43 protein-coding genes and 1 riboswitch (1 of these 44 running past the window's edge) are annotated in these 57,671 nt (G+C 68.1%); of the genes, 30 read left to right on the top strand and 13 right to left on the bottom strand.

Features of this window, described 5'->3' with window-relative positions; translation table 11 throughout:
- Both pcaD and WAL33_RS00455 read left to right on the top strand, forming a co-directional pair.
- Nucleotides 1-787 carry the 3' portion of a 3-oxoadipate enol-lactonase gene (gene pcaD, locus WAL33_RS00460; RefSeq protein ID WP_422177422.1) on the top strand. Its footprint begins 404 nt before the window's first position, so only the last 787 of its 1,191 coding nucleotides appear in the window; its start codon lies beyond the left edge, outside the window; its stop codon occupies nt 785-787.
- Nucleotides 788-1,027: 240 nt separating this feature from the next.
- Complete coding sequence (locus WAL33_RS00455; RefSeq protein ID WP_422177420.1) at nt 1,028-1,528, top strand: MarR family winged helix-turn-helix transcriptional regulator; 501 nt, start codon at nt 1,028-1,030, stop codon at nt 1,526-1,528.
- A gap of 143 nt (nt 1,529-1,671) precedes the next feature.
- Here the strand turns inward: WAL33_RS00455 and WAL33_RS00450 are convergent, their stop codons facing one another.
- Genes WAL33_RS00450 through WAL33_RS00435 form a run of 4 tightly spaced genes read right to left on the bottom strand, consistent with a single transcriptional unit; the run spans nt 1,672 to nt 6,015 of the window.
- On the bottom strand, nt 1,672-3,162 hold the full coding sequence (locus tag WAL33_RS00450) for an AMP-binding protein (protein WP_422177418.1): 1,491 nt from the start codon (nt 3,160-3,162) through the stop codon (nt 1,672-1,674).
- Between the two features lie 38 nt (nt 3,163-3,200).
- Nucleotides 3,201-4,028: a p-hydroxycinnamoyl CoA hydratase/lyase gene (locus WAL33_RS00445; protein ID WP_422177416.1), complete on the bottom strand. Its 828-nt coding sequence runs from the start codon at nt 4,026-4,028 to the stop codon at nt 3,201-3,203.
- A gap of 44 nt (nt 4,029-4,072) precedes the next feature.
- On the bottom strand, nt 4,073-5,500 hold the full coding sequence (locus WAL33_RS00440) for an aldehyde dehydrogenase (RefSeq protein ID WP_422177414.1): 1,428 nt from the start codon (nt 5,498-5,500) through the stop codon (nt 4,073-4,075).
- A 2-nt stretch (nt 5,501-5,502) separates the two neighbouring features.
- On the bottom strand, nt 5,503-6,015 hold the full coding sequence (locus WAL33_RS00435) for a MarR family winged helix-turn-helix transcriptional regulator (protein ID WP_422177412.1): 513 nt from the start codon (nt 6,013-6,015) through the stop codon (nt 5,503-5,505).
- A 518-nt stretch (nt 6,016-6,533) separates the two neighbouring features.
- Here WAL33_RS00435 and WAL33_RS00430 point away from each other — a divergent pair.
- On the top strand, nt 6,534-7,529 hold the full coding sequence (locus WAL33_RS00430; RefSeq protein WP_422177428.1) for a LacI family DNA-binding transcriptional regulator: 996 nt from the start codon (nt 6,534-6,536) through the stop codon (nt 7,527-7,529).
- Between the two features lie 291 nt (nt 7,530-7,820).
- A complete protein-coding gene (locus tag WAL33_RS00425) occupies nt 7,821-10,847 on the top strand; it encodes a TonB-dependent receptor plug domain-containing protein (RefSeq protein WP_422177410.1) in 3,027 nt (1,008 codons plus the stop codon).
- 90 nt (nt 10,848-10,937) lie between these two features.
- Here WAL33_RS00425 and WAL33_RS00420 read toward each other — a convergent pair whose 3' ends face one another.
- Complete coding sequence (locus WAL33_RS00420) at nt 10,938-13,313, bottom strand: glycoside hydrolase family 95 protein (protein WP_422177408.1); 2,376 nt, start codon at nt 13,311-13,313, stop codon at nt 10,938-10,940.
- A 288-nt stretch (nt 13,314-13,601) separates the two neighbouring features.
- Between WAL33_RS00420 and WAL33_RS00415 the strand changes: the two genes are divergently transcribed.
- Nucleotides 13,602-15,332, top strand: coding sequence for a glycoside hydrolase family 43 protein (locus WAL33_RS00415; protein WP_422177406.1), 1,731 nt, complete (start codon nt 13,602-13,604; stop codon nt 15,330-15,332).
- Between the two features lie 107 nt (nt 15,333-15,439).
- Nucleotides 15,440-16,201, top strand: coding sequence for a FadR/GntR family transcriptional regulator (locus WAL33_RS00410; RefSeq protein WP_422177404.1), 762 nt, complete (start codon nt 15,440-15,442; stop codon nt 16,199-16,201).
- A 10-nt stretch (nt 16,202-16,211) separates the two neighbouring features.
- On the opposite strand, the gene WAL33_RS00405 is transcribed toward WAL33_RS00410, so the two are convergent.
- The 3 genes from WAL33_RS00405 to WAL33_RS00395 all read right to left on the bottom strand — a co-directional run bounded on the left by WAL33_RS00405 (nt 16,212) and on the right by WAL33_RS00395 (nt 20,907).
- Nucleotides 16,212-17,774 carry a glycoside hydrolase 43 family protein gene (locus tag WAL33_RS00405; RefSeq protein ID WP_422177402.1) on the bottom strand — a complete coding sequence of 521 codons (1,563 nt, stop codon included), beginning with the start codon at nt 17,772-17,774 and terminating at the stop codon, nt 16,212-16,214.
- Between the two features lie 95 nt (nt 17,775-17,869).
- Nucleotides 17,870-19,768: an NPCBM/NEW2 domain-containing protein gene (locus WAL33_RS00400; RefSeq protein WP_422177400.1), complete on the bottom strand. Its 1,899-nt coding sequence runs from the start codon at nt 19,766-19,768 to the stop codon at nt 17,870-17,872.
- A 32-nt stretch (nt 19,769-19,800) separates the two neighbouring features.
- Nucleotides 19,801-20,907, bottom strand: coding sequence for an alpha/beta hydrolase (locus WAL33_RS00395; RefSeq protein ID WP_422177398.1), 1,107 nt, complete (start codon nt 20,905-20,907; stop codon nt 19,801-19,803).
- Between the two features lie 264 nt (nt 20,908-21,171).
- On the opposite strand from WAL33_RS00395, the gene WAL33_RS00390 reads away from it, so the two are divergent.
- The 9 genes from WAL33_RS00390 to WAL33_RS00350 all read left to right on the top strand — a co-directional run bounded on the left by WAL33_RS00390 (nt 21,172) and on the right by WAL33_RS00350 (nt 33,704).
- Complete coding sequence (locus WAL33_RS00390; protein ID WP_422177396.1) at nt 21,172-23,247, top strand: alpha-L-arabinofuranosidase C-terminal domain-containing protein; 2,076 nt, start codon at nt 21,172-21,174, stop codon at nt 23,245-23,247.
- Between the two features lie 151 nt (nt 23,248-23,398).
- Nucleotides 23,399-25,459, top strand: a complete 2,061-nt coding sequence (locus WAL33_RS00385) for a right-handed parallel beta-helix repeat-containing protein (protein ID WP_422177394.1) — start codon at nt 23,399-23,401, stop codon at nt 25,457-25,459.
- 45 nt (nt 25,460-25,504) lie between these two features.
- Nucleotides 25,505-28,210: a glycoside hydrolase family 3 C-terminal domain-containing protein gene (locus WAL33_RS00380; RefSeq protein ID WP_422177392.1), complete on the top strand. Its 2,706-nt coding sequence runs from the start codon at nt 25,505-25,507 to the stop codon at nt 28,208-28,210.
- Nucleotides 28,211-28,229: 19 nt separating this feature from the next.
- The gene (locus WAL33_RS00375) at nt 28,230-30,164 is read left to right on the top strand and encodes a sialate O-acetylesterase (protein WP_422177390.1); all 1,935 of its coding nucleotides are present in this window, start codon (nt 28,230-28,232) and stop codon (nt 30,162-30,164) included.
- 146 nt (nt 30,165-30,310) lie between these two features.
- The gene (locus WAL33_RS00370; RefSeq protein WP_422177426.1) at nt 30,311-31,204 is read left to right on the top strand and encodes an alpha/beta hydrolase; all 894 of its coding nucleotides are present in this window, start codon (nt 30,311-30,313) and stop codon (nt 31,202-31,204) included.
- Nucleotides 31,205-31,279: 75 nt separating this feature from the next.
- Complete coding sequence (locus WAL33_RS00365) at nt 31,280-31,582, top strand: carboxylesterase family protein (protein WP_422177388.1); 303 nt, start codon at nt 31,280-31,282, stop codon at nt 31,580-31,582.
- Between the two features lie 78 nt (nt 31,583-31,660).
- Nucleotides 31,661-31,948, top strand: coding sequence for a MoaD/ThiS family protein (locus WAL33_RS00360; protein WP_422177386.1), 288 nt, complete (start codon nt 31,661-31,663; stop codon nt 31,946-31,948).
- Nucleotides 31,949-31,950: 2 nt separating this feature from the next.
- Entirely contained in the window at nt 31,951-32,520 is a 570-nt protein-coding gene (gene moaB / locus WAL33_RS00355) for a molybdenum cofactor biosynthesis protein B (RefSeq protein WP_422177384.1), read from the top strand.
- Nucleotides 32,517-33,704 (top strand): molybdopterin molybdotransferase MoeA, encoded by a 1,188-nt coding sequence (locus WAL33_RS00350; protein ID WP_422177382.1) that lies wholly within the window; start codon nt 32,517-32,519, stop codon nt 33,702-33,704. Before moaB ends, WAL33_RS00350 begins: the two co-directional genes overlap by 4 nt.
- A gap of 18 nt (nt 33,705-33,722) precedes the next feature.
- On the opposite strand, the gene WAL33_RS00345 is transcribed toward WAL33_RS00350, so the two are convergent.
- Nucleotides 33,723-34,265, bottom strand: coding sequence for a hemerythrin domain-containing protein (locus WAL33_RS00345; protein ID WP_422177380.1), 543 nt, complete (start codon nt 34,263-34,265; stop codon nt 33,723-33,725).
- 186 nt (nt 34,266-34,451) lie between these two features.
- Between WAL33_RS00345 and WAL33_RS00340 the strand changes: the two genes are divergently transcribed.
- The 3 genes from WAL33_RS00340 (at nt 34,452) to moaA (ending at nt 39,097) form a co-directional block, all read left to right on the top strand.
- Nucleotides 34,452-36,707, top strand: a complete 2,256-nt coding sequence (locus WAL33_RS00340) for an adenosylcobalamin-dependent ribonucleoside-diphosphate reductase (RefSeq protein WP_422177378.1) — start codon at nt 34,452-34,454, stop codon at nt 36,705-36,707.
- 52 nt (nt 36,708-36,759) lie between these two features.
- Entirely contained in the window at nt 36,760-37,935 is a 1,176-nt protein-coding gene (locus tag WAL33_RS00335) for an NnrS family protein (protein WP_422177376.1), read from the top strand.
- A gap of 57 nt (nt 37,936-37,992) precedes the next feature.
- A riboswitch (molybdenum cofactor riboswitch) is annotated at nt 37,993-38,130 on the top strand.
- Nucleotides 38,120-39,097, top strand: a complete 978-nt coding sequence (gene moaA, locus WAL33_RS00330) for a GTP 3',8-cyclase MoaA (RefSeq protein ID WP_422177374.1) — start codon at nt 38,120-38,122, stop codon at nt 39,095-39,097. Its footprint overlaps the riboswitch before it by 11 nt.
- 9 nt (nt 39,098-39,106) lie before the next feature.
- On the opposite strand, the gene WAL33_RS00325 is transcribed toward moaA, so the two are convergent.
- Nucleotides 39,107-39,877, bottom strand: a complete 771-nt coding sequence (locus WAL33_RS00325) for a cyclic nucleotide-binding domain-containing protein (RefSeq protein WP_422177424.1) — start codon at nt 39,875-39,877, stop codon at nt 39,107-39,109.
- 319 nt (nt 39,878-40,196) lie between these two features.
- On the opposite strand from WAL33_RS00325, the gene WAL33_RS00320 reads away from it, so the two are divergent.
- The 12 genes from WAL33_RS00320 to hemN are packed head-to-tail and all read left to right on the top strand — an operon-like array spanning nt 40,197 to nt 54,627.
- Nucleotides 40,197-41,510 carry an MFS transporter gene (locus tag WAL33_RS00320; RefSeq protein WP_422177372.1) on the top strand — a complete coding sequence of 438 codons (1,314 nt, stop codon included), beginning with the start codon at nt 40,197-40,199 and terminating at the stop codon, nt 41,508-41,510.
- Between the two features lie 10 nt (nt 41,511-41,520).
- Nucleotides 41,521-42,936, top strand: coding sequence for an MFS transporter (locus WAL33_RS00315; protein ID WP_422177370.1), 1,416 nt, complete (start codon nt 41,521-41,523; stop codon nt 42,934-42,936).
- Nucleotides 42,933-46,664, top strand: coding sequence for a nitrate reductase subunit alpha (locus tag WAL33_RS00310; RefSeq protein WP_422177368.1), 3,732 nt, complete (start codon nt 42,933-42,935; stop codon nt 46,662-46,664). The genes WAL33_RS00315 and WAL33_RS00310 overlap by 4 nt, the downstream gene beginning before the upstream one ends.
- Complete coding sequence (narH, locus tag WAL33_RS00305; RefSeq protein WP_422177366.1) at nt 46,661-48,184, top strand: nitrate reductase subunit beta; 1,524 nt, start codon at nt 46,661-46,663, stop codon at nt 48,182-48,184. The genes WAL33_RS00310 and narH overlap by 4 nt, the downstream gene beginning before the upstream one ends.
- Nucleotides 48,185-48,188: 4 nt before the next feature.
- Complete coding sequence (gene narJ / locus WAL33_RS00300) at nt 48,189-48,908, top strand: nitrate reductase molybdenum cofactor assembly chaperone (protein ID WP_422177364.1); 720 nt, start codon at nt 48,189-48,191, stop codon at nt 48,906-48,908.
- 2 nt (nt 48,909-48,910) lie between these two features.
- Nucleotides 48,911-49,690, top strand: coding sequence for a respiratory nitrate reductase subunit gamma (narI, locus tag WAL33_RS00295; protein ID WP_422177362.1), 780 nt, complete (start codon nt 48,911-48,913; stop codon nt 49,688-49,690).
- A 3-nt stretch (nt 49,691-49,693) separates the two neighbouring features.
- Nucleotides 49,694-50,800: a peptidylprolyl isomerase gene (locus tag WAL33_RS00290; protein WP_422177360.1), complete on the top strand. Its 1,107-nt coding sequence runs from the start codon at nt 49,694-49,696 to the stop codon at nt 50,798-50,800.
- 8 nt (nt 50,801-50,808) lie between these two features.
- Nucleotides 50,809-51,366 carry a hemerythrin domain-containing protein gene (locus tag WAL33_RS00285; RefSeq protein WP_422177358.1) on the top strand — a complete coding sequence of 186 codons (558 nt, stop codon included), beginning with the start codon at nt 50,809-50,811 and terminating at the stop codon, nt 51,364-51,366.
- Complete coding sequence (locus tag WAL33_RS00280; protein WP_422177356.1) at nt 51,363-52,025, top strand: carbonic anhydrase; 663 nt, start codon at nt 51,363-51,365, stop codon at nt 52,023-52,025. The genes WAL33_RS00285 and WAL33_RS00280 overlap by 4 nt, the downstream gene beginning before the upstream one ends.
- A gap of 2 nt (nt 52,026-52,027) precedes the next feature.
- Nucleotides 52,028-52,624: a molybdenum cofactor guanylyltransferase gene (locus WAL33_RS00275; protein WP_422177354.1), complete on the top strand. Its 597-nt coding sequence runs from the start codon at nt 52,028-52,030 to the stop codon at nt 52,622-52,624.
- Nucleotides 52,625-52,681: 57 nt separating this feature from the next.
- The gene (locus WAL33_RS00270; RefSeq protein ID WP_422177352.1) at nt 52,682-53,230 is read left to right on the top strand and encodes an SRPBCC domain-containing protein; all 549 of its coding nucleotides are present in this window, start codon (nt 52,682-52,684) and stop codon (nt 53,228-53,230) included.
- A gap of 11 nt (nt 53,231-53,241) precedes the next feature.
- The gene (hemN, locus tag WAL33_RS00265; RefSeq protein WP_422177350.1) at nt 53,242-54,627 is read left to right on the top strand and encodes an oxygen-independent coproporphyrinogen III oxidase; all 1,386 of its coding nucleotides are present in this window, start codon (nt 53,242-53,244) and stop codon (nt 54,625-54,627) included.
- Nucleotides 54,628-54,631: 4 nt separating this feature from the next.
- Here hemN and WAL33_RS00260 read toward each other — a convergent pair whose 3' ends face one another.
- The 3 genes from WAL33_RS00260 to ubiU form a co-directional block, all read right to left on the bottom strand.
- Complete coding sequence (locus tag WAL33_RS00260) at nt 54,632-55,765, bottom strand: NAD(P)/FAD-dependent oxidoreductase (protein ID WP_422177348.1); 1,134 nt, start codon at nt 55,763-55,765, stop codon at nt 54,632-54,634.
- Complete coding sequence (ubiV, locus tag WAL33_RS00255) at nt 55,762-56,670, bottom strand: ubiquinone anaerobic biosynthesis protein UbiV (protein ID WP_422177346.1); 909 nt, start codon at nt 56,668-56,670, stop codon at nt 55,762-55,764. Before ubiV ends, WAL33_RS00260 begins: the two co-directional genes overlap by 4 nt.
- A partial coding sequence (gene ubiU / locus WAL33_RS00250) for a ubiquinone anaerobic biosynthesis protein UbiU (protein ID WP_422177344.1) occupies nt 56,667-57,671 on the bottom strand: 1,005 nt, incomplete at its 5' end. The genes ubiV and ubiU, both read right to left, overlap by 4 nt.

The raw sequence follows: 57,671 nt of genomic DNA, 5'->3' as shown, positions 1-57,671 counted from the left end.
GATCCGCGCCGAGGGGCTCGGCGCGATCGTCGAGATGGTGTTGGGTCGCTTCTTCTCCAACGCCTTCCGCGCCCAACACCCCGAGGCGGTCGAGACCGTGCGCGCCGGCATGGTCGCCCAGAATCCCGACGGCTATTGCGGCTGCGGGGCGGCGATCCGCGACATGGCCTTGCTGGAGCGCCTGCCGGCCATCACCGCGCCGACCCTGGTGATCACCGGCGCCAAGGATGTCGCCTCACCCTTCGAGGGTCACGCCGAGCGGATCGTCGCCGCCATTCCCGGCGCCCGGCATGTCGAGATCGACGGTGCGCATCTGCCCAGCCTGGAAGCTCCGACGGCCTTCGCCGGCGCGGTGCGGGGCTTCGTCCGCGAGGCGTTGGGCGGGACCGCGGCCCGCGACGCCGAGGACACCCTGTTCGAGGCCGGCCTGAAAACCCGGCGCAAGGTGCTGGGCGACGCCTGGGTCGACAAGTCCCTGGCCAAGCGCACCGACTTCACGGCCGACTACCAGGCGATGATCACCCGTTACGCCTGGAACGAGATCTGGGGCCGACCGGGCCTGGACCATCGCACCCGCCGCCTGCTGGTGCTGGCCATCTGCGCCAGCCTGGCGCGCTGGGAGGAGTTTCGCCTGCACGTCCGCGCCGGCCTGGAACAGGGCGGCTTCACGCGTGATGAGCTGAAGGAGGTGCTGATGCAGACGGCGATCTATGCCGGCGTCCCCGCCGCCAACACCGCCTTCACCGAAGCCTCGGAAATCCTGGCCGAACTGGGCGAGGCGGGCTGACGACCGACGCCGCGCCCGCATTCGCCCTAGTTCACGCCCTTGCGCTCGACGTGCCAGGCCGGCTTGCCGCAGAGCCCGCAGTCCGCGCCCACTCGGCCCGTAGCCGGGCCTGCAGGGTCCGATCACGCGTGAGGTGGACGGCGAGCGGGTGACCTTCGCCGCCGCCGACAACAGTCATTGACCCCGGCGGATCGAACGGACAAGGAAGTCTCGCGCAATGGGCGAGCCTCTCGTAAGATCATGACTTCGAACGTCAAAACCCCGCCTTCGGACATCCAGGACGAGCCTAAGGGCGAAATCAATCTCGGCATCTTGGACGAGATCATCGGGTTCCGTATCCGGCGCATCCAGAACCATCTGTCCCGATCCTTCACCGCCCTTCTCAATCAGGACGACTTGCGTCCGGGCGTGTTTTCGAGCCTGGCCCTGGTCGCCGCCAATCCAGGCCTGTCGCAAAAGACCCTGGCGCGCGAAGTCGGCTTCGACAAGGCCACCATCGTGGCCGTGCTCGACAACATGGAAGCCAAGGGCTGGACCCGCCGCCAGCGCTCGACGACGGACCGGCGTCGCCATCTGTTGTTCGTCACGCCCAAGGGCCAGGAAGCCCTCGATCAGATGGCGATCCTGGTTCGCCGAAATGAAGCCAAGGCTCACGCCAGCCTGTCGGCCGAGGAACAGGACGTTCTCCTGCGGCTGCTCGACAAGGTCTACAAGAGCTGCTTCGTGGACGTCTCGGAATAGGGTCGCCGGGAACCGCTGCCCGCCACCGTGTCGCTGATCCCACCGGCCAGCAGGGACCCGGTCATGCTGCCCACCACCGTCGCGCCGAAGCCGACATCGCCATGGCTCGGCCGGCGGCGACTTGGGTCGATCCGCCGGGAAGCCTAGACCGCCGTGTGCTCTAGCAGGAGGTCGCGGAGCACGCCCTTCTGGACCTTTCCCGAGCCGGTGCGCGGCAAGGCGTCCATCACCGTGGTGAGCTTGGGCAATTTGTAGCGCGCCAGGCGGGGCTCCAGGTGAGCCAGGACCTCGGCGTGGCTTAGGACGCGGCCGGCCCTCAGCACCACCACCAGGTGTCCGATCTCGCCCCAGCGGTTGTCGGGCAGGCCGACGACCGCGCACTCGGCGATGTCGGGATGACCGGCCAGGGCCGCCTCGATCTCGGCCGGATAGACGTTCTCGCCGCCCGAGATGAACATGTCCTTCTTGCGGTCGACCAGCCAATGGAACCCTTCGGCGTCGGCCAGGGCGATGTCGCCGGTGCGGAACCAGCCGTCGGCGGTGAACGCCTTGGCGGTCTCGTCCGGCCGCCGCCAATAGGCGCGAAACACGTTCTCGCCCTTCAGCAGAAGCTCGCCGGCCGCGCCGGGCGGGCAGTCCTGTCCCTCGGCGTCGACGATGCGGCTGGCGACGCCGGGCATGGCCACGCCCGCCGCCCCGGCCCGGGCGTCGATCTGGGCGATGTCGACCGGCATGCCGAACACCGTCCCGGCCTCGCTCATGCCGAAGCCGTCGACCACTGGGATCCCGTCGGCCAGCCAGGCGCGGATGTCGGCGGCCGGGTGCGGCGCGCCGCCGGTGAAGATCGCCGTCAGCCCGCGCAGGCGCTCGGGCTCATAGGTCGGATGGTTGCGCAGGGCCTGGGCCATCTGCGGCACGCCGAAATAGTGGGTCGCCTTCAGGTCCGGATCGCCCAGCCGGGCCAGCGTCCGCCCCGGCTCGAAGCCGTCGGAGACCAGAATGGTCCCACCATGCAGCAGCGGCGGCCGCACGCAGGTCACCAGGCCGATGACGTGGAACATCGGCGCGTCGTTGAGGAAGACGCTGTCGTGGGTCACCCGCCCCAATCGGCCGAAATTGATCGCGGTCTGGTCGAGATTGCGCTCGCTCAGCAAGACGCCCTTGGGCTTTCCCGAGGTGCCGGAGGTGTAGAGGATCAGCGAGGGCCGGTCGCGGTCGATCGGCCCCAGGTCCAGCGGGTCGGCCACCTCGATCTCGCCCGCCAGCAGGTCGATCGACAGGCCGTCCAGCCCGACGCGCCCCAGCTCCTGGTCGCCGACCACCAGCCTGGGCTTGGCGTCCTCGACCAGGGTCAGGATCTCGGCCGAGCTCAGGCGCCAGTTCAGCGGCACGTAGATCGCGCCGGTCCGGGCGCAGGCCAGATGCAGGATCGCCAGCTCGACGCGGTTATGGGCCAGGCTGACGACGCGCTCGCCAACGCCCACACCGCGCTCGACCAGCACCCGGACACAGCGCGCCACGGCCGCGTCCAGTTCGGCGTAGGTCCAGCGCCAACCGCTGGCCAGATCGACGGCGGCCAGGCGTTGGGGCTGGAGTCGCGCCTGCAGGCCGACGTGATCGATCGCACCGCTCATGGGCCCCTTCCCTTCGCTGTTTCCTCCCTCGCCTCGTCTCAGCTCTGTTTGGCCAGATCGTAGGCGCCCAGGCCGGGCTTGTAAGTCTTGTCGTCGATGAACTGTTTGATGCCTTCCTTGCGACCATGGTCGTCGTAGGAATTGGCCGCCTCCTGCAGGCGGACCAGATAGTCCTCCGCATTGTCGTAGGTCATGTCGCCCACCCGGCGGACGGCGTCCTTGGTGGCCTTGAGCGCCACCGGGTTCTTCTTGAGCAGGACGTTGGCCACCTCGGTCACCCGTTCCTTCAAGCGCTCCAGCGGCACGGCCTCGTTGACCAGCTTCCACTCGGCGGCCTTCTTGCCGTCGATGTTCTCGCCCATCATCGCGTGGTACATCGCGTCGCGCATCGACAGCAGCTCGACGACCACCTTGGTCGCTCCGCCGCCCGGCAGGATGCCCCAGTTGATCTCCGACAGGCCGAACTGCGCCTCCTCGGCCGCGAAGGCCAGATCGCAGCCGAACAGCGGGCCGTAGCCGCCGCCGAAGCACCAGCCGTTGACCATGGCGATGGTCGGCTTCTGGTACCAGCGCAGGCGCCGCCACCAACCGTAGGACTCACGTTGAGCCTGGCGCACCGCGCCCAGACCCTTGGCCTCGGTCTCGCGGAAGTACTCCTTCAGGTCCATGCCCGCCGACCAGGCCGTGCCCTCGCCGGTCAGCACCAGCACGCCGACGTCGTCGCGATATTCCAGCTCATCGAGAATCTCGCCCATGCGCTGATTGAGCTTGGGGCTCATGCAGTTGCGCTTTTCGGGACGGTTGAATTTCACCCAGGCGATGCGGTTCTCGACCGTGAAGGTGGCGGTGTCGTTGATCTCGGTCATGACCGGTCCTTGAACAAACAGGGGGAGGAAGACGCGGCGAAGCGTCAGATGGGGAAGTGGCCGGGCTGGGTCTCGATGGTGATCCAGCGCAGATCGGTGAAGGCCTCGATGCCCGCCTTGCCGCCGAAGCGGCCGTAGCCGGAGGCCTTGACCCCGCCGAACGGCATCTGGGCCTCGTCATGCACGGTGGGACCGTTGACGTGGCAGATGCCCGACTTGATCTGGCGCGCCACGCGCAGGCCGCGGGCGGTGTCACGGGTGAAGACCGCCGCCGACAGGCCGTATTCTGTGTCGTTGGCCAGTTCGATCGCGTGGGCTTCATCGCGGGCTCGGATCACGCCGACCACGGGACCAAAGCTCTCCTCGCGGAACAGCTTCATCTGGGGCGTGACCTTGTCGACAACGGTGGCCGGCATCAGCACGCCGTTGGCGGCGCCGCCGTTGACCGCCACGGCGCCGGCCGCGATCGCGTCCGCGATCAGGCTCTCCACGTGGGCGACGGTCTTCAGATCGACCACCGCGCCCAGCGGCGTCTTGCCCTCGCGCGGATCGCCGACGGCCAGGGTCCCGACCTTGGCCTTGAACTTCTCGACGAAGGCGTCGGCCACGGCGTCGACCACGATGATCCGCTCGGTCGACATGCAGATCTGGCCCTGGTTCATGAACGCGCCGAAGGCGGCGGCCTTGACGGCCTCATCCAGGTCGGCGTCGTCGAGCACGATCAGCGGCGCCTTGCCGCCTAACTCCAGCAGCACCGGCTTGAGGTGCTCGGCGCAGCGCTTGGCGATGATCTTGCCGACGGGGGTCGAGCCGGTGAAGTTCACGCGGCGCACGGCCGGGTGGTCGATCAAGGCGCCGACGATGGCCGGAGCGTCGGCGGGCGTGTTGGTCACCACATTGACCACGCCCGGCGGCAGACCCGCCTCGGCGAAGGCCTCGATGATCAGGCCGTGGGTGCGGGGGCAGGTCTCGGAGGCCTTCAGCACCACGGTGTTGCCGCAGGCCAGGGGCGTGGCGATGGCGCGGACCCCCAGGATGATCGGCGCGTTCCAGGGCGCGATGCCCAGCACCACCCCGGCCGGCTCGCGCACGGCCATGGCGATGCAGCCGGGTTTGTCGGAGGGGATCACCTCGCCGGAGATCTGGGTGGTCAGGGCGGCGGCCTCGCGGACGATGCCGACGGCCAGCATCAGGTTGAAGCGGGCCCAGCCCTCGGTGGCGCCGATTTCGCCCATCATCGCGTCGACGAAGACCGCGGCCTTGGACTCCAGGGCGTCGGCGGCCTTGGTCAGGAAGGCGCGGCGGGCGTTGGGGCCCAAGGCGCTCCAGCCGGCGAAGGCGGCCTGGGCGGCGTCGGCCGCGGCCTCAGCCTGGGCGACGGTCATGGCCGCCGAGGTGGTGGCGACGGCGCCGGTGACCGGGTTCAATCGCTCGAAGGTGGCGGGCTTGGTCAGGATGTCAGCAGTGCTCATGATCAGTCCTTTCGAGGCGCGGCGGGCACCTTGGGCCCGCTCGTCATGATGGGGGCGGCGGCGCCGGTCGGGGATCCGGTCACCGCCTTGTGTCGCAGCTTGGTCAGCAGGCGGCGCAGCTCGGCCCGTTCATCGGCCGAGAGCGGGGCGAAGGCGGCCTGATCATGTTCCAGGGTCACCTTCTCGATCGCGCCGCGCAGGTCGCGGCCGGCCGAGGTCAGGTGCAGGGCGTTCGTGCGGCGGTCACGGCCTGGACGGCGCTCGATGGCGCCCAGGGCCTCCAGCTCGTCGACCGCCTTCATCGTGCTGGCGCGATTGACGCCCAGGGCGCGGCCCAAGGTGATCTGGTCGCAGCCTTCGTTCAGACCGATATAGACGATGGCGGTGGCCCGGGCGGGGGTGACGCCCAACGGCGAGAGGCGCTCGGACAGACCCGCCATGGCCCGCACGTCGGCATGGTGCAGTTGCAGACCCAGCCGCTCGCCGAGCACGCCGAAGGCGGTGATCTCCTCCATGCCGGCCGCCGCCTCCCATCTTATTTGTTATGAAATTAGTATGCCTATGAAACAGTCTCGTCAATTACAATTTTCGGGCCAACAAAGCCGACGCGTCGATCGGAGCGACGTCGGAACGATCGTGAAGTCGACAGGGCGGAGAAGGAGGCGGGCCTCTTTGGATCTGACGTCCTCATGACCTTCGCTCCACGGCAAGAGCGTCCCCCTGGATCTCCGTCGCTTCGCGGCGGCCGGCGGCCACGGGTTCGCAATGGTTTGAATTCTAACTGTATGCTTGTCGGGCCATATCCTCCCCACAAGCCTTGAACGCCAACTCACAAGACCATTGGCTTAAAGGGAAACCTTGGCCGATTGACGGAAGGAACGCTGCGCTGGAGGCCAACCGTCGTATACCGCGATGCGGACGCGCATCGCGCGCGGTCGTCGATTGCGTCAGGTGCGCGATGGATTAGGTAGCTTCTAAAGCGGCTAGGACGGGGGACGTATTGGCAAGGAATGCTGGGGGCGGTCGCCCAACCATTCTCGACGTCGCGGCTGAGGCGGGCGTGTCGCCGATGACCGTTTCGCGCGTGATCAACGCACGTCCGGGTGTTGGACCCGAGGCTCGCGCGATGGTGGAAGCGGCCATTCAGGCTCTGGGGTATACGCCCAATGTCGCCGCGCGCAGCCTGGTGACCTCCGCCGAACTCAGGATCGGCGTGATTTACTCCAACCCCAGCGCCGCTTTCATGAGCGATTTCCTGACGGGCGTGTACGAGGAGGCCTCGACACGCGGAGCCCACCTGGTCCTGCTCAAAGGGGGGCAAGGCGGACGCCCTCCCGAGGCCGCGGCGCTGAAACGCCTGATCGCGTCCGGCGTTTCCGGCGTGATCCTGGCGCCGCCGCTGGGCGAGTCCCCCGCCGTGATCGAGGCGCTCGGCAAGGCGGGGCTGCCCATGGCGGCCGTCGGCGCCTACGCCGTCGAGGGCGCGATCTGCGTGCGTATCGACGACCGCCGGGCCGCCTACGAAATGACGCGCGAACTGATCGCCCTGGGCCATCGCCGCCTCGGATTCATCCTGGGCAATCCGGACCAGGCGGCGAGCGCCGAACGTCTGGCCGGCTTCTATTCGGCGGTGCGCGAAGCCGACGGCGTGATGACGGCGATCGCCCAGGGCGATTTCAGCTTCACCTCCGGGCTGGCCGCCGCCGAGCAGTTGCTCGATGCGGCGCCGCCGCCGACGGCGATCTTCGCCAGCAACGATGACATGGCCGCCGCCGCGGTGTCCGTCGCCCATCGCCGCCACCTCGACGTGCCGGGAGAACTGACCGTCGTCGGATTTGACGACACCCCGGCCGCGGTCACCCTCTGGCCGCCCCTGACCACGGTCCATCAGCCCGTCCGCAAGCTCGCGGCCGAGGCGCTTGGCCTGCTGGCCGCTCAGATCGCCGGTGGCGAACCCGTGAGCGCCGGACGCGACCGCGTCCTCGATCACGAGATCATCACCCGCCTGTCGACCTCCCAGCCTCGCTAGTCGGACAGACCGACGCCGCGTCGCCCACCTGACACGCCGATAACGTTACCACCCAAGCGTTACGCCATGGGCCGCCCATCACGGGTGGTTCGGGCTCGGTCCGAGCGGGAAAAGTGACGTTTTGACCGTTAGCCACCGAAGGCCGCGTCAGCCGCAACGTTATTATGTCGGAGTATTGACTTCCTGGAGCAGCAGACCTACCCAATTTTAGGATAACGCTACCATCGCAACGGGTGAACGCCCGCGGAAGCGTCAATCGCGCCGGCCAACGGCGCTTGGGAGGGAATGGACATGTTTTCACAGGTCATCGAGCCTTCGAGCCCGCACGCCGGGAACGTTGACGGTTCGCATCAGGAAAAGGCGGCGGCCTCGACCGTCAGGAGCCCTTTGCTCCGTCAAATAAGGCGCGACGCTTTCCGCTCGGCCGGCGCGGCCGCCCTGCTCGCCAGCTTTATCGCTGGGCCGGCGCTGGCCCAGGCCGTGGATCCCGCGGCCGCGGCCAAGCCTGAGACAGCCACAGTCAGCGAGATCATCGTCACGGGAACGCGCATCCAGAGCACCGGCTTCACCGCCCCGACGCCGACCTCGGTGATCGGCGAGGATGAGATCCAGAACAACGCCCAACCCAACATCTTCGCCACCATCGTTCAGTTGCCGTCGCTGCAGGGCTCGAGCGGTTCGGCGACGAACACCTTCAGCACCTCAAGCGGCCAACAGGGCCTCAGTTCGTTCTCGCTTCGCGGCCTGGGCACCATCCGCACCCTGACCCTGCTCGACGGACAGCGCGTGGTCGGGGCCTACTACACCGGCGTCACCGACGTCAGCCTGTTCCCGCAGCTTCTGGTCCAGCGCGTCGACGTCGTGAACGGCGGGGCCTCGGCCTCCTACGGGTCGGACGCCGTCGGCGGCGTCGTCAACTTCATCACCGACACCCGTTTCACCGGGTTGAAGGGCAACGTCCAGGCGGGCATCTCGACCTACGGCGACAATGAGCAGGGCCTGGTGCAGTTGGCCGGCGGCCGCAGCTTCGCCGGCGACCGCGTACACGTGGTCGGCAGCGTGGAGTGGGCCAAGGAGAACGGCGTCGGCGCCGGCAACTTTGGCCTGGACCTTGCCGGCGATCGCGACTGGTTCACCCAGACGACGATGATCAATCGCAACGTCACCAATGACGGCTCGCCGCAATATGTGATGCGCGACTACGCCCAGCCCTACGCCTACACCAAGTACGGCCTGATCACCGCCGGGCCGCTGCAGGGCATCGCCTTCGACCAGAGCGGCCAGCCGTTCCAGTTCCAGTACGGCTCCAACGGCGTGCCCTCCAAGACCGCCGGCGGCGCCGTCACCGGCTGCTTCCCCGGCTTCTGCATCGGCGGCGACCTGTCGGGCAACGTCGACAGCGGCCGCACGCTGCAGTCGGAGATCGAGCGCAAGGTGGGCTATGGCCGCCTCGGTTACGACTTCGCCGAGAACAACGAGGCCTACATCTCGTTCAACATCGGCCAGGTCGAGACCAGCAATCAGCCCGTCAACGGCATGAACAAGACGGGCCTGACGATGCAGTGCGCCAACCCGTACGTGCCGGCTTCGGTCCAGGCCGCTTGCGCGACCGCCGGCGTGACCAGCTTCCAGTACGGCGTCAGCAATGCGGTTCTGCCCAACACCAAGGTTCACACGGACCGTCGCCTGTACCGGGTGGTCGGCGGCCTGAAGGGCAAGTTCGGGATGTTCAGCAAGGACTGGAGCTACGACGCCTATTACGAGCACGGCGTGAACAAGACGGCCATCGACGTCGACCACATCCTGCTGACGCCGCGCTTCAACCAGGCGATCCAGGCCACCACGCTGAACGGCGCCATCGTCTGCGCCGATCCGGTGGCGCGGGCCAGCGGCTGTCAGCCGCTGAACATCTTCGGCGGCAAGCCGCCCTCGGCCTCGACCCTGGAATATGTCCAACCTGCCGCCGGCCCGTTCCAGCGCCTGCGCATGACCCAGGACGTCGTCAGCGCCAACTTCTCGGGCGCCCCGGTCGATCTCTGGGCCGGCCCGCTGTCGATCGCCTTCGGCGCTGAATATCGCCGCGAGTTCTACACCGTCAGCGCCGACCCCTACGGCGCCGGCGTCTCCGATCGCAGCCCCAACAGCAGCGAGTATCCGGCCGACCCGCTCCTGGCCGCCGTCGGCAACAACTGGCATGCCGGCAACTACAAGAACGGCAACGGCGCCTACCACGTCAAGGAAGCCTACCTCGAGACCGATGTGCCGCTGTTCGACAACGACAGCCTGGGACGCGCCAACTTCAACGCCGCGGCGCGGGTGACCGACTATAGCACGTCGGGCACCGTCTGGACTTGGAAGGCCGGCGGCACCTGGGACACGCCGCTCGAGGGCGTGCGCCTGCGGGGCGTGGTCTCGCGGGACGTCCGCGCGCCGAACCTGTCGGAACTGTTCGCCGCGCCCGTCACCACCACCCTGCCCAACTTCTTCGATCCCGCGAACAACAGGAACGTGGTGGCCATCCAGAACGCCGTCGGAAACCCCAACCTGACGCCCGAAATCGCGCGCAACAAGCAGATCGGCGTCGTCCTGGCCAACCCGCCCTGGCTGCCCGGCTTCAGCGCGTCCTTCGACTATTACACGATCAAGCTGGATGACGTCATTTCCAGCCTGGGCGCGGCTCAGATTGTCGACTACTGCTATCGCGGCGTCCTCCCGCAGACCTGCGGGACCTATAATCTCAACAACACCAGCGGCCCCAACTACATCAACGTCCAGTCCTTCAACCTGGCGTCGATCAAGACCAGCGGCTTCGACATCGAGGCCAGCTATCGTTGGCAGCAGCCCCTGGGTCTGTCGGGTAACTTCACCCTGCGCGCCCTGGCCACCCATATCCGCGAGTTCCTCACCGACACGGGCCTGCCCAACACGATCCCGGTCGACTCCGCCGGCGTGAACCAGGGCAACACCCCCGACTGGAAGTGGCTGGCGATCCAGACCTACGAAACCGACCGGTTCAGCCTGACCCTGCAGGAGCGTTGGTTCACCGACGGCACCTACGGGGAGCAGTACGTCGTCTGCGCCGCCGGCTCGTGCCCGATCTCCACGGCCAACGCCCCGACGATCGACGACAACTTCATGCCGGGCGCCTTCTACGTGGACGTCGGCGGAACCTATAACATCCGTGAGGACGTGACCGCCTACTTCAAGATCGACAACCTGTTCGACGAGGATCCGGCCAAGTCGCCGAACTACGCCAACCCGGCCCTCTATGACGTGGTCGGCCGCATGTATCGCGCGGGGGTGCGCTTCAAGTTCTAGGGAAGATCGAAGCCGACGGAGTCGCCATTGGGAAATGGCGACTCCGTCGACAGATCGCGCCATTCACTTTGAGATGGCCGTGGAGCGACCTTACGATGCGCGGCTGGACCCGCCCCGCGCATGTCCAGCCAGGGTCAGGACGCCGCCCCGGAGGATCAAGCGCGCCGTTTCCCCAGCCTTTAGAGTCACGTCGAGCGTCGAGCCGGCGTGGACCACGGTGTGGCGGCCGTCGGCCTTGGCCGTCAGCACCGCCTCCGACAGCCTGCCCCCCGCCCAGCGGATGTCGACGTCGACCGCGCCCCGCGCCCGCAGGCCCGTCATGCGCCCCGTGGGCCAGGCTGACGGCAGGGCCGGCAACAGATAGAGGCGATCGTTGCGGCTTTGCAGGACCATCTCGGTCATGCCCGAGGTCCCGCCGAAATTGCCGTCGATCTGGAACGGCGGGTGAGCGTCGAACATGTTCGGGTAGGTTCGCTCGGGTCCGAGCAGCAGTTTGAGGATCCCATGAGCATGGTCGCCGTCGCCGAGGCGCGACCACAGGTTCAGACGCCAAGCGATGGCCCACCCGGTGGACAGGTCGCCGCGCGTCACCAGCGTGGTCTTCGCGGCCGCCGCTAATTTCGGCGTCGTGTCGATCGAGATCTGGTCCGAGGGGAACAGGCCGTACAGGTGCGAGACGTGGCGGTGGTGGATATCCGTCGCCTTGCTGTCCCAGTCCTCCTGCCATTCCTGGAGCTGGCCGTCCTTGCCGATCTTGTAGGGCGCCAGCTTGTCGCGCGCCGTCTTCAGTTCGGCGACGAAGGCCGCGTCGGCCCCGAGGATCGCCTCGGCCTTCAAACAGTTGTCGAACAGGTCTCGGATGATCGCCTGGTCCATGGTAGGACCGGCCGCCAGGGACGAGCCGTGACCGTGATCGTTCTCTGGCGAAAGCGACGGACTGGTGACCAGCACGCCGAACTTCGGGTCGACCACCAGGGTGTCGAGGAAGAACCGGGCCGAGCCCTTCATCAGGGGATAGACTCGCGCCAGATAGGCCGCGTCGCGACTGTAGTCGTAGTGGTCGAAGACGTGCTTGCAGAGCCAGGCGCCGCCGGTCGGCCAGACGCCGTAGATCGCCCCATCGATGGGCGCGGTGGCGCGCCAGAGGTCGGTATTGTGGTGGGCGACCCAGCCGCGCGCGCCATACATGGTTCTGGCGGTCTTCGCCCCGGTCTGGGCGAGGTCCGCCACCAGCGCGATCAGCGGCTCGACCAGTTCCGGCAGATTGGTCGGCTCGGCCGGCCAGTAGTTCATCTCGGTGTTGATGTTGATCGTGTACTTGCTTTCCCAGGGGGCGGACGTCTTGTCGTTCCAGACGCCCTGCAGATTGGCCGGTTGTCCGCCCGGGCGCGAACAGGCGATCAGCAAGTACCGGCCGTACTGGAAATAGAGCGCCGCCAGGGACGGATCGTCGGTGGTCGCAGACGACTTGATCCGTTCATCGGTCGGTAGGAGATCGGCCCGCGTGCGGCCGAAGTCGATGTCCACGCGACGGAACAGGGACCGGTGATCGGCTTGGTGGTCGACCAGCAGCTCGGCCCAGGACTTGTCGGCCAGCCGAGCGAGGGCCGCCCTGTTGAGCGCCGTCGGATCACCGGACACGTCGTCGTAGCGGCGGTAACTGGTGGCGGCCGCGACGAGCAGCAGCACCTCGTCAGCGCCGGTCACCGAGAGCCTGCCGCCCTCCCCGCTGACCCGGCCGCCCTTGGCGCGGACTTCGACACGACACTCGAACTTCAGCCGGGCCGGGACCCTTTGCTGGCTGTCGTTGACGCCTGCCAGCACCAGGGCCTGACCTTCAACCGAAGCGACGGGATTGGACTTCAGCGGACTGGCGAAGCCGAGGTTCAAGGTGATCGCACCCTTGCGGCTGGCGGTCAGGCGCACCGCAATCACCCTGTCGGGGGCGCTGGCGATCACCTCGCGAACATGGCGGACGCCGCCGGCGCTGAAGGTCGTCGTGGCGATCGCCCCGTCGAGGTCCAGGTCCCGGACATAGTCGCTCGCTTCCGCCAGACCGGGGAAGTCGAGCTTGAGATCACCGATCGTCTGGTAGGACATTTGGCGCTTGGGCGTACCCATGAACTTGGCGTCAGCCAACTCGGTGGCCTTGGCGTATTCGCCAGCGTCAATCAGCCGGCGGATTTCCGGGAGCGCCGCCAGGGCCTCGGGATTGGCCGGATCATAGGGGCCGCCGGCCCACAGCGTGTTTTCGTTCAACTGCAGCCGTTCGGTGGCCACGCCGCCGAACACCATGGCGCCCAGCTTGCCTGAACCGAGCGGCAGCGCTTCGACCCATTCCTTTGCAGGTTGGCGGTACCAGAGGCGCAACGGCGAGGTCTTGGGAGTCTCGGCGCGGGCAACGGCGCCGCCCAAGGCTGTTGAGGCGCCAAGAGCGACAAGCGTGGACCGGCGTGTCAGGGTCATGTGGCTCTCGAAGCGTGATCAGAAACAGTCGGACGATCCAAGCGGATCTGAGCGGCTCACGCCGATCCACTTCATCACATTACTCTGACAAACTAAGGAAACACCGAGCCGGCGCAAGCCAATGCGGACTGCCAGAGTCAAAGGCGCCTTTTTCTTAGGTTAGCGCTACCATTTGCGATTTTTGCTGGCTAGGATGCCTCTATCTGGCTTGAGACGGGCCTCGGTCGCGCGATTTGCCAGACATAAAACAGCCGCGGCTCAAGCGCGCGTCGGAGGGGACTACGCTAGATGATCCGCCAAAGCCTCGTTGCCCTTTTCCTTCTGGCCGCCGGCGCGGCCCAAGCGCGCGCGCCGCTGCCCGAGGGCCGACCGGCCGGCCCGGAGGCGGCGTTCGAATGGTTTGAGTATACGGGCGCTGATCCTTCGGACGCCGCGTTCAAGCCGACCGCGACACAGTACGCCAACCCGATCCTCAAGGGGACCTATCCCGACCCGGCGGTCATGCGGGTCGGCAAGGATTTCTATTTCGTCAGCTCGACCTTCGCCTGGTTCCCGGGACTTCCGGTCTTCCACTCCACCGATCTGGTGCATTGGAACCAGATCGGCAACGCCATCGATCGCCCCGGCATGCTCGACTTCAAGCGCCTGGGCCTGTCGCGCGCGGTCTTCGCGCCGACGCTGAGTCATCATGACGGGGTCTTCTATATTCTGAACACCTGCGTCGATTGCGACGGCAACTTCCTGATCACCGCCAAGGATCCCAAGGGGCCCTGGTCGGATCCGGTGTGGCTGCCGGCCGTGGAGGGCATCGATCCGTATCTGTTCTTCGACGACGACGGCAGCGCCTTGATCGTCTTCAACGGCGAGCCTCCGGGACCACCGGAATACAGCGGCCACCGCGCCATCTGGGCGATCGGCTACGACGTCAAGACCCAGAAGACCGTCGGCGAGCGCAAGCTGCTGCTCGACAAGGGCGTCAACCCGGCGGCCAAGCCGATCTGGCCCGAGGGGCCCCACATCCTCAAGAAGGACGGCTGGTACTATCTGGTCGCCGCCGAGGGCGGCACAGCCGAGGGCCACAGCCAGGTGGTCCTGCGCTCGAAGAGCGCCTGGGGACCGTACGTTCCCTATGAGCACAATCCGATCCTGACCCAGCGGGGCCTTCCCAAGGACCGTCCGCTGCCGATCACCTCGGCCGGACACGCCACGCTGGTCGACACGCCGGACGGCAAGTGGTGGGCGACGTTCCTGGCGGTGCGGCCCTATGGCGACGATCTCTACAACACCGGCCGCGAGACCTTCCTGCTGCCGGTGGAGTGGAAGGACGGCTGGCCGGTCATCCTGGAGAACGGCGCCACCATCCCCTACGTCCACGCCAAGCCCGCCCTGCCCGCGACGACCCCCACGCCGCCGCCGACCGCCGGCGCCTTCACGGCTCGCGAGGAGTTCAACGGCCAGGCCTTGCCGCTCAGCTGGGTCACCATGCGGATTCCGCAGCAGCGCTGGTGGCGGCTCGACGGCGGAAAGCTGATCCTGACGGCGCGCCCCGAAACGATCGGGGGCATGACCCAGCCCTCGTTCTGGGGTCGCCGCCAGCAGCATATCAACGCCAGCGCCTCGACCCAGATGCGTTTTGCCCCGAGCCACATCGGAGACAAGGCCGGCATGGTCGCCGTCCAGAACGACAATTGCTACTTCTTCTTGGGCGTGACCCGAGACGCCGGCGGTCAGGACAAGATCGTGCTCGAGCGCCGCGCCGGTCCGAAGGATGCGGCCGGCGGCGTCGAGGTCGCCAGCGCGCCTGTCACGCTCAAGGCCGGCGCTCCGGTCGGGCTGAAGATCACCGCCCGCGGCGGCCTCTATGATTTTTCCTATGCGCTCGCGCCCGGCCAATGGAAGACCCTGAAGGCCGGGGAGGACGGAACGATCCTCTCGACAAAGACCGCGGGCGGCTTCGTCGGCGCGCTGCTGGGCGTCTACGCCCACGACGGCCGGCCGGACGCGGCGGCGGGGCGATGACGCCCCCCGGGTCGCCACCGAGGTCGGCGGCGCCTCCAGCGCGAAGACTGTAAACCGAAGGCGCCTCAAACTTGCCAAGACTGGTTCGGTTGCGCTTATTGCAACGCATGCAGCCCCGCAATCCAACGTCGCCGCCAACCGACTCGCCGGACGAAACGTTGATCCCACGATCGACGAAAGGGTCGGGTCGTCGCCTGCGCGGCGCGGTGGCGCACTATCTGGGCACAGCGATCGTCTCGGGACGGATCGCTCCAGGCGAAACCCTGACGGGCGAAATCGCCAACGCAGCGGCCTTGGACGTCTCGCGCAGCGCCTATCGCGAGGCTGTGCAGGTGCTGACGGCCAAGGGTCTGGTGGAAAGCCGCCCCAAGGCCGGCACGCGTGTTCTGCCGCGCAGCCGCTGGAACGTCCTGGATCCCACGGTCCTGGCCTGGGCGTTCTCGGCCGAGCCGGACCTGGCCTTCGTGCGCGACCTGTTCGAACTGCGCGCCGTGGTCGAACCGGCCGCCGCCCGCTTCGCCGCCGAACGGCGCGACAAGGACGACATCAAGGCGATGAAGGACGCCTTGGCCAAGATGCGGCGCCACACCTTGGCGACCGAGGCCGGCCGGGCGGCCGACCGGGCCTTCCACGATGCGCTGCTGAGCGCCACGCACAACAGCGCGATGATGGCGCTGAGCGCCAGTATCAGCGCCGCGGTCAGTTGGACGACCGAATTCAAGCAACGCTCGCGAGCCCTGCCCCGCGATCCCGTGCCCGACCACGCCAGGGTCTGCGACGCCATCGTCGCCGGCGATCCCGAGGCGGCGAGCGCGGCCATGCGCGCGCTCGTCGATCTGGCGCTGGAGGACACCCGCTCGTCCATGTGACGAGCCAGCCTCAGGGCTTGCTCAGCGTGAAGCTGTCGACATCGATCCGCCCTTCGCCGCCGGCGGGGTTGTGGCAGAACAGCCCGAACTGCTCGCCCTGGAATGTCCCGGTGCGCCAGTCGAAGGCCAGCGGAAAGTCGCCGGGCATCGCCGTCCAGGATCGTCCGTCGAGGCTGTAGGCCAGGGCGGTCTTGTCGGTGGTGAAATCCATGTCGACCGAAAGCCAAAGATCGCCCAGGCGAACCGCGCGCGCCTCGCCACGTGGCGAGGTCTTGGGTCCTGCCGCCGTGCTTTCCACCAGCCGCGCGCTCAAGGCGCCCTGGCCGTTCGGCGCACGGGTGAGCACGATCTGACTGGAGAACTTGCCGAACGTGCCAAAGCCGCAGGCGTCGCCGGCCTTCAGTCCCCGCACGTCCAGCTTGACGACGCCGCGCGCCTTGGGACCCTGCCCCTTCTGCAGCAGGGTGTTGCGGGCGTTCCAGAAGTCGTGGGCCGTCGTCGCCTTGAGGCGCAGGAAGCCGGGACGCTCGCTCAGCGACCAGCGGCTGTCATCGGGATTGTGGTTCCATTGCCATTGCCGGCCCAGCGCGCCGCCGCTGAAATCGTCGGAGCTGGGCGGTTCGGCGAACGGCTCGCCCAGGATCGGCTTGGCGGCCAGATCCGGCACACGGCCCGGCGCCGCGGGCGTGCCCCAGACCGGCCAGTCGTCGCGCCAGAACACCGGGCTGATATTGGTGACCCGGCCGATCGCGCCGGCGTCGCGCATGACAAAGCCGTACCAACCGCCGTCCGGCAGATCGACCAGGGCGCCCTGGTGTCCGCCGGTGGTGTCGTCGATCTGTTCGCGAGTCTCCCAAGGCCCCGTCAGGCTTTTGGAACGCGACACCGTCAGGGCCAGGCGACGCGGAATGGCGTTGAACAGATAGTACCAGCCGTCGCGCTTGATCAGCTTGGAGCCTTCGGCCCCCTGGACGTAGTGGATCTTCCGGTCATCGGTCACAGCGGTGAGATCGGCGTTGAGGCTCAACAGGCGGATCGTGCCGTCCGAGCCGATCGAGGTGACGACGAACGCCTTGCCGTCCGTGTCGATGAATAGGCCCGGGTCGAACGCCTCGCGATCCAGTTCGTGCATCGTCCAGGGGCCGCGAATGTCGGCGGCCGAATAGAGGCGGGTGTTGTGCCCCACGGGCGTGACGGCGATGTAGAAGCGGCCGTTGTAATGGCGCAGGCTGGGGGCGAACACGCCGTGACGGTAGTCGCCGCCGTCGGCGAGATCGTACTTCGGATTGCCCTCCAGGCGCGGCATGACGTGGCCGGCGATGTCCCAGTTCACCAGGTCCCGGGAGTGCAGCAGCGTCAGGCCCGGCGCGTTCACGAAGGTCGTCGAGGCGAAGTAGAAGTCCTGGCCGACCCGGATGATGTCCGGATCGGGATAGTCGGCGTAGAGCGGCGGGTTGTGATAGGTCCCCTGCCCGCTGTCGGCGCGCCAGACCTGGGCCGACGCCGCGCCGGCGCCAAGGCAGCACAGGCTCGCGGCCAGAGCCAGGGTCAGGCGGCGGAACGGTTTTGGCATGGTTTTCTCCAACCTATACGCTGCGGAGCGACGGTTCTAACGAGCGCCGAGTTTCAAGGGTTGTCCCTGGGCAGGCGCTCGATCGCCGCTTCGCCCTAACGATGCAGCGCCGCGTCGCCCCAGGTGACGGGATCTGGATGTCGCGATGGTCCAGGCGTGCGCACGACTAGTTCCAGCACCTTGATCCCTGAGACCTCGATGTCGAGATCCTGCGGCGGCTCGCCGAATTTCAGCGACCGCGATGTCGCCAAAAGCTTGCCGTCTCCATAGACGAGAAAGGTCACGGGCTGCGTGCGCTCCTGGGCGGAATCATCGACGCCGACGCTGGCGGTGAAGCGGCGGAAGCCGGCGTTGCGCACTTCGAGCCGCGAATTGGCCAGAACGCCAAGGCCCGTCTCGAACCGCTGGCCGGCGATCGCCAGTTCCTGATCATACGGGGTGCGGTCGGCCTGGGCCCCGCCCCAACCGCCGTAACGGGGCGGCTCGCCGAAGCCGCGCGTGCCGCGCCAGGGCAGGATGGCGCGATGGATCAGCGGATCGGCCTGCGGCGTCACGACCCCGTCGATCGCCGGGTTCACCGCCCCGGGCTGTTCGGAAAGAAAGACGCCGTCGGCGAGCTTGCGCGCGCCCTTGGCCCGGAACAGCAGGGTCTGGCGTGAAGCCAGCTGGAACTTACGCTGGGCCCGGAATCGGCTCGCCTCGCCGGTCCATAGGTCCGTCAGTTCGACGTCGACCGTACCCAGGAACTTCAACTGGTCGGCGGTGAGCACGGCTTCAAGGGGCGCGGAGGTGCGATTGAGGATCGCCACGGCCTTGTCGCCGCCGTCCAGCGTCTTGACGAAGATGGAGACGTCGCTGGAGTCGAAAGCCAGCACGGCCTGATTGCCCGCCGGGTCCTGGTTGAGCGCGATGATCTCCCGCGCCCCCAGCACCTCCAGCAGCGACGGCGCGGCCGTTCTCAGGTCGTAGCCGATGATCAGCGGCGCATTGACCATCGCCCAGAGCGCGAAATGCGACCGCGCCTCGACGAGGTGCGCCGCGTCGAAGTCGCCCTTGCCGACATACAGCATGTCCGGATCGTTCCACGATCCGGGGTGCGCATAGAGAGGGCGACGCGAGACGCTGTCGAGATTGTGCAGCATGCGGCTCCAGGTCGGCGAGATGTCCTCGCTGGTGCGCGACATGGCGCCGACGTCCTTGCCCCAAGCGCGCACGTCGGCCGCGCCCCAAAGGCAGATCGAATAGACGAAATCGCCGTCGGGGTTGCTGCGATCCAGGGCCTTCCCCACCGCCTGGTAGAGGGACCGGACCGCCGGGACGTCCGTCCGCCCCAGGGAATCCACATCGACCAAGGGTCCCAGCGCGCGATACTGCCCCGCCTTGACCCGCGCATCGGTGGGCGGAAGCCCGCGCACGCCGCAGCCGTCGACCTTGATCAGGTCGAATCCCCACTCCTGGAAATAGAGGGCGATGTCCTGGTCGACGTGGCCGTAGAGCCCGACTTCCCGCTCGCGCACGTCGCCTTCGGGCTGGTTGGGAAAGGTCGAGGTGAAGACCTGGCCACAGCTGTTGCGGCCGATGTCGGAATAGATGCCGGCCTTCAGGCCCATGGCGTGGAGCCGGTCGGTCAGAGGCCGAAAGCTCGTGCCGCCGTCCGGCGTCGCGGCCGACGGGAAACGGGCCGTGCGGATCAGCATGCGGCCGTCCCCGGCGCGGCGCTTGAGCCACCAGCCGTCATCGATGTTCACATAGCGATAGCCCTTGGCCGCCAGGCCGGCCTCGACCAGCACCCGGGCCGAGGCCATGACCTTTTCCTCGTCGATGTCGCTGGTGAAGGCGTTCCAGCTGTTCCATCCCATCGGGGGCGTACGCGCCGCAGCGCGCTCGTACGCGGTCCAGCGGCCTGTCGCCGTGAGCGGATCGGCGTTCGCGGCGGTGGCGAAGCCTGCGAGCACGGCGGCAAGGAGCACGGCGGCGGAGCGAGCGAAGATCATGGGCGTCCTGGGCAAGGGTTAGGTCCGTCGATTTAGCGCGCCGTGAAGGCCAGGTTGGCGCCGAAGAACGGCAGCACGTAATCCTGGAACCGTCGCGCCACGTCGCTGGTGTGGTCGCCGGGATAGATCTCGAAACTGTTGGCGACGCCGTAGCGGTCCATGGATTCGTGCAGCTGGGCCGCGTCGCCCTTCAAGCCGTCGCGGTCGCCGACGTCGATGGCGATCGCCTTGTAGCGGCGCAGCGCGCCCACATACTGATCAAAGAAGGCCAAGGGCGCATTGGCCGCCCACTTGGCCAGCACATCGGGCTGGACCTGGCCGTTCTCCACCGGGAGATCCAGATAGAACGGCGGCTTCTTGGGGTTCGGCGACCAGGCCGCCGCCGTCGCCAGTTGAGCCCGCAGGCCCCAGGGCAGCTTCCGGGCGTCTTCCAGAGTCTTGACCTGGGCCAGGGCGGCCGCGGTCTCGGCGTTGAACTGGCCAGGATCGCGCGGCGAAAGGCAGCAAGGGCTCATCATGTAGAGCGCGCCGAACACGTCGGCATGACGCATGCCGATGCGGCTGGCCCCGTATCCGCCCATCGAATGCCCCACCAGGCCTCGGCTCTCACGCCTGGGCAGGGTGCGATAGTGACCGTCGATGTAGCCGACCAGGTCCCTGGCGATGAAGGTCTCGAAATCGCCCGTCGTCTGCGAGCTGGAGTACATCGATCCATTGTGGACCGTCTTGCTGTCGGGCAGCACGACGATCATCTCAGCCGCGCCGCGCGCGAACGCGCCCTCGATGGTCTGGGGAACGTGGATCTCGCCGATCCACTGTTCCGCGCCGATCGAATAACCGTGCAGGGCGTAGACGACCGGATAGCGCCGGTCGGGATGGCTCTTATAGCCTGGCGGCAGGACCACGATCACGTCGCGATCGGCGCTCTCGCCCTCAAGATTGCCTTCGATGGCGGCGGAGTGGACCTTGATCCGTTCGATCGACACGGGCTTGGCGCCGGCGACCGGTGGCGGCGCGTTCGTCGCCACCTGGGCCGCCGCTCCCATGGGAACAGCCAGCCCGAGCGCGACGATCGCCACGAGGCGTGCACAGGACCGAAGACCGCGGGCGCCGCCGCCCCGGGTTTCACGAGCGATCATCGAAATCCTCCCCGTCGCACATCTTGACATTGCATGGAGCGACTTGTTAGCGCTACCAATTGTCTGGCTAAATAGACCTCTGTCAAGAGACGCTGAAACAGGTCGAAGCGGCCCCTCAGACACCGCCATCGTCGGAATAAACGCTACCTGCATTGGAATAGACGCGATCCATCCGTGAATTCGCGTGAACGACCTAAACAGAACGCCGCGGCCCGACACCAAGGGTCAGACGGATAAAATGACTGAGTAATTAGGGAGAACGTCATGCGGTATGGATGGATGCTGGCCACGTGCCTGGGCTGGACGATGGCGGTGTCGGGAGGCGCCGACGCCGAACCGGTCAAGGTGACGATCGACGGCGCGCAGCGCGCCGCCCCCGTCACCAAGTACGAGTACGGCATGTTCATCGAACCCATCGGCGGCCTGGTCGCGCGCACGCTGTGGGCGGAGATGCTGGACGACCGAAAGTTCTACTACCCGGTCGTGCCGGAAGCCCGAGACGTCCCGCCGCCCCTGAACGCCGAGGGACGCCCCGGGGTCAGCTATCGCAAATGGCGGCCGATGGGCGGCGACGACGCCGTGATCATGGACCCCAAGGCGGCCTATGTCGGCGCCCAGAGCCCTCGCGTCGCCCTCGATGGGACGATCCGCAAAGGTCTTTCGCAATCCGGCATCGGGCTCGCCAAGGGCAAGCGCTACGACGGCTATGTGCTGTTGTCGGGCGACGCGTCCGCCAAGGTCGAGGTCGCGCTGGTCTGGGGCCCCGGCCCGAACGACCGACAGACCCTCGCCCTTCCCGCTCCCGGCGGCGATTGGAAGCGCGCCGGGTTCAGCTTCACCCCGGCGGCGGACGCCGTCGATGCGCGCCTGGAAATCACCGGCCTGGGCTCGGGCTCGTTCCGCGTCGGCGCGGCGTCCTTGATGCCTTCCGACAATATCCGCGGTTGGCGCGCCGACAGCACGGCGATCGCCCGTTCGCTCAATTCGGGCATGTGGCGCCTGCCCGGCGGCAACTTCCTGTCCAACTGGGACTGGCACGGCGCGCTCGGCCCGCGGGACCAGCGCGCCCCGATGTTCGATCACGCCTGGAGCGCGATGCAGCCCAACGACATCGGCATGGACGAATGGATGGACCTGACCAAGATCCTCGGCGTCGAGCCCTATGTCACCGTCGACGCCGGGCTCGGCGACGCCAATTCAGCGGCCGAGGAGGTTGAATATCTCAACGGGCCGGCGACCAGCACCTGGGGCGCGCGCCGGGCGGCCAACGGTCACCCCGAGCCGTATGGCGTCAAGTTCTGGAACATCGGCAACGAGCCCTATGGCTGGTGGCAAATCGGCAAGACCTCGCTCGACTACTTCATGATCAAGCACAACGCCTTCGCCGCGGCGATGCGCGCGGTCGATCCGACGATCACCCTGATCGCGTCCGGCGCGATGCCTGATCAGCTGCATCCGCGCGAGATCAAGGAGAACTCTTCGCTGGAGAGCATCGCGCCCAAGTTCGGCACCGAGCTGGACTGGACGGGCGGCTTCCTGGCCAAGGCCTGGGGCAATTTCGACGGCATTTCCGAGCACTGGTACGATCGGCCCGAGAAGCGTCCGAACGCGCCGGCGGACGCCGAGCTGATCGAATATGTCCGCGCCCCTTCCAACCACGTGCGGATGAAGGCCGAGGAGTGGAAGATCTACGAGCAGCGCTTCCCGGCCATCAAGGACAAGAAGATCTTCCTGTCGATCGACGAGTACGCCTATTTCGGCGACGTCAATCTCAAGTCGGCCCTGGCCTACGCCACGGTCCTGCAGGAGATGCTGCGCCACACCGACTTTATCACCATGGGCGCGTTCACCACCGGCGCCTCGACCATGGACATCACCCCGACCGACGCGACGCTCAACTCGACCGGCGTGGTGTTCAAGTTCTATGGCGAGCACTTCGGCGCCGGCGTCGTTCCCGTCGCCATTTCGGGGAACTCGCCGCAGCCCGCGCCCAAATATCCGGTCGGCTTCGCTCATCCCCAGGTGCGGGCCGGCAGCCCGACCTATCCGCTCGACGTGATCGCGGGCCTGAGCCCCGACGGCAAGGCTTTGCGGATCGGCGTCGTCAACGCCACCGTCACCGCCCAACCCTTGAACCTGGATCTAAAGTCGCTGGCCGTTCGCGGCGCGGGTCGGCGCTGGGTTCTCACGGGCGCGTCGCTTGAGGCGGCCAACAAGGTCGGCGCGCCCGCGGGCGTGACGGTCACCGCAAGCTCGGCTCCCCGTCCCGGTTCGCGCCTGACCGTTCCACCGATCTCGGTCACCGTTTTCGAGTTTCCGATCGCGGCAGGCGCCTTATGAGAGCGAAAACAGCCCGATCGCCAGCCACACCATTTCAACGGCCCAGTCCGCCGGTATGACAGTGGCCAACGTACCCGACCCGAGCGCCCGGCCCGGCGCCGAAGCGGCCAGCAACAGATCGCGGTCTCGCCGCCGATCCTGGGGCGCGCATGTGCTGGGTCTCTTCCTGCTGGGCGTCGGGTCCGCCTCGGCCCAGTCGTTGCCGACCTTCGCCATACCCGCGGCGGCGGCGAGCGACCGCCCCAATTCCGAGCAGGCCTTCGCCTCGGTCGAGATCCACGAGCGTCCCGCCCCAGCACCCGTCGTCTTCGAGGTCTCACCACGCGGATCGGACGCCGGCGACGGATCGGCGGCCCATCCCTTCGTCAGCCTCGAACGCGCCCAGGCGGCGGTTCGCGGTGTCAACGCGGCGCACTCGGTGACGGTTCGTCTGGCCGACGGCGTCTACCGCCTGGACGCGCCCCTGCGCTTCTCCGAAGCGGACGGAGGCCAGAACGGCTACGTCGTGCGCTGGGAAGCGGCCAAGGGCGCCCGCCCGGTGATTTCAGGCGGCGTCCCGGTGGCCAATTGGCGTCGCGCCGACGCGCGGCGGGACATCTGGGTCGCCGACATCCCGCGCGGCGCCGACCCGCGCCAGCTCTGGGTCAACGACCGCATGGCCCGTCGCGCCGAGGTCGAAGCCCCGCGGAAGGCGTTCGCGTTCCATGACTGGGGCATCCAGATCCTCGATCCGGCCTGGCGTTTCCTGGCGGAGCTTCCCGACCAAACCCGCCTCGAGGTCGAAAACACCGGCTTCTTCACCGATCGCCGCGCTCGGGTCGAAAGCATCCGCGGCGACCGCATCCTGCTCGCTCAGCCGGGCTGGCGGAACAACCTGATCGGCTACGACACCTTCGCGCGGCCCGTCTCGGGCGATCGCGCCCGGTTCTTCATCGCCAACGCCCTGGCCTTCGTGCGCGCGGAAGGCGACTGGTGGGCCGATCCGGCGCGCGGCAAGCTCTACTACAAGCCTCGCGCCGGCGAGCCGATGGCCGCGAGCCAGGTCATCATGCCCAAGCTCCAGGCCCTGGTCTCGGTCGCCGGCGCGGCGGGCCGTCCGGTCCATGACCTGCAATTCGCCGGGATCGGTTTCCAACACACCAGCTGGCTTGGTCCCTCTGGTCCGCAGGGCTACGCCAGCCAGCAGAGCGGCGCCTACCTCGCCGACGAGATAGCGGACTATCCGGCCGAGCCCATCCGCGACTGCAGCTGGGGATGTTGGGCCTTCGAGGCGATGCGCAACCACTGGCGCCAGCAGCCGGCCGCCGTGCAGGTCGCCGCGGCGGCCCGGATCCTCTTCGAGGACACGGAGTTCGCCCACCTGGGACAGATCGCCCTGGGGGTCGGCAACGACGCCAGCGCCAATCTCAGCGGCGCGGGCCTGGAGACCCGCTCGGTCGAGGTGGTCCGCAGCCGGTTCGTCGATCTGGCCGGCGGCGCGATCATGGTCGGCGGCGTGACTCCGGACGCCCACCACCCCTCGCGACCGGACCTGGCGGTGCGCGACATCGTCATCCGCGACAACACCATCACCAAGGTCTCGCAGGTCTATCGCGAGCAGGCCGCAATCCTGGTCACCTACGCGACCGCTCCTCTGATCCTGCGCAACGATATCTCTGAGACGCCCTACGACGGCATCGACGTGGGCTGGGGCTGGGGCGTCAACGATCCGGGCGGCAACACCGCCTACATGTCGTTGAACCGGGGCTATTACGATCAGCCCGGCAACCGGGTCTACGACACGCCGACCACCCTTCGCGACACGGTGATCCTGGGCAACCGCGTCCATGGGGTCAAACGCTGGTTCCCCGACGGCGGGGCCATCTATCACCTGTCGGCCGATCCCGGTGCCTTGATCGCCGAGAACCATGTCTATGACGTGCCCGGCGGCATCGGAGTCTATCTCGATGAGGGCTCGCGCTATGTCACCGTGCGCGACAACGTGTTCGACGGCCTGGGTCTCTGGGTCAACCTGAACGCCCTGGACGGCGCCCATCCTCGGCGAACGGCGGCGGACAATGTCGCGCGCGGCAACTGGCACAACGCCGGCAAGGCCAATGGAAGCTGGTCCGACTACGCCAACAACCGGCTCGTCGACAACGTCGCGGTGGAGGGCCAGGCTTGGCCCGCGGGCGCGCGCAAGGTGATCGATCGCGCGGGGCCCCTGCGATGACCCGCACCGCATCGAACAAGCAAGATCAAAGCGTGAGGTGGAACGATGTCTAAGTCGAAATGGCGCCGGCGCGGCCTGGCCGCGACCCTTTCCGGGGCGCTGTCGATCGGCGCGTCGCTGGCCCACGCCGCGGCGGCCGCCCCGCCCTCGCCCGCCGTCTCGGCCGATCGCGTCAAGGCCGATCGTCTGGCCGCCCAGCTGGTCGGCCAGATGACGTCCGACGAAAAGCTGGAGCAGCTTCTGAACACGGCCCCCGCCATCCCGCGGCTGGGCGTTCCGGCCTACAATTGGTGGACGGAGTCGCTGCACGGCGCGCTGGGCGCGCTGCCGACCACCAACTTCCCCGAGCCGATCGGCCTGGCCGCGAGCTTCGATCCCGCGCTTGTCCACGACGTCGCCGGCGCGATCGGGTCCGAAGTGCGCGGGCTGCACGTCCTGTCGCGCAACACCGGGCGCATGGGGCGCATCGGCACGGGCCTCGACACCTGGTCGCCCAATATCAACATCTTCCGCGACCCGCGCTGGGGCCGGGGTCAGGAGACCTATGGCGAGGACCCGTTCCTGACCGCGCGCCTGGGCGTGGCGTTCGTCCAAGGGGTCCAGGGGCCCAACCCCGACCTCCCCCTGGTGATCGCCACGCCCAAGCATTTCGCGGTCCACAGCGGCCCGGAATCGACCCGCCACGCCGCCAATGTCTTCGTCTCGCGCCACGATCTCGAGGACACCTACTTGCCCGCGTTCCGCGCCGCCATCACTGAAGGCCGGGCGGGATCGGTGATGTGCGCCTACAACCGCATCGACGGCCAGCCGGCCTGCGCCAGCGATCTGCTGCTCAAGGACCATCTGCGCGGAGCTTGGAAGTTCGACGGCTATGTCGTTTCCGACTGCGATGCGGTCAAGGACATCAGCGACCACCACAAGTACGCCCCGGACGCCGCCGCCGCCGTCGCCGCCGCCATGCGAGCCGGCGTCGACAATGAGTGCAACGGCGCGACCCTGACCGACACCGATGGGCTGGCCGACCGCTATCGCGAGGCCTTGCGGCGTGGCCTGATCAGTCCCGCCGAGGTGGATCTGGCGCTGGTGCGGTTGTTTTCGGCGCGTCTGCGGGCGGGTGACCTGCCCGGCGTCCGCACGCCCGAGCCCGCCTCCACGGGCCCGGCCAGCGTGATGACGCCCGGCCACGAGGCCTTGGCGCTGGCCGCCGGTGAAAAGAGCCTCGTCCTCTTGAAGAACGACGGCATGCTGCCACTCAAGCCGGGCCTGCGGATCGCCGTGATCGGGCCGCTGGGTGACGCCACCCGGGTCCTGCGCGGCAACTACTCCTCGGCCTTGTCGGCTCCGCCGATCTCGGTGGTCGAGGGGTTGCGACGGGCCATGCCTTCGGCCCAGGTCGCCTACGCGCCGTTCGGCGCCTCGGTCACGGACGGCGACCGGGTGCCGACCACGGCCCTGCGCACGCCCGACGGCAAGCCTGGCCTGCTGGCGCGCTACTACAATACGGTTGAGCCGCCCCCGAAACGCTTTGCTCCCGGCACGTTCGGCGAGGCGGTCGCCAAGATGCGCTATGCTGAACAGCCTCTGGTCACGCGGCTGGAGCCCGACGTGGCGGCCCGAAGCCTGGATTTGGCGGCGGTTTCGGATCACCACCGCGTGGTCTGGACAGGCTTCCTGGTCCCGCCCGAAAGCGGGACCTATCGTCTTGGCCTGACCGGCTTCAACGGCGAGCTCAAGGTCGACGGCAAGCCGTTCGCGGACCTGCGCAAAGCCGGTTGGGCGAGCCTGCCGACCTTGAAGACCCTCCAACTGGAGAAGGGCCGGAAATACCCCATCGAGGTCGTTTCGGAATCCCACGCCTTGTCCGGCGTCAATCTCGTCTGGAAGCGCATCTCGACCGACCCGACGGGCGACCTGAAGGCGGCGGCCGCCCAGGCCGACATCCTGGTCGCGGTGGTGGGCCTGACCTCAGACCTCGAGGCCGAGGAGTCTCCTGTCGAAATCCCCGGCTTCAAGGGCGGGGACAAGACGACTCTCGACCTTCCCGCAGACCAGCAGGCCCTGCTGGCGCAAGCCAAGGCGCTCGGCAAGCCGTTGGTGGTCGTGGCGATGAACGGCAGTCCATTGAACCTCTCCTGGGCCAAGGACAACGCCTCGGCGATCCTGGAGGCCTGGTACCCCGGCCAGGCCGGGGGCCTCGCCATCGCCAATGTGCTGTCGGGCAAGACCAACCCGGCCGGACGCCTGCCGCTGACCTTCTACCGCTCGGTGGACGACCTGCCGCCGTTCGGCGACTACGCCATGGCCGGCAGGACCTATCGCTACTTCGAAGGCACGCCGGTGTACCCGTTCGGCTACGGCCTCAGCTACACGCGGTTCGAGTACCAGCCCCTGAAGGTCGAGCCCGCGAGCGGCGGGGCCGGCAAGGGTCTGCGCGTCACGACCAGCGTGCGCAATGTCGGCGCCAGGCCCGGCGACGAAGTGGCCCAGCTCTATCTCGACTTCCCCGACACGCCCGGCGCCCCGCGCCTGGCCTTGCGCGGCTTCCAGCGGATCACGCTGAAGCCCGGCGAAACTCGAGCGGTGACCTTCATGCTGTCGCCGCGCGATCTCAGTTCCGTGGATCTCGACGGCGACCGTCGAGTGGCCGCGGGCGGCTATCGGGTCAGCGTTGGCTCGGGCCAGCCTGGCGGCGATGCACCCAGCCAATCGGCCGCCTTCGTCGTCGACGAAGAGGTCGGACTCCCGAAGTAGCAGCGTGATGGGATCGCCAATGAACATTTCGACGGCGGCGCTGAGCGCCCTCCTGGCGCTGGCCCTGGCTCAGACGGCGTCGGCCGCGCCCAGGCTTGAAGGCGTTATCGGCGACCACGCGGTGCTCCAAAGGGACCGGCCGCTCGTCGTCGCCGGGACCGCACGACCTGGTGAGGCGGTGCTCGTCAACATGGCGGGCCGGACCGTGCGCGGACAGGCCGACCGCGACGGGCGGTTCAGCCTGACCTTGCCGCCTTTGCCCGCGGGCGGCCCTCACCAGATGCTGGTCACTGCTCCCAGCGGGAGGGTGATCGTCGACGACCTGATGATCGGCGATGTCTTCCTGTGCTCTGGCCAGAGCAACATGGAGCTGTCGACGGCCCAGGCCCAGAACAGCTTCCAGATCGCCGGCGCGGCCGATCAGGGCCTGCGGCTGCTCACCGTGGCCAAGGGCGTCGCCACCGCGCCGAAAAGTCGCTTCGACCAGCCGCCCGCCTGGACGCCGGCGACGCCCGAGGCGATCGCCAGGTTCTCGGCCGTCTGCTTCTACATGGGCCAGGACCTGCGCAAGACCGCCAAGACGCCGATCGGCCTGATCCACGCCAGCTGGGGCGGATCGCGGATTTCCCCCTGGATGGCGCCCGAAGGCCTGCGCGCGGCGGGGATGGAGGCCGAAGCCAAGACGCTGGAGCTCTACACCCGCGACACCGCCGCGGCCGAGGTCGTCGCCGCCGACACCTGGGGAAGGTGGTGGCGCGACCAGTCGGGCGATGCGCCGGGCCGCGAACCCTGGCGGACGGACGGCGCCCTGGATTGGCGGCCCGCGCCGGGCGTCGGTCCCTTCAATCGCTGGGGCGTCCCAGAGCTGGCGAGCTATGTCGGCATGCTCTGGTTCAAGAAGGAAGTGGTGCTGACCGCCGAGCAGGCGCGGCAAGGCGCCGTCCTGTCGCTGGGCGCCATCGACGACGCCGACCGCACCTGGGTGAACGGCGTCCCCGTGGGGGGCGGCAGCATCGCCAGCGCGCCTCGTCTCTACCGTCTTTCCCCCGGCGTCCTGGTCGAAGGGCGCAACGCCATCGCCATCAACGTCGACAATGTCTATGCCGAAGGCGGCATGATCGGCCCAGCGAGCCAGATGCGCCTAGGTTTCGACGACGGGTCCGGGATCGCCATCGACACCGGCTGGCGCTACGCCGTCGCCGGCCGTCCCAAGTCCAATGCGCCCAGGTCGCCATGGGACGACATCAACGGCGCCGGCACGCTCTACAACGCCATGATCGCGCCGCTCGGTTCGGTCGGCCTGAAGGGGGTGGCCTGGTATCAGGGCGAGTCCGACACCGCCCTGCCCGGCTACGACCGCCGGCTGCGTGCGATGATGGCCGACTGGCGCCGCCAGTTCGCGGCGCCGGACCTGCCCTTCGCCGTCATCCAGCTTTCGGCCTATGGCGCCACCGCCTCGCGTCCCACCGAGAGCGGCTGGGCGAGGCTGCGCGACATCCAGCGCCGGGTCGCCGAGGCCGACGGTCACGCGGCCGCCGTCGTTACGATCGACCTTGGCGATCCGCTCGACATCCACCCCGGCGAAAAGCAGGAGGTCGGCCGTCGGACGGCGCGGGCCATGCGCGCCCTGGCCTATGGCCAGGACATCGCCCCCGCGGGTCCCGGCGTCTCGTCGGCGATCCGCAATCCGGACGGCGGCGTGACCCTGGCGTTCAAGGGCGCGGCGGGCGGCCTTGTCACCCACAGCGCGAATGTCGCTATCGGCTTCGAGCTCTGCGCGGAAGCCGGCCCCTGTCGCTTCGCCGCCTCTGTCGCCTCGGGCGACACGGTGGTGCTGGCCGGCGACGGCAAGCCCGTGGCGCGCGTGCGGTACGCCTGGGCCGACGCTCCGGCCGTGAACCTCTTCGATCAGAGCGGACTGCCCGTTTCGCCGTTCGAGATCGCCGTGCCTTAGGCGAGGTCCTCGACGTTAATCGGACCGCCCGCCGGTCCGCCGCCTTCAAAACAACGATCAAAGGGAGAAACACCATGAGGAAAATCAACGTAGCGGAAGAGGTCCGCTCAACAGGGGCGGCCTGGACGCGCCTGACCGCGGTCGGGATGGCCGTCGCCTGCATCCTGTCGACGCCGGCCTTTGCTCAGAAGGACAAGATGCAGCCTGTGCCGATCCCGGCCCAGCCGAACGCCATCGAACTTGGAACGGGCCCGCTGCCGGGCGCGACGGCCTCGGAGTCGTGGCACAGCCAATATGGAAGCCTGTTCGCCCGGAACGTCACCGTCGCTACCCTCACCCCGTATCTCCCGGATCCGGCCAAGGCGACCGGCGCGGCCGTGATCGTCGCGCCCGGCGGCGGGTTCCGCACGCTGTCCATGGAGAACGAGGGTTCGGACGTGGCCCGCGCCCTCGCCGCAAAGGGCGTGGCGGCGTTCGTGCTCAAGTATCGGCTGAACCAGACACCGGCGGACATGCCCGGGTTCGAACGTTCGATGGCCGAGATGTTCTCGGCCACGGCGGCGCGGCCGCGGATGGATCCCGACAAGGCGATCGCGGGTCTGGCGCCCCAGATCGCCGACTCGCGCGCCGCCTTCACGCTGGTTCGCAAGCGCGCGGCGGAATGGCACGTTGATCCTGACCGGATCGGCATGGTCGGCTTCTCGGCGGGCGCCATGCTCACCTTGGCGACCACGCTGGCTGGTGAGGACGCCAAGCCCGCCTTCATCGGCTTGATCTACGGCCCGCTCGCGCCGGTGACGGTCCCGGCGGAGGCGCCGCCGATGTTCGTCGCGCTGGCGGCCGACGACCCGTTCTTCGCCAACAGCGGGTTTGGGCTGATCGACAGCTGGAAGACGGCAAAGCGGCCGGTCGAGTTCCACCTCTACGAGAAGGGCGGACACGGCTTTGGCATGTATCCGAAGACGACCACCAGCACCGGCTGGTTCGACGCCTTCGCCCGCTGGCTCGACATGCACGGCATGCTGCAGCCCAAGCGCTGAACGAGCGATGGCCGGTGATCTAGGTCGCGCCAAACCGGCGATCATCCGCTGACGAACGCCGAGCTGGAATTGGGCATGGACCCATCTCCAGCTCGGCGACAAGGCGAGCCAAAGGGGTCAACCCTGCTCGACCAGATCCAGACGCTGCGATGGGCGCGCGACACCATCGCCGTCTTCGGCGGCGATCCGCGCAACCTGACGATCTTCGGAGAATCCGCCGGCGCGCTCAGTGTCGAATACCTGCTCGCCTCGCCCCGGGCGCGCGGCGCGGGCTTGACGTTCAATCCAGAAAGCTTGCCATCCACGCCGTTCCAAGCGTCGGCGTCGGCCGGCGGCGAACCGCGCGCGCCCGCCCCTGCGACATTTTCCACCACTTGATTTCAGACAATCGGCCTGGCTCGCGAGGGGTGTAGAGCCTGTTCAGCCAATCAAGGCTCGCAGTGATCGAGGTCCTTCGTGACTCAAACCTTGGCTTCGCCCTATGGCGTGACCGGGTCCGTCCAGGTCAGCTTCTTCGGTAAGATCGCCGACCAGTTCGGTCGCACGACGACGGTGGAAATCCCCGTCGGCGGCTGCTCGCTGCCGTGGCTGAAGGCCCAACTGGCCGCTCGGGTCGACGGCGGCGCAGAAGCCCTGGCCGAGCGCAGCCTGCGGACGGCGATCGATCATCTGATCATCGGCGAAGGGGCGTGGATCGGTTCGGGACAGGAAGTGGCCTTCCTGTCGATGTTCTCTGGAGGTTGACCATGGATGACGCGCCCCTGGCCGTGAAGAGCCGCAGGCCCGGCATCGACGAGCGTCTGCCCTTCTATCCGCTCAACATCGCCGTCCTGACCATTTCCGACACCCGAAATCCGCAGACCGACACCTCGGGCGCCCTGCTGGTCGATCGCCTGACCGCCGCGGGTCACGCCCTGGCCGGTCGGATCATCGTGCCCGACGAGGTCGAGGCCATCCGCCGCCAGGTCCAGGCCTGGGCCGACGACGAAGCCGTCGACGTGATCCTGACCACTGGCGGCACCGGTTTCGCCCCGCGCGACGTCACGCCCGAGGCGCTGCAACCGCTGTTCCGTCGAACCATGGACGGCTTCTCGGTGGTGTTCCATCAGGCCAGTCAGGGCACGGTCGGGGTCGCAACCCTGCAATCGCGGGCCCTGGCCGGTCAGATCGGCGAAACGTTCGTGTTCTGCGTGCCGGGCTCGACCGGCGCCTGCCGAGACGCCTGGGACCTGGTGCTGGGCCAGGAACTGGACAGCCGTTTCAAGCCCTGCTCGCTGGTCGGCCAGATCCCCCGCTATCGAGGCCTTTGCAGTTGATCGGCTTCGACGAGGCCTCGGCGCTCGTCGCCGACCAGGCCCAGGCCCTGCCTCCCGAAGCCGTCGGCCTGGCCCTGGCCGACGGCCGCGTCCTGGCCAAACCGATCATCGCTCGCCGCACGACGCCGGCCACCGACATCTCGGCCATGGACGGCTATGCCGTGCGCGACGAGGATCTGACCGACGCGCCCGTGCGCTTGACCGTCATCGGTCAGGCCTATGCCGGCCAGGCCTTCGACGGCGTACTGACGCCCGGCGCCTGTGTGCGCATCTTCACCGGCGCGACGGCGCCGACCGGAACCGATCGGGTGGTCATCCAGGAAGATGTCCAGCGCGAGGGGTCTCAAGCGGTGTTCTCTCAGACGCCCCATGGCGGCCGCAACCTGCGCGCCCCAGGTTCCGACTTCGCCGCCGGCGAGGTGCTCGTCGAACCCGGCGTCAGACTCAACGCCCAGAAAATGGTGGCCGCCGCGGCCGCCGACCTGGCGCGGGTGTCGGTGGTCGCTCGGCCCAGGGTGCTGATCATCAGCACCGGCGAGGAGCTCGACGAGCCGGGACGCCCGTCCAAGCTTCGCCCGGGGATTCCCGACAGCGTATCCTTCGGCGTCGCCGCCCTCGTCCGCGCCTGGGGCGGGAGGGTGGTCGATCGCTGGCTCTTGGACGATGACCTGACGACGCTGGAAAAGGCGGCCCGCTCGGCGATCGATCGCGCCGACGTCGTCGTCGTGACCGGCGGCGCCTCGGTGGGCGAGCGCGACTTCGCCAAGGCGATGTTCGCGCCGCTCGATCTGCAACTGATCTTCTCGAAAGTGGCCATCAAGCCGGGGAAGCCGATCTGGCTCGGGCGAGCGTCCGGCGTCCTGGTCGTCGGCCTGCCCGGCAATCCGACCTCGGCCCTGGTCACCGCCCGGCTCTTCGTGGCGCCGTTGATCGCCGGCTTGGCCGGGCTGGGATCGGCCGCCGCGACGGACTGGCGCTCGACGGCGCTGACCGGGCCGCTGGCCGCCTGCGGCGATCGCGAGACCTTCGTCCGCGGACGGCGGACCCCGGCCGGCGTCGAGCCGATCGGCGATCAGGATTCTTCGGCCCAGAAGGCCCTGGCCTTGAGCGATGTCCTGATCCGTCGTCGCCCCGGCGACACGGCCAGCTCAGCCGGGGCTTTGGTCGAAAGTCTCGACTTCTGAGTCGTCTTGGGCGCCGAGCTACAGGACGCCGGAGAAATGCGGAAAGAGGATCGTATCCTCCAGACGCATGTGTTCGCGCAGTTCGCGGTCCAGCTTACGACAGAGCTGGCTCAGGGCCCGCCAAGTCCCGCAGGCGCCCTCTGGCGCTGAGAAGTCCTTGGTCAGCGTCTCCAGTCGGGTCAGCTGCTCATTCAGTTCGCCATGTTCGACCTGCATACGCGCGATGGCGACGCGCAGCATCGACCCGCGGCCAGCGCGCATCATCGGAAACAGGACCTCCTCCTCCTTCTGCTGATGGCCGATCAGGTCCTCGGCCATCATCTGGAGGTGATCGGCCAGGCCGTGCGGGCATTCGGCGTCGCCGGCATGCACCGCCTCGACCCTGTGGGCCAGGGCGAGGGCCTGCGGAAAATCCTCCAGGTGGACGTCGTGATAGCGCCGCATGATGTGGTCGATCAGGGCGTCGACTTGGTCGTCGGTCAGCGGTTCACCCGGCGCATAAGGCGGGGCGTCGGTCTCCAGCGTGGAGGCGAAGGCGGCGGGGTTGTTGTGCAGGGTCATTTGAAAGGTCTCCGCCTCGACCCCTAGGCGCTTTGCCGACCGATGACATTGAGCGGGGCCATCGCGCGCCTTGATGTTGCTCAAGGCCTGCCCTGGCGGATGTCGCAGGCTGTGCACCCCCGAGTCGCCTTCCGCGCGCCGCAGGGAATCGACCAGCTTTCACCTCCCCTTTCAGAGAGAGCGATCATGGCGTTCGACAATCCCTTCGCCGGCGAGATTTGGGCCAGCAAGTACCGCTTCGCACCGTCCAACGGCGGCGGAGACGCCAGCGTTGTGGAAACCTGGAACCGAGTCGCCCACGCCGTGGCCCAGGCCGAAGCACCCAAGCTTCGCAGAGGATTCCAGGCCGAGGTCATGACGGCCCTCAGTGATTTCCAGTTCCTGCCGGCCGGACGCATCCTCGCGGGAGCGGGCACGGCCCGGGCCGTGACCTTGTTCAACTGCTTCGTCATGGGCAGGACCCCGGACGACCTGGGCGGGATCTTCGAACACGTGCGCGAGGCGGCGGTCACCCTGCAGCAGGGCGGCGGGGTCGGCATGGATTTCTCGTCGATCCGTCCGGCCGGCGCCCCGGTCAAGGGCGTCGGCGCCGACGCCTCGGGACCGCTGAGCTTCATGGATGTCTGGGATTCCATGTGCCGCACCATCCTGTCGGCCGGCCAGAGGCGCGGGGCGATGATGGGGTGCCTGCGGATCGACCACCCCGACATCGAAGCCTTCATCGACGCCAAGCGCACGGCTGAGCGCTTCCGCAACTTCAACCTTTCGGTGCTGGTCACCGATCCGTTCATGGCCGCGCTCGAGGCCGACGCCGACTGGCCGCTGTCCTTCGGCGGCGAGGTGCGCAGGACGGTCCGCGCCGCCGACCTCTGGGCGCAGCTGATGCGGGCCACCTATGACGCCGCCGAGCCGGGGGTGATCTTCATCGACCGCGTCAACGCCGCCAACAACCTGGCCTATTGTGAGCAGATCCTGGCCAGCAACCCTTGCGGTGAACAGATGCTGCCGCCCTACGGCGCCTGCCTGCTGGGTTCGCTCAATCTCGCCCGCCTGGTCGACCGTCCGTTCGAAGCCGACGCCGCTCTCGACGAGGCCAGGCTCGGCGACCTGACCCGGACCGCCGTGCGGATGCTGGACAACGTCATCGACATCTCGCGCTTCCCGTTGGCGGCCCAGGAGGTCGAGGCCAAGGCCAAGCGGCGGCTGGGGATCGGCGTCACCGGCCTGGCCGACGCCCTGGTCTTCTGCGGCGCGCGCTATGGCGACGACCAGGCCGTGGCGCTCACCCAGCGCTGGCTGGGCGTCATCAAGCGCGAGGCCTATCGCGCCTCGGCGCTGCTGGCCGCCGAAAAGGGCGCCTTCCCCCTGTACGACCCGCAGATTCTGGACCGGCCCAATCTCACCAGCCTGGACCAGGAGACCCGCGCCCTGATCGCCGCCCATGGCTTGCGCAACGGCTGCCTGACCTCGATCGCGCCGACCGGCACCACCTCGCTGCTGGCGGGCAACGTCTCGTCCGGCATCGAGCCGGTCTTCGCCTACAGCTACACCCGCAAGGTGCGTCAACCCGACGGGACCACCCGCCAGGAACAGGTGGAGGACTACGCCCTGGCGGTGTGGAAGCGACTGCACGGCGAAGCCGCGCCGCCGGCGGCCGTGTTCGTCAGCGCCCAAGACCTGACGCCCGCCGACCACTTGCGCATGCAGGCCGCGGCCCAGGCCCTGGTGGACAGTTCGATCTCCAAGACCGTCAACTGCCCCGAGACCATCGCCTTCGACGATTTCGCCGACATCTATCGCCAGGGCTATCGGCTGGGCTGCAAGGGCCTGACCACCTATCGCCCCAACGCCATCACCGGCTCGGTGCTGTCGGTCGCGCCCCCTCCGGAGACGCCCCCGGAAAAGCCGACGCCGGCTCCGCCCGCCCCCGAGCCCAAGCTGGCCTCGCGCCCCGACGCCCTGGATGGAGCCACCTACAAGATCAAGTGGCCCGACAGCGCCCACGCCGTCTACGTGACCATCAACGACGTGGAGACCGCCGAGGGCGCTCGCCCCTTCGAGATCTTCGTCAACTCCAAGAACATGGAGCACTACGCCTGGACCCTGGGGCTGACGCGGATGATCTCGGCGGTGTTCCGGCGCGGCGGCGACGTGTCGTTCGTGGCCGAGGAGCTGAAGGCCGTGTTCGACCCGCGCGGCGGCGGCTGGATCGACGGTCGCTACACCCCGTCCCTGCTGGCCGCGATCGGCGGGGTGATCGAGCGGCACCTGTGTGGTCAAACGCCGCAGGAACCCCGTGCCGCCGCACCGCCCGAGGCGACGCCTTCGGCCAATCCCTTCGCCGCCAACAAGGTCCCCTGCCCGCGCTGCGGCGGGTTCGAGATGGTGCGCAAGGAAGGTTGCGACACCTGTTTTGACTGCAGCTATTCCAAGTGCGGCTGAGCGGTTGACCATCGTCAAGGCGGCGGGAGGACGCCCGGTCTATAGGTCGGTCATGTCCACCGCAGCCTCCCGTCGCGCCTATCGCGGCCCCGCCCTGTTCAGCTTCGGCTTCCGGCCTTTCTATCTGATGGGCGCGCTTTGGTCGGCCCTGGTCGTCCCGCTCTGGCTCTGGAGCTACCTGGCCGGCGGTCCCGGCATGCTGACGCGCGACTGGCACGTGCACGAGATGCTGTTCGGATTCCTGGCCGCCGTGATCGCGGGCTTCCTGACCACGGCGGTCCCCAACTGGACCGGGCGGATGCCGATCATCGGCGCGCCCCTGGCGCAGCTGGCGGGCCTGTGGCTGGCCGGGCGCGTGGCCATGCTGTTCCAGGCCAGCATCGGCCCCGTGGCCGCGGGCGTCATCGACAGCCTGTTCCTGATGGTCTTCGCCGGCGTCATCTGGCGCGAGGTCCTGGCGGGCCGCAACTGGCGCAACCTGCCGGTCTGCGGCCTGGTCACCGCCCTGGCCGTGGGCAACATCGCTTTCCACCTGCACGGCGTCACCTGGGCCTCGGCCCTGGGCGAACGGCTGGCCCTGGGCGTGGCGATCTTGCTGCTCGCCCTGATCGGCGGACGCATCACGCCCAGCTTCACCCGCAACTGGCTGAAGGCCCGGGCGGCATCCGCCCAGCCCGCCGTGTTCGGCCCGATCGATCAGGCCGCCCTGGCCCTGACCGGCGTGGCCGTCGCGAGCTGGGCGCTCTTTCCTGACGCGGTCTTCAGCGGCGCCCTGCTGGCCCTGGCCGGCCTGGCCAACCTTGTGCGCCTGGCGCGCTGGAGCGGTTGGGCCTCGCGCGCGGAGGCCCTCGTCTGGGTTCTGCACCTCGGCTACGGCTGGCTTGGCCTGAGCCTCCTGCTGCTGGGCGCCTCGATCCTCGACCCCGCCATTCCTCGCACCGCAGGCATCCACGCCCTGACCGCCGGCGCCGTGGGCGTCATGACCCTGGCGGTGATGACCCGGTCGACTCGAGGCCACAGCGGGCGCGATTTGCGCGCCGACGCCGCGACCACCGCCGTCTACGTGGCGATCAACGCCGCAGCCGTGGCCCGCGTCGCCGCCCCGTTCACCGGTCTCTGGCAGCAGACCCTGCTGATCATTTCCGCCGCGCTCTGGATCTTGGCCTTCGCCGGGTTTGCGGCGAGCTATGGACCGATGCTGATCCTTCCGCGCCCGCTCAGGGCTTGATTGTTATCAAGTTCTGCGGCGCCGCGGGTCATGGCCTGCGGCGCCGTCCAAGCCTACCGATAGATCTCGCTCCGAGCGTCCAGGCCTAACGCGCACCCGCGCCAAGGTCCGGCCGCCGCGCCGGTTCGCCGGCAAGGGTGACGGGGGAAACACCGTCGCCTCCCTTGCTTGGAAAGGAGCCCGCATGGGACGTCTGGTTGACGGCTTTGGCCGTCGTTTCCGCTATCTGCGCCTCTCGATCACCGAGGTGTGCAACTACAGCTGCACCTACTGCCTGCCCGACGGCTTCAAGAAATCCGGGGCGATGAGCTTCCTGACCCCCGACGAGATCGATCGTCTGGTGCGGGCCTTCGCCGGCTTCGGCGTCGCCAAGCTGCGTCTGACGGGCGGCGAGCCCAGCGTGCGGCGCGACCTGGTCGAGATCATCGCCCGCGCCGCCGCCACGCCCGGCATCGACAAGGTGGCGATCACCACCAACGGCTGGAACCTTCGGCGCAACGCCGCCGCCTGGCGCGAGGCGGGCCTGACCAATCTCAATGTCAGCATCGACTCGCTGGACCCCGCCGTTTTCCATCGCATCACCGGCCACGACCAGCTGAACCAGATCGTCGCCGGGCTCGACCTGGCCCTCGCCCTGGGAACGCCGACGGTGAAGGCCAACGCCGTCCTGCTGCGCGACACGGTCGAGAGGGGCTTCGACGCCTTCACAGACTTCGTCCGCGACCGGCCGATCTCGTTCCGCTTCATCGAGCTGATGCGCACCGGCGACAACGCCGCCTATTTCGACGACCAGCACGTCTCCGGCGTCGATCTGCAAGGCTGGCTGGCGGCGCGCGGCTGGACTCCCATGGCCAAGGCTTTCGACGACGGGCCCGCGACCGACTACTCGCACCCCGACCATGCCGGCCGCATCGGCCTGATCGCGCCCTATGCGCCGGGCTTTTGCGACAGTTGCAACCGCCTGCGCGTGACCTCCAGAGGCGCGCTGCGCCTGTGCCTGTTCGGTGAGCTGGGCGTCAATCTGCGCGACCTGCTGGTTCCCGGCCAGGAAGAGGCTTTGCAAGCCCGCATCCAGGCGGCCCTGGTCGGCAAACCGGCCGGCCATCGGCTGCACGAGAACAATAGCGGCGACACCCGCCAGCTCGCGCAGTTCGGCGGCTGATCGGCTCTTTTAGGAGCCGGTGCGCTGGTTGCGATCGGTGGGCCAGCGCTCACGCTGGGCCTTGCCGGTCGGCGCGGCGCTGGGCGGGGTGTGGTTGTCTATCAGGGGATCGGGCTTAGCCAGGCGCTCCAGCACCGACGGTCGCGCGATCGTCACCTGCGGGCCGTTGATGACCACGCCGTAGTCGGTGATCGAGGCGAAAGCCCGCGACAGGTTTTCCGGGGTCATGCCCAGCACCGAGGCCAGCAGGCGTTTTTCGTGCGGCAGGGAGAAGGTGTCCGCGCCGCCCTGGCGGATCTTCTGGGTGATCAGGTAATTGGCCAGACGTTCGAGCCCGCCGCGCAGCTTCTGGTTCTTGATGGCGCGAACCAGGCCGCGATAGCAGCCCGACAGTTCCTGCGCCACGGCGACCGAGAACGCCGCGTCCTCTCTCATCGCCCGCCGCAGAGCCTCGCCCGACAGCATCAGGATGTCGGAGCGTTCGATGGTCTGGGCGCTCATCAGAGCGTCGGCGTCGAGCACCACGGCGGCCAGGATGAAGGTCGAGACCGGCCGCAACACGGCCAGGATGGTGTCCTTGTCGTTCCAGCTCGCGCCCAGCTCGACGCTGCCGTCGAGCAACACATAGAGGAAGTCGACGGTGTCGCCCTCGGTGAGCAGGGTGGTCCCGGCCGGGAACTTCTGCAGGAAGGCGCCGCCGGTGACGTTCTTGAACGCCTCGTCGGACATCACGCCAAACAGGGGCAGGCTCCGGACGCGGTCGAGATCGGCGCTTCTCATCATGGGTCCTTCATGGCGTCGACGCGCTCTGGCGGCTTTGAGGCAGATCAAGCCGCCGAGTGCCCGCCCACTTGATGACTATCAAGCGCGCGCTTGCCGTTATAGTCAACTCGTATTGATGAAAGAAAAACGCGTCGTTCTGCCACACCGAAGACTTGAAAGTGACCATCGGTTATTTGATTTTGCTTGATCATTATCAAATGCTCTGAAGCCCCACCCCCGCAATAGATTGCACGCGGCTGACGATGTCGCGCGAGATTTGGGGACTGACATGCAGACGGCGACGCCATCGCAACCGGGAGCCGGATCGGCCCTGACGATGAGCACGATCGCCTTCACCGCCTGTTTCGCGGTGTGGACGGTGTTTTCGATCATCGGCGTCAAGATCAAGCAGGACCTGGGGCTGAGCGAGGCCCAGTTTGGCCTGCTGGTCGGCACCCCGATCCTGACCGGTTCGCTGGTGCGGGTGTTCTTGGGCGTGTGGACCGACCAGTATGGCGGCCGCCTGGTCAATCTGCTGGTCATGCTGTCGGCGGCGGCGGCCACCTTCCTGCTCTCCTACGCCCACACCTATCCGCAGTTCCTGGTGGCGGCGCTCGGCGTCGGCCTGGCCGGCGGCTCGTTCGCGGTCGGGGTGGCCTATGTCGCCAAGTTCTTCCCCAAGGAACGCCAGGGCGCGGCCCTGGGCGTTTTCGGGGCCGGCAATGTCGGCGCGGCGGTCACCAAGTTCATCGCGCCTTTCGTGATGCTGGCCCTGGGCTGGCAGGCCGTGGCCCAGATCTGGGCCGGAGCGCTGGCCCTGCTGGCGCTGGCCTTCTTCTTCACGACCCGCGACGAGCCTGACCTGCAGACCCGCCGGCGCACCGGCGCCAAGCCGCAGAACACCGCCGCTCAGCTGGCGCCGCTGCGCAAGCTGCAGGTCTGGCGCTTCGCCCTCTACTACTTCTTCGTGTTCGGCGGCTTCGTGGCCCTGGCGCTGTGGCTGCCGCACTATCTGGTCGCGGTCTATCATCTCGACCTGATCGCCGCGGGCATGCTGGCGGCCGCCTATTCCATTCCCGGCTCGCTGTTCCGGGTGTTCGGCGGCTGGCTGTCGGACAAGATCGGCGCGCGCAAGGTCATGTACCTGACCTTCATCATCAGCGTGATCTGCGCCTTCCTGCTGTCCTATCCGGCCACCAGCTATGTCATCGACGGCGTGCACGGCCCGATCAGCTTCCGCCTGGCCACCGGCCTGGTCCCGTTCGTGATCCTGCTGTTCGTGCTGGGCTTCGCCATGAGCTTGGGCAAGGCGGCCGTCTTCAAGCACATCCCGGTCTACTACCCCGACCACATCGGTTCGGTGGGCGGCCTGGTCGGCATGGTCGGCGGTCTGGGCGGCTTCGTGATGCCGATCGCGTTCGGCGCGCTGAACGACCTCACCGGCGTCTGGACCAGCTGCTTCATGCTGCTGTTCGTCCTGGTCGCCGGAGCCCTGACCTGGATGCATCTGGCCATCGGCCGGATGGAGCGCGCCAGCGCGCCCCAACTGGCCGACCTGCCGCAACTTCCCGAAATGGCCGGCCTGAGCCGCGCCTCGTTCTCCGCCGCGCCCGCCGGACGCGTCGCCAACCCATCCGCCAAGACGAAGTAAGGCGCAGTCCATGCCCACAACCCAATCAAGCCCGGTCCTGACCGACTGGCGTCCCGAGGACGCCGACTTCTGGCGCGCGAGCGGAAAAGCCGTCGCCCGTCGCAACCTGTGGATCTCGGTGCCCAACCTCCTGCTGGCCTTCTCGGTCTGGATGGTTTGGTCGATGGTCATCGCCAAGCTCAAGCTGGTCGGCTTCAAGTTCACCACCGAGCAGCTGTTCTGGCTGGCCGCCCTGCCCGCCCTGTCGGGCGCCACCTTGCGGATCTTCTACAGCTTCATGGTGCCGATCTTCGGCGGCCGCCGCTGGACCGCCCTGGCCACCTTGTCCTTGCTCATCCCGGCCATCGGCATCGGGCTGGTGGTTCAGGATCCGACCACGCCCTACGGCGTCTTCGTCGGCCTGGCCCTGGCCTGCGGCCTGGGCGGCGGCAACTTCGCCTCCTCCATGGCCAACATCTCGTTCTTCTTCCCCAAGAGCGAGAAGGGCGCGGCCCTGGGCCTCAACGCCGGCTTCGGCAATCTCGGCGTCAGCGTCATGCAGTTCCTGGTGCCGGTGGTGATCGGCTTGGCGCTGTTCGGACCGCTGGCCGGCGCGCCCCAGACCATCGTCGACCACGGCGTGACCAAGCACATCTGGCTGCAGAACGCGGCCTATGTCTGGGTCCCGTTCATCGTCGCCGCGGCCGTGGCCGCCTGGTTCGGCATGAACGACATCGCCTCGGCCAGGGCCTCCTTCGCCGATCAGGCGGTGATTTTCAGCCGCAAGCACAACTGGATCATGTGCTGGCTCTATCTGGGCACCTTCGGCTCGTTCCTGGGCTTCTCGGCCGCCTTCCCGCTGCTGACCAAGACCCTGTTTCCCGACATCAACGTTCTGCAGCTGGCGTTCCTGGGTCCGTTGATCGGCGCCGGTTCGCGCGCCCTGACCGGCGGCGTTTCCGACCGCTTCGGCGGCGACCGCGTCACCCAGTGGTCCTTCCTGGCCTTGGCCGTGGGCGTGCTGGGCGTGCTGGCCGGGGTCGGCGCCTACGGCGCGGCGCCGTCCTTCCCGATCTTCTTCGCCAGCTTCCTGTGGCTGTTCTTCTGGACCGGGGTCGGCAACGCCTCGACCTTCCAGATGATCCCCACGATCGTTCGCGCCGACATGCCCCGGCTGATGCCCCAGGCGACCGCCGAGGCCAGCCAAAGGGCTGCGGAAATGGAGTCGGCGGCCATCGTCGGCTTCACCTCGGCCATCGCCGCCTTCGGCGGCTTCTTCATCCCCAAGGCGTTCGGCGACTCGCTGAAGGCCACCGGCAACCCGCAGATCGCCCTCTATGTCTTCCTTGGCTTCTACGTCAGCTGCGTGATCGTCAACTGGGCCTTCTACGCCCGCAAGACGTCGATGCTGCGCGCGCCCGCCCTCATCAAGGTTCCCGCCCAATGAGCCATACCCTGGACCGCCTCGCGTTCTTCACGCGAAAGACCGAGCTGTTCTCCGACGGCCACGGCGTCATGAACGACGACGACCGCACCTGGGAGCAGGCCTATCGAAACCGCTGGCAGCACGACAAGATCGTGCGCTCCACCCATGGCGTGAACTGCACCGGCTCGTGCTCGTGGAAGATCTACGTCAAGGGCGGGATCGTCACCTGGGAAACCCAGCAGACGGACTATCCGCGCACGCGGCCAGAGCTGCCCAACCACGAGCCGCGCGGCTGCGCCAGGGGCGCCAGCTACAGCTGGTACCTCTACTCGGCCAACCGGGTGAAATACCCGCTGATCCGCTCGCGGCTGCTGAAGCTGTGGCGGGCCGCACGGGCCACCCGCACGCCGGTGGCCGCCTGGGCCTCGATCCAGAACGATCCCGCCCAGCGCGCCGACTATGTGACGCGGCGCGGCGGCGGCGGCTTCATTCGCGCCACCTGGGACGAAGTCACCGAAATCATTGGCGCGGCCAACGCCTACACCGTCAAGACCTGGGGTCCTGACCGGGTGTTCGGCTTCTCGCCGATCCCGGCCATGTCCATGGTCTCGTACGCCGCCGGCGCGCGTTACCTGCAGCTGATCGGCGGGGTCTGCGGATCGTTCTACGACTGGTACTGCGACCTGCCGCCCGCCTCGCCCCAGACCTGGGGCGAGCAGACCGACGTCGCCGAGAGCGCCGACTGGTTCAATTCCAGCTTCCTGATCCTGTGGGGCTCCAACGTTCCGCAGACCCGCACGCCCGACGCCCACTTCTACACCGAGGCGCGCTATCGCGGCGCCAAGTCGGTGGTGATCTGCCCCGACTATTCGGAAGCCTCCAAGTTCTCGGACCTCTGGGTGGCCGTGAAGCAAGGCACCGATGCGGCCCTGGGCATGGCGTTCGGCCACGTGATCCTCAAGGAGTTCCACGTCGACCGTCAGGTCCCCTATTTCCGCGACTACCTGCGCAAGTATTCCGACCTGCCCATGCTGGTCCGCCTGGTTCCCCAGGACGGCGCGTATGTGCCCGAGCGACTGCTGCGCGCGGCCGAGTTCGACAAGGCCCTGGGCGAGACCAACAATCCCGACTGGAAGACCGTCGCCCTGGACGACGCCACCGGCCAGGTGGTGGTTCCCAACGGTTCGATCGGCTTCCGCTGGGGCGAGGACGGCAAGTGGAACCTGGAGGAAAAGGACGGCGCGGGACGTGAGACCACGCTGCGCCTGGGCCTGAAGGGCGTCCACGACGACGTCGCCGGCGTGCGCTTCCCCTATTTCGGCGGCGCGGCCACCAACGGCTTCGCCATGACCGACCATCCCGACGTGCTGGTGCGCAACGTGCCGGTCAAGCGGATGATGCTGCCCGAGGGCGAGACCCTGGTGGCCTGCGTCTACGACCTGTTCCTGGCCAACTACGGCGTCGACCAGGGCTTTGGCGGCGACCACATGCCGACCGACTATGACGACGTCCAGCCCTACTCGCCGGCCTGGGCCGAAGCCATCACCTCGGTGCCGCGCGAGCAGATCCTGGCCGTGGCCCGCGGTTTCGCCGACAACGCCGAAAAGACCAACGGCAAGTCGATGATCATCATCGGCGCGGCGATGAACCACTGGTACCACATGGACATGAACTACCGCGCCGCCATCAACATGCTGGTGATGTGCGGATGCGTCGGCCAATCGGGCGGCGGCTGGTCGCACTATGTCGGCCAGGAAAAGCTGCGGCCGCAGACCGGCTGGGCCCCTCTGGCCTTCGCCACCGACTGGGTCAAGCCGCCTCGCCAGCAGAACTCCACCTCGTTCTTCTACGCCCACAGCAACCAGTGGCGCTACGAGACCGTCGGCATGGACGAGATCCTATCGCCCACCGCGCCCGAGGGCGTGTGGAACGGCTCGATGATCGACTTCAACGCCAAGGCCGAACGCATGGGCTGGCTGCCCTCGGCCCCGGCCCTGAAGACCAACCCGCTGGAAGTCGCCAAGGCGGCCGCCGCCGCCGGCCAGGACCCCAAGGCCTATGCCCTGGAACAGCTCAAGGGCGGCAACCTGCAGATGTCCTGCATGGATCCCGACGATCCGGCCAACTGGCCGCGCAACATGTTCGTCTGGCGCTCCAACCTCCTGGGGTCCTCCGGCAAGGGCCACGAATACTTCCTCAAGCACCTGCTGGGCGCCTCGCACGGCGTGCAGGGCAAGGACCTGGGCGAGACCGGCGGGGTGAAACCCACCGAGGTCGCGTGGCACGACAAGGCGCCGGAGGGAAAGCTCGACCTCCTTGTGACCCTCGACTTCCGGATGTCGACCACCGCGGTCTATTCCGACATCGTCCTGCCCACCGCCACCTGGTACGAAAAGAACGACCTCAACACGTCCGACATGCACCCGTTCATCCACCCGCTGAGCGCGGCCGTGGATCCGAGCTGGGAGTCGAAGTCCGACTGGGAGATCTTCAAGGCCATCGCCAAGGCCTTCTCCAAGGTCGCCCCCGAAGTGCTGGGCGTCGAGCAGGACGTCGTCCTGACCCCCATCCAGCACGACAGCGCCGCCGAACTGGCCCAGCCGTTCGACGTCCGCGACTGGTCCAAGGGCGAATGCGAGGCGATCCCCGGCAAGACCATGCCGCAGATCACCATCGTCGAGCGCGACTACCCCAACACCTACAAGCGCTTCACCGCGCTGGGTCCGCTGCTGGCTAAAAGCGGCAACGGCGGCAAGGGCATCGGCTGGAACACCGAGCACGAGGTCGACCTGCTCAAGGCGCTGAACGGCGAGGTCCTCGATGAGGGACAGACCCAGGGCCTGGCCCGCATCGACAGCGATATCGACGCTTGCGAGGTCATCCTGATGCTGGCGCCGGAGACCAACGGCGAGGTGGCGGTCAAGGCTTGGGAAGCGCTCGAGAAGCAGACCGGCCGTGACCACACGCACCTGGCCCTGCCCAAGGAAGACGAGAAGATCCGCTTCCGCGACCTCCTGGCCCAGCCGCGCAAGATCATCACCTCGCCGACCTGGTCGGGCATCGAGAGCGAGAAGGTCTGTTACACAGCCAGCTACACCAACGTCCACGAACTGATCCCGTGGCGGACCCTGACCGGTCGCCAGCAGCTCTATCAGGATCACCTGTGGATGCGGGCGTTCGGCGAGGCGCTGTGCGTCTACCGCCCGCCCATCGACCTGAAGACCACCCACGTCATGGGCGCCAAGCCCAATGGCGAGAAGGAGATCGTCCTCAACTTCATCACGCCGCACCAGAAGTGGGGCATCCACTCCACCTACAGCGACAACCTGATGATGCTGACGCTCAACCGCGGGGGTCCCGTGGTCTGGGTGTCGGAGGTCGACGCCAAGAAGGCGGGTCTGGTCGACAATGACTGGATCGAGGTCTTCAACGCCAACGGCGCCCTGACGGCCCGGGTGGTGGTCTCCCAGCGCATCCGTGAAGGCACGACCTTCATGTACCACGCGCAGGAAAAGATCGTGAACACTCCGGGGTCTCAGATCACCGGCCTGCGCGGCGGCATCCACAACTCGTGCACCCGCACCGTGCTCAAGCCGACCCACATGATCGGCGGCTACGCCCAGCTGGCCTACGGCTTCAACTACTACGGCACCGTCGGTTCCAACCGCGACGAGTTCGTGGTCGTCCGCAAGATGACCAAGATCGACTGGCTGGAAGAAACGCTCGTTCAGAAGGATTTCGCCCAATGAAGGTGCGCGCCCAAATCGGCATGGTGCTGAACCTCGACAAGTGCATCGGGTGTCACACCTGCTCGGTCACCTGCAAGAACGTGTGGACCAACCGCGAAGGCGTCGAATACGCCTGGTTCAACAATGTCGAGACCAAGCCCGGCATCGGCTTTCCCAAGGATTGGGAGAACCAGAAGAAGTGGAACGGCGGCTGGGTCCGCAAGGCCAACGGCAAGATCGAACCCAAGATGGGCGCCAAATGGCGCATCCTGGCCAAGATCTTCGCCAACCCCGATCTGCCCGAGATCGACGACTATTACGAGCCGTTCGACTTCGACTACGCCCATCTCCAGAACGCTCCGGAGATGAAGAACTTCCCCACCGCGCGGCCGCGCTCGAAGATCACCGGCCAGCGGATGGAGAAGATCGAATGGGGCCCCAACTGGGAGGAAATCCTGGGCGGCGAGTTCTCCAAACGCTCCGCCGACGCCAATTTCGAAGGCATCGAGAAGGAGATCTACGGCCAGTTCGAAAACACCTTCATGATGTATCTGCCCAGGCTGTGCGAGCACTGCCTGAACCCCGCCTGCGTGGCGGCCTGTCCCTCGGGCGCGATCTACAAGCGCGAGGAGGACGGCATCGTCCTGATCGACCAGGACAAGTGCCGCGGCTGGCGGATGTGCGTCTCGGCCTGTCCCTACAAGAAGATCTACTACAACTGGGAATCGGGAAAATCCGAGAAGTGCACCTTCTGCTTCCCGCGCATCGAGGTGGGTTTGCCGACCGTGTGTTCGGAAACCTGCGTGGGCCGGATCCGCTATCTGGGCGTGCTGCTCTATGACGCCGACCGCATCCAGGCGGCCGCCTCGACGCCCGACGAGAAGGACCTCTATCAGGCCCAGCTCGACATCTTCCTGGATCCCAACGATCCGGCGGTGATCGCCCAGGCGCGCGCCGACGGCGTTCCCGAGGCCTGGCTGGACTCGGCCCGTAAGAGCCCGGTCTACAAGATGGCCATCGACTGGAAGGTCGCCTTCCCGCTCCACCCCGAATACCGGACCCTCCCCATGGTCTGGTACGTGCCGCCCCTGTCGCCGATCCAGTCGGCCGCCTCGGCCGGCGCGCTGGAGATGGACGGCGACATGCCCGACGTCGCCTCGCTGCGCATCCCGGTCCGCTACCTGGCCAACCTGCTGACCGCCGGCAACGAGCCGCCGGTGGTCCAGGCGCTGGAGCGCATGCTCGCCATGCGCGGCTACATGCGCGCCAAGACCGTGCACGGCCGCATCGACCATGCCGTCGCCGGCAAGGTCGGCCTGACCGCCGCCCAGGTCGAGGACATGTATCGCTACATGGCCATCGCCAACTACGAGGACCGCTTCGTCATCCCCTCGGCTCACCGCGAAGTCGCCGAGGACGCCTACGACCTGCGCGGCTCCTGCGGCTTCACGTTCGGCAACGGCTGCTCCGGCGGACGCACCGAAACGGGCCTGTTCGGCTCCAACCCGCGCTCGCGCGCCAAAAATCCGATGGAGGCGTAAGCCCATGGCCCGCACCTACAAGGCGCTTGCCCTGCTGCTGACCTATCCCAACCCGGAACTGCAGGAAGCCGCCCCCTATGCGCTGGGGGAGATCATCCAGGAGAACCTGCTGTCGCCCGCCCTGACCAAGGCGCTGGCGCGGCTGGTCTCGACCCTCACCGACGGCGACATCTACGACCTGCAGGAGCGCTACACAGACCTGTTCGACCGGACACGCTCGCTGTCGCTGAACCTCTATGAGCACGTCCATGGCGAAAGCCGCGACCGCGGCGAGGCGATGGTGGCGCTGCTGGAGCTCTATCGCACCAAGGGTCTGGACCTGACGGCCAACGAACTGCCGGACTTTCTGCCGGTGTTCCTGGAGTTCCTGTCGATCCTGCCCAACGCCGAGGCCGCATCGCTGCTGGGCGAAGCCACCCATGTCCTGGACGCGATGGGCGAGCGCCTGAAAAAGCGTGACAGCGCCTATCGCGCCGTCTTCGGGGCCCTGGCCAGCCTGGCCTCACAAAAGGCCGATCCGGCCGTCCTCGCGGCCCTGCTGAGCGAGCCGGACGAGGACCCCGACGACCTGGACGCCCTCGACAAGGCCTGGGCTGAAACCGCCGTCACCTTCGGTCCCTCCGACGTCGGCTGCCCCAAGGCCGGCGCCCTGGTCGAGGCCATGCAAGCCGAGCCTGGCCGCACCCCGCGCCGGCCCCGCGTCAGCGCCGCTCAAGGAGTCTAGTCATGGGCCTGCTCAATCAATTCCTGTTCGGCGTCTATCCCTATATCTGCCTGGCGGTGCTGGTGCTGGGCTGCGTCCTGCGCTTCGACCGCGAGCAATACACTTGGCGATCGGGCTCCTCGCAGCTGCTGCGCCGCCGCCAGTTGGTGGCCGGTTCGGTGATGTTCCACCTGGGAATCCTGGTCATCTTCGGCGGCCATTTCGTCGGCCTGCTGACGCCGATCTGGGTGTTCGACGCCCTGGGCGTCCCGCACGGCGCCAAGCAGATCCTGGCCATGGCGGCCGGCGGCCTGGCCGGGGCCCTGTGCCTGGCCGGCGGCCTGTTGCTGCTGCATCGCCGGCTGTTCGACGCGCGCATCCGCAAGACCTCCAGCTTCAGCGACATCGCCATCCTGGTGATCCTGATGGTGCAGCTGATCCTGGGTCTGTCGACCATCGCCATCTCGGCCCATCACCTGGACGGTCAGGAGATGATCAAGTTCATGTTCTGGGCCCAGGGCGTCTTCACCTTCAAGCCCGGCGTCGCCGCCTTCGTCGCCGACGTGCATCCGATCTTCAAGCTGCACCTGGTGCTGGGCATGACCATCCTGCTGCTGTTCCCGTTCACCCGCCTGGTCCACATGCTCTCGGCGCCGATCTGGTACCTGAACCGTCGCGGCTGGCAGCTGGTGCGGACCACCCGCCGCCTGCCGATCAAGCCGGAGGCCGCGGCCCCGACCTACCGCGACCCCGTCAACGCGCCCTGGCCGAACACCAGCTCCGCCTTCAAGGCCCGGGAATAGACGATGAACGCCACCACCGTTGTCGACGGCGTCGAGATCCCCGAGTTCCTGATCGCCCAGGAAGCCCAGAACCATCCCAGCCTTTCGGCGGCCGAGGCTCGGCGGGCCGCGGGCAAGGCCCTGGCCGTGCGCGCCCTGCTCCTGCATCGCGCCGACGAACTGGGCCTGCGCGCCGAGCCGCAACTCGACGAGGCGGGCCGCGAGGAAACCAACGAGGAGGCCCTGATCCGCGCCGTTCTCGACGAAGAGGTCGAGATCGAAACGCCGTCTCTGGAGCTCTGTCGCCACATCTACGACACCCAGCGCAGCCGCTTCACCAGTCCGGCCCTTGTCGAGGCCGCCCACATCCTCATCGCGCCCACGGGCCAGGATGAGGCCGACTGGGAGGCGGCTCACCGGGCCGCGTTGAATGTGGTGGAGACCCTGACCCGGCAACCGGGCCAGTTCTCCGCCCTGGCCAAGTCGCTGTCCAACTGCCCTTCCGGCGAGGTCGGCGGTTCGCTGGGCCAACTGGGTCCGGGCGACGTGGTCGGCGAAATCGAGCAGGCCCTGTCCGGGTTGGAGCCTGGCGAAATCCTCAGCCAGCCCGTGCGGTCGCGGTTCGGGTGGCACGTGCTCAAGCTGGACCGTCGCATCGAGGGGCGCGAACTGCCCTTCGACTATGTCGAGGACAAGATCCGGTTGCACCTGGAAAGCCGGGCGTGGACGGCCGCCGCCACCCGCTACGTCTCGGATCTGGCCGACCGGGCCCGCGACCAGGGCGTGGCCTTCAGCCTGACCCCCGACGGACGCTTCGACACCGGAGCCCTGTCGCTGGGCGAGCTCCTGGCCGGCGCCTCGGCGGCCGGTTTGGAAGCCTGGCTCGACGCCTCCGATCCGGAGTTGGCCGAACGGACCCGCGCGGCGGCCCTGGCCGCCGGGATCGACCTGGAGGCCTTCGTCCAGCGGGCGGTCCACGACTTCGTCAACACCGCCGGCGACGAGTCCTGGACCCACCTGATCTCCGCCGCCCAGGGCGCCGAGGATCCGGCTGTCGCCGCCGTCGCCTCACTGCTGCGCACCCGGCTCACGCCCAAGGCGCGCGCCTACACGATCTTCCGGAAGGTCTAGGTCGCCCCATGACGACGACCACGATCGAGGCCATTCCGCTGCACTTGCTGGCCGAACCGATCGAATGGTTCTTCGCCGAGCACTATCGCCACCGGCAGGCCTGCAAGATGATCGAGGAGGTCGCCGCCGCCATGGTGTTCGACCGGCCTCGGGTGGTCGAACTGATCGCCTTCCTGGATCACGACCTGCCCCTGCACGTGATCGACGAGGAAGAGGACTTCTTTCCGCTGCTGCGGCGACGCTGCGAGCCGGGGGACGACGTCGAGCGGGTGCTGGGCATGCTGTCGGCCGAGCATCGGGCCGACGTGGTCCATGCCGGCGCCGTGCGCGACCACCTCCTGGCCTGTCTGGAGACCGAGCGCGCGCCGGGACTGGACCCGGTGCAGCGCAAGGCGATGATCACCTTCGCCGTTCAGGAACGCCGCCACCTGGGCCTGGAGAACGCCATCGTCCTGCCGATCGCGCGGCTGCGGCTGACTCCCGAAGATCTCACGACCCTGGGCCGCCGGCTCGCCGCCCGCCGCGGACGACGGCTCGAGGTCGCCGCCGGGGCCGACGAGGCATGAGCGAAGACCTGCTGGCCGGCAACCTCGCCTGGGCGGCGGATCGTCACGGCGATCGCGACTTCTTCACGCGCCAGGCGGCCCCGCGCCAGGCGGAGTATCTCTGGATCGGCTGCGCCGACAGCCGGCTGTCGGGTCAGGACCTGACCGACCTGCCGCCCGGCGCGATCATCACCCATGCCAATCTCGGCAATCTGGCCCTGCCCCAGGACATCGGCTTCCTGTCCAGCCTGCAGTACGCCCTGGATGTGCTGAAGGTTCGCCACGTGGTGGTCTGCGGCCACTATGGCTGCGGCGCGATGAGCGCGACGCTGTCGGACCCGCCGCCGGGTCTGGTCAATCACTGGCTGGCGCCGGTGCGCGCCCTGGCTTGGCGCTATGCTCAGGACCTGGAGACGATCCTCGATCCGGCCGCCCGCGCCAACCGACTTTGTGAACTCAACGTGGCCTCCCAGCTAGCCAGTCTAGCCGCCAATCCGCTGGTCCTGGAGGCCTGGCGACGCGGCCAGTTCCTGAGCCTGCACGGCTGGGTCCATTCGGCGGCCGACGGGCTTCTGCGCGACCTGGAGACCTCGATCAGCGGCCCCAGACAGGCGATGGCCCTGGTCGGCGGTCCCATGGACCAGGCCGCACGGCGGCGCGGCAAGCGAAAGGCCTCCTGACCATGACCGATCCTTGCGTGGCCGTGGTCCTGGCCGGCGGCGCCGGCCGGCGGATGGGCGGCGGCAAGCCTCTGCGCACCTGGGGCGAGACCTCGCTCCTGACCCGCGCCCTGATCCTGGCGCGAGGCTATGGCGACGAGATCGCCGTCGCCGTCCGCGACGCCGATCAGATCGGCGGCGAGGTCGGCGTCCCGCTGCTGTTCGACCGTCCCGACGTGCCCGGCCCCTTGGCCGGCCTGGCTTCGGCTCTGGCCTTCGCCCGCTCCCGCGGCGCGACTTGGGTTCAGCTCCTGGCGTGCGACATGCCGCGCCTGCCGGACGACCTGACCCTGCGCCTCGCCGCCGCCCTGCGCTCGAACGCCAAGGTCGCCCTGCCCGCCAGCAACGATCACCTGCACCCGATCTGCGGCTTGTGGAGCACCACGGTCGAGCCGCGGCTGGCCGACTATCTGGCCCAGGGCCGCTCGTCCCTCCGGGGTCTTGCGGCCGTGAGCGGCGAGGTCGTGGTCGACTGGGGAACGGTCCAGCCCGACCCGTTCGTCAATCTCAACACCCTGGCCGAGCTCCACGCCCAACAACCGATGCGGCGCCAGGCTTGACGCGGATCAAGGTCGAACGCACGGGCTTCGGTCAGACTGCGGGCTAGGAGACGACCGATGCCCGAACACGCCGAGCCGATCACCACCTTCCAACGCCGGGGCGAGATCATCACCCTGCGGATTCGTCGGGACTTCGAGGCCTCGCCCGAACAGCTGTGGCGCGCCCTGACCCGCCCCGAGGACCTGGTCCAATGGCTGGCTCCGGGAACCATCGCGTTGGAAGTCGGCGGCGCCGCCCAGCTGGATTTCGGCGACAGCGGCATCGTCATCGACAGCCGCGTGACGGCGATCACGCCCGGACGCCTGCTGGAGTACGGCTGGAGCGGCCCAGGCGAACCGGCCCGCCCGCTGCGCTGGGAGATCGAGCCGACTGAACAGGGCGCGCGCCTGACCCTGAGCCTCAGCCAACCGGCGAGCGAAGACGCCGGCCGCGCCGCCGCCGGCTGGGCGGCCCACCTGGAGATGCTGGCCGCCGCCCTGGCCGAAGTTCCGATCCGCTTCCCCTTCCCCCTCTTCCAAGCGGCCCGCGAGGCCTATCGCGCTCCCGTGGCTTTCGCCGAAGCGGCCTGGACGTTGGAGTCGGCGGCCGACGCCGCCGTCGCCTGATCAGCCCCGCCATGACCCCCACCCTCGTCGCCCCGCCCAGCGCCCGCCCGGCCGCCGACCTGATCGCCAAGTACGACGGCCGCGCGCCGCGCTACACCAGCTATCCGCCGGCCACCCAGTTCACCGCCGAGGTCACGGCCGAGCGCTACCAAGCCTGGCTCGCCGCCCTGCCGACGGATGAAGCGGTGTCGCTGTACCTGCACATCCCGTTCTGCGCCCGGCTCTGCTGGTACTGCGGCTGCAACACCCGGGCGGTGAACCGCCATGAACCGGTCGGCGACTATGTGCGGCTGCTGCTGGACGAGATCGACCTGCTGGGCGCGGCCCTGCCCGCTCGCCTGAGCGCCGGCGCGGTGCACTTCGGCGGCGGCACACCCAACATGCTGTCACTGAGCGAGATCGACGCGATCTTCGACCGTCTGGGCCAGGTCTTCGACCTGACGCCGGACCTCGACGTGGCCATCGAGATGGACCCGGCCGTGCTGACGCGCGATTGGGTCCAGGCCGCCGCCGCCCGCGGCATGACCCGCGCCAGCCTGGGGGTCCAGAACCTGACGCCCGAGGTCCAGGCGGCGGTCAATCGCCAGGACACCTTCGAGCACATCGCCGACTGCGTCGACTGGCTGCGCGAGGCCAAGGTCGGCTCGATCAATCTGGACCTGATGTACGGCCTGCCCTATCAGACCACAGCCAACACCCTGTCGACCCTGGACCAGTTGCTGAGCCTGCGTCCCGAGCGGCTGGCCCTGTTCGGCTACGCCCACGTGCCGTGGATGAAGAGCCATCAGAAACTGATCGACGAGGCCGCCCTGCCCGGACCGCAGGCGCGCCTGGACCAGAGCGAAAGCGCCGCCGAACGGCTGGCCGCCGAGGGCTATGTGCGCATCGGGCTGGACCATTTCGCCCTGCCCGACGATCCGATGGCCAAGGCGCTGGCGGCGGGAACCCTGCGTCGCAACTTCCAGGGCTACACCACCGATCCGGCCGGCACCCTGTTGGGCATGGGGGCCTCGGCCATCGGCGGCCTGCCGCGGGGCTTCGTGCAGAACGCCACCCATGAGCTGACCTGGCGCGCGGCGGTCAAGGAAGGCCGACTGCCCGTGGCCCGCGGCGTCGCCGTCAGCGACGACGACCGCTTCCGGGCCGAGATCATCGAACGGCTGATGTGCGATTTTTCCGTCGATCTGGCGGCTGTCTGCGCGCGACACGGAAGGAACCCGCAAGGCCTGGCCGCCGAGCTGGCGTCCCTGACGCCCTTCGTGGCCGACGGCCTGGCCGAGATCAGGGGCTTCCACGTCCAGGTCCTGCCGCCCGGCCGCCTGCTGGTGCGCTCGATCGCGGCGGTGTTCGACGCCTATTTCAACGCCGACAGCCAGCGCCACGCCAAGGCGATCTGACGCCTCAGGCCGCCAGCCTGAACCGCTCCGGCCCATAGGCCTCGCGCTGAACGCCATGATCGACCAGTTCGCTTGGAACCGGCCGCCCCTCGACCAGGGCCGCCGCCAGCCGGCCCATGGCGGGCGCGGTCTGGATGCCGAAGCCGCCAAGACCCGCCAGCCAGAAGAAGCCTGGACGGCTCTTGGACCAGCCGACCACCGGGGCCCGGTCGGGCGCGAAGGTGCGCAAGCCCGCCCACCGGCTGATCAGGTGGCGCACGGGATGATCAGCGGCGGCTTCGAACCGCGCCATGCCGACGGCGATGTCCATTTCGTCGGCGGCGGCGTCGCAGGGCGCGCTGGGGGTTTCGTCGGCCGGCGTGATCAGCAGCTGACCGCCGCAGGGTCGAAAATAGAAGCGCTCATCGATGTCCTTGACCACGGGCCAGGCGGCGAAGTCGGCGTGCTCGGGCGCCTTGGCCAGCATCACCGTCCGGCGCAGCGGCGTCAGGCCCAGCGGCGCCAGCCCGGCGCTGATCGCGACCTCATCGGCCCAGGCCCCGGCGGCGTTGACCAGGACCGGCGCCGAGATGTCCAGGCCGGTCGCGCGAACCCGCCACTCGGAACCCTCGAAGACGATGACGCAGTCGCCGGCGCCCGTCAGCACGCGGGTTCCGGCCTGCTCGGCGCGATGCAGGAAGGCGGCATGCAATCGGGCGACGTCGAGGTCGCCGGCGTCAGTCTCGATCAGCGCCGCGACCACCGAGCCCGGACGCAGGATCGGCACGCGGGCCCGCGCGGCCCGACCGTCGAGGACTTCGAATCCGCCCCGAGCCGCGAAGGCGTCGAGACGGCCGGTCTGGTCAGCGTCGGCGATATGCATCACCGGCCTCGGCGACAGCAGCGGCGGGCCGAAACCGGTCGGCGGATCGAGGAAGAACGCCCGACTGGCGCGGGTCAGTCCTGCGATCGCCGCCCCGCCGTACGAGGGGATGTACATCGCCGCCGATCGGCCGGTGGTGTGATAGCCGACCACGGGTTCGCGCTCGACCAGCGCCACCCGGGTCTTCGGGTCCAGATGGGCGGCCAAAGCCGCGCCGGCCATGCCGCCGCCCAGGATGATCACGTCGAAGGTCTGCTGGGAGGGCATGGCGCTCATGGTTGGGCCGTCCATTGGGCGCCGGCTCCGCCCTGCAGGTAGCCGTTGACCAGAGGACCGGGAGGATCGGTCGCGCGGATCGCCGCCGCGAGGGCGGAGGGCGCCAGGATCCCGTCGGCATAGGCTCGGAAACCGGCGATCACCCGGGCCATGTCGCCCGAATGAGGCGACAGCCGCAGGGCCGTGACCCCGGCGGCCAGCAGATCGGCCACGGGATTGTCGACCACCTGCACCCCATGGGACAGGGTCTGGACGCCGTTGACCGCCAGGAAGCCGACGCCGTCGAGGGTCTCGACCGTCAGGCCGTCAGGATCGCGATCGCAGACGAACTGGCAATTGTCCTTGTGCAGGTCATGGCTGCGCGCGTGGTAGCACCGCCCCGACAGGGCCAGCGGCAGTCGGCCGAAGGCGAAGATCTCGACCTCCAGGCCGGGACACGACGCCGACAGCGCCGACAGGGCCGGCAAGGACATCTCGACATTGGCGCACAGACGCACGCAGCCACGGGCCATCAGCTCTCCGGCCGCCGCCTCGTTATAGACGTTCAGCAACGGTCCCGCCACGAACGGCGCGCCCAGCGGACGATGGGCCAGGGCCGAAATGTCGTTGATCTCGATCAGGGCCGGGTCGGCCGCCAGGGCGGCGATGACCTGGCGGTCGCGCGGCAGGGCCGGCAGGGCCAAGGTCGACCAGACCACGATCTTTCCGGCCGTGTGGAGGACGTCCGCGGCCTCGGCCAGGGCATGCGCCAGCAGCGGCTCGCGTTTGCCGCAGACCACCTCGCCCAGATAGACGCGGTCGACCGCCGGGTCGCGGGCGATCTGGCCGTAGAAGGCGGCGATGCGCTCGGGCGACCAGTTGAACAGCAGCGGGCCTATGGCCAGTTCCAGTCGTCGCGGACTCATCGCCAGGTCTTTCGGTAGGCGCCCGCCGTCTCGCGCCCGCCCTCGGCCAGGCTCGACAGCAGACGTTCATAAGGCTGGGTGGGCTCGCCGCGATCCAGGGCGTCGAGAGCGGCGCGGAAGGCGGCCGCGACCCGCGCGACATAGGCCTTGCCGCGCTGGCGGCCTTCGATCTTCACCGCCGTGACGCCGGCCTTGGCCAGGTCGGCCAGCAGGCCCATGGCGTTGAGGCTGGTGGGCTCCTCGAACAGATAGGACGTCTCGCCGCCGGCCTGGAAACGCCCCTTGCACAAGGTCGGATAGCCCGCCGCTTCGCCGGCCTCGAAGCGATCCAGGGTGAAGCCGGCCAGCCGCGAGGTCAGCTGGCCCTGATGGTCTTCGAACGCCACCGCCTCGGGCGGCGAGCATACGCCCGACAGATTGGGCGAACGGCCCGTGGCGTAGGACGACAGGGCGCAGCGGCCCTCGGCCATCACGCACAGACCGCCGAAGACGAAGGCCTCGGTCTCCACGCCGATCTGCCGGTTCAGCGCGGCGATCTCCGGGGCCGACAGCACGCGCGGCAGCACGACGCGGCGCACGCCATAGGTCTTGGCGTAGTAGTCGATCGAGTCGACCGAGCCGGCCGCCGCCTGCACCGACAGATGCAGCCGAAGATCGGGATGGGCGTCCCGCGCATAGGCCAGGACGCCGAGGTCGGCGACGATGATTGCGTCCGCCCCGGCCCGGGCCGCCGCATCGACCGAGGCGCGCCAGGTGTCCACGGCGCCAACCCGGGCGAAGGTGTTGATCGCCACCAGGACCTTGGCGCCGCGCTCATGGGCCCAGTCGGCCGCCGCCTCGAGTTCCTTGGGTGAAAAGTTGAGGCCCGGGAAGTTGCGGGCGTTGGTTTCGTCGCGCATGCCGCAATAGACGGCGTCAGCGCCGGCCTCGATGGCGGCGCGCAGCATGGCCGGCGATCCGGCCGGGCAGACCAGTTCGATGCTGGCCATCAGGTGCTGGCC

It is taken from the genome of Caulobacter sp. (assembly GCF_049283275.1).
In the GTDB taxonomy this organism is placed as follows: Bacteria; Pseudomonadota; Alphaproteobacteria; order Caulobacterales; family Caulobacteraceae; genus Caulobacter.
The sequence above is the reverse complement of the archived record's forward strand: the minus strand, read 5'-3'. Positions and strand labels throughout refer to the sequence as shown.

What these genes read in the sequence shown, in the direction of transcription:
- WAL33_RS00455 (WP_422177420.1), top strand. Translation starts at nt 1,028, where the DNA reads ATGACTTCGAACGTCAAAACCCCGCCTTCGGACATCCAGGACGAGCCT.
- WAL33_RS00450 (WP_422177418.1), bottom strand. Translation starts at nt 3,162, where the DNA reads ATGAGCGGTGCGATCGATCACGTCGGCCTGCAGGCGCGACTCCAGCCC.
- WAL33_RS00445 (WP_422177416.1), bottom strand. Translation starts at nt 4,028, where the DNA reads ATGACCGAGATCAACGACACCGCCACCTTCACGGTCGAGAACCGCATC.
- WAL33_RS00440 (WP_422177414.1), bottom strand. Translation starts at nt 5,500, where the DNA reads ATGAGCACTGCTGACATCCTGACCAAGCCCGCCACCTTCGAGCGATTG.
- WAL33_RS00435 (WP_422177412.1), bottom strand. Translation starts at nt 6,015, where the DNA reads ATGGAGGAGATCACCGCCTTCGGCGTGCTCGGCGAGCGGCTGGGTCTG.
- WAL33_RS00425 (WP_422177410.1), top strand. Translation starts at nt 7,821, where the DNA reads ATGTTTTCACAGGTCATCGAGCCTTCGAGCCCGCACGCCGGGAACGTT.
- WAL33_RS00420 (WP_422177408.1), bottom strand. Translation starts at nt 13,313, where the DNA reads ATGACCCTGACACGCCGGTCCACGCTTGTCGCTCTTGGCGCCTCAACA.
- WAL33_RS00415 (WP_422177406.1), top strand. Translation starts at nt 13,602, where the DNA reads ATGATCCGCCAAAGCCTCGTTGCCCTTTTCCTTCTGGCCGCCGGCGCG.
- WAL33_RS00410 (WP_422177404.1), top strand. Translation starts at nt 15,440, where the DNA reads ATGCAGCCCCGCAATCCAACGTCGCCGCCAACCGACTCGCCGGACGAA.
- WAL33_RS00405 (WP_422177402.1), bottom strand. Translation starts at nt 17,774, where the DNA reads ATGCCAAAACCGTTCCGCCGCCTGACCCTGGCTCTGGCCGCGAGCCTG.
- WAL33_RS00400 (WP_422177400.1), bottom strand. Translation starts at nt 19,768, where the DNA reads ATGATCTTCGCTCGCTCCGCCGCCGTGCTCCTTGCCGCCGTGCTCGCA.
- WAL33_RS00395 (WP_422177398.1), bottom strand. Translation starts at nt 20,907, where the DNA reads ATGATCGCTCGTGAAACCCGGGGCGGCGGCGCCCGCGGTCTTCGGTCC.
- WAL33_RS00390 (WP_422177396.1), top strand. Translation starts at nt 21,172, where the DNA reads ATGCGGTATGGATGGATGCTGGCCACGTGCCTGGGCTGGACGATGGCG.
- WAL33_RS00380 (WP_422177392.1), top strand. Translation starts at nt 25,505, where the DNA reads ATGTCTAAGTCGAAATGGCGCCGGCGCGGCCTGGCCGCGACCCTTTCC.
- WAL33_RS00375 (WP_422177390.1), top strand. Translation starts at nt 28,230, where the DNA reads ATGAACATTTCGACGGCGGCGCTGAGCGCCCTCCTGGCGCTGGCCCTG.
- WAL33_RS00370 (WP_422177426.1), top strand. Translation starts at nt 30,311, where the DNA reads ATGGCCGTCGCCTGCATCCTGTCGACGCCGGCCTTTGCTCAGAAGGAC.
- WAL33_RS00365 (WP_422177388.1), top strand. Translation starts at nt 31,280, where the DNA reads ATGGACCCATCTCCAGCTCGGCGACAAGGCGAGCCAAAGGGGTCAACC.
- moaB (WP_422177384.1), top strand. Translation starts at nt 31,951, where the DNA reads ATGGATGACGCGCCCCTGGCCGTGAAGAGCCGCAGGCCCGGCATCGAC.
- WAL33_RS00345 (WP_422177380.1), bottom strand. Translation starts at nt 34,265, where the DNA reads ATGACCCTGCACAACAACCCCGCCGCCTTCGCCTCCACGCTGGAGACC.
- WAL33_RS00340 (WP_422177378.1), top strand. Translation starts at nt 34,452, where the DNA reads ATGGCGTTCGACAATCCCTTCGCCGGCGAGATTTGGGCCAGCAAGTAC.
- WAL33_RS00335 (WP_422177376.1), top strand. Translation starts at nt 36,760, where the DNA reads ATGTCCACCGCAGCCTCCCGTCGCGCCTATCGCGGCCCCGCCCTGTTC.
- moaA (WP_422177374.1), top strand. Translation starts at nt 38,120, where the DNA reads ATGGGACGTCTGGTTGACGGCTTTGGCCGTCGTTTCCGCTATCTGCGC.
- WAL33_RS00325 (WP_422177424.1), bottom strand. Translation starts at nt 39,877, where the DNA reads ATGAGAAGCGCCGATCTCGACCGCGTCCGGAGCCTGCCCCTGTTTGGC.
- WAL33_RS00320 (WP_422177372.1), top strand. Translation starts at nt 40,197, where the DNA reads ATGAGCACGATCGCCTTCACCGCCTGTTTCGCGGTGTGGACGGTGTTT.
- WAL33_RS00315 (WP_422177370.1), top strand. Translation starts at nt 41,521, where the DNA reads ATGCCCACAACCCAATCAAGCCCGGTCCTGACCGACTGGCGTCCCGAG.
- WAL33_RS00310 (WP_422177368.1), top strand. Translation starts at nt 42,933, where the DNA reads ATGAGCCATACCCTGGACCGCCTCGCGTTCTTCACGCGAAAGACCGAG.
- narH (WP_422177366.1), top strand. Translation starts at nt 46,661, where the DNA reads ATGAAGGTGCGCGCCCAAATCGGCATGGTGCTGAACCTCGACAAGTGC.
- narJ (WP_422177364.1), top strand. Translation starts at nt 48,189, where the DNA reads ATGGCCCGCACCTACAAGGCGCTTGCCCTGCTGCTGACCTATCCCAAC.
- narI (WP_422177362.1), top strand. Translation starts at nt 48,911, where the DNA reads ATGGGCCTGCTCAATCAATTCCTGTTCGGCGTCTATCCCTATATCTGC.
- WAL33_RS00290 (WP_422177360.1), top strand. Translation starts at nt 49,694, where the DNA reads ATGAACGCCACCACCGTTGTCGACGGCGTCGAGATCCCCGAGTTCCTG.
- WAL33_RS00285 (WP_422177358.1), top strand. Translation starts at nt 50,809, where the DNA reads ATGACGACGACCACGATCGAGGCCATTCCGCTGCACTTGCTGGCCGAA.
- WAL33_RS00280 (WP_422177356.1), top strand. Translation starts at nt 51,363, where the DNA reads ATGAGCGAAGACCTGCTGGCCGGCAACCTCGCCTGGGCGGCGGATCGT.
- WAL33_RS00275 (WP_422177354.1), top strand. Translation starts at nt 52,028, where the DNA reads ATGACCGATCCTTGCGTGGCCGTGGTCCTGGCCGGCGGCGCCGGCCGG.
- WAL33_RS00270 (WP_422177352.1), top strand. Translation starts at nt 52,682, where the DNA reads ATGCCCGAACACGCCGAGCCGATCACCACCTTCCAACGCCGGGGCGAG.
- hemN (WP_422177350.1), top strand. Translation starts at nt 53,242, where the DNA reads ATGACCCCCACCCTCGTCGCCCCGCCCAGCGCCCGCCCGGCCGCCGAC.
- WAL33_RS00260 (WP_422177348.1), bottom strand. Translation starts at nt 55,765, where the DNA reads ATGAGCGCCATGCCCTCCCAGCAGACCTTCGACGTGATCATCCTGGGC.
- ubiV (WP_422177346.1), bottom strand. Translation starts at nt 56,670, where the DNA reads ATGAGTCCGCGACGACTGGAACTGGCCATAGGCCCGCTGCTGTTCAAC.